Source organism: Streptomyces sp. NPDC046931, assembly GCF_040644655.1.
Taxonomy (GTDB): Bacteria; Actinomycetota; Actinomycetes; order Streptomycetales; family Streptomycetaceae; genus Streptomyces.
Genome location: NZ_JBEYWX010000018.1, coordinates 57,122 through 112,897, shown reverse-complemented (window position 1 = coordinate 112,897; position 55,776 = coordinate 57,122). Strand labels below are relative to the sequence as shown.

52 protein-coding genes and 2 pseudogenes (1 of these 54 running past the window's edge) are annotated in these 55,776 nt (G+C 70.6%); 23 read left to right on the top strand and 31 right to left on the bottom strand.

From position 1 onward, the window contains the following. Positions 1-97 precede the first annotated feature (97 nt). Positions 98-1,171: an acyl-CoA desaturase gene (locus ABZ876_RS27445; RefSeq protein ID WP_361786605.1), complete on the bottom strand. Its 1,074-nt coding sequence runs from the start codon at positions 1,169-1,171 to the stop codon at positions 98-100. 92 nt (positions 1,172-1,263) lie between these two features. Between ABZ876_RS27445 and ABZ876_RS27440 the strand changes: the two are divergent. Together ABZ876_RS27440 and ABZ876_RS27435 are read left to right on the top strand one after the other, a co-directional pair. Then, positions 1,264-1,773: pseudogene (locus ABZ876_RS27440) on the top strand (AAA family ATPase); the annotation flags it as partial. A gap of 179 nt (positions 1,774-1,952) precedes the next feature. Next, the gene (locus ABZ876_RS27435; RefSeq protein ID WP_361786603.1) at positions 1,953-2,720 is read left to right on the top strand and encodes a VWA-like domain-containing protein; all 768 of its coding nucleotides are present in this window, start codon (positions 1,953-1,955) and stop codon (positions 2,718-2,720) included. 366 nt (positions 2,721-3,086) lie between these two features. On the opposite strand, the gene ABZ876_RS27430 is transcribed toward ABZ876_RS27435, so the two are convergent. From ABZ876_RS27430 to ABZ876_RS27390, 9 genes are all read right to left on the bottom strand, one after another. After that, positions 3,087-4,226 carry an extracellular solute-binding protein gene (locus ABZ876_RS27430; RefSeq protein ID WP_361786600.1) on the bottom strand — a complete coding sequence of 380 codons (1,140 nt, stop codon included), beginning with the start codon at positions 4,224-4,226 and terminating at the stop codon, positions 3,087-3,089. Between the two features lie 128 nt (positions 4,227-4,354). Beyond that, positions 4,355-7,066, bottom strand: a complete 2,712-nt coding sequence (locus ABZ876_RS27425) for a SpoIIE family protein phosphatase (RefSeq protein ID WP_361786597.1) — start codon at positions 7,064-7,066, stop codon at positions 4,355-4,357. A 129-nt stretch (positions 7,067-7,195) separates the two neighbouring features. Beyond that, entirely contained in the window at positions 7,196-7,459 is a 264-nt protein-coding gene (locus ABZ876_RS27420) for a hypothetical protein (protein WP_361786594.1), read from the bottom strand. 148 nt (positions 7,460-7,607) lie between these two features. Further along, entirely contained in the window at positions 7,608-8,627 is a 1,020-nt protein-coding gene (locus tag ABZ876_RS27415; protein ID WP_361786591.1) for a 3-oxoacyl-[acyl-carrier-protein] synthase III C-terminal domain-containing protein, read from the bottom strand. Beyond that, entirely contained in the window at positions 8,624-9,277 is a 654-nt protein-coding gene (locus ABZ876_RS27410) for an SRPBCC family protein (RefSeq protein ID WP_361786588.1), read from the bottom strand. The genes ABZ876_RS27415 and ABZ876_RS27410 overlap by 4 nt, the downstream gene beginning before the upstream one ends. Beyond that, entirely contained in the window at positions 9,249-11,027 is a 1,779-nt protein-coding gene (locus ABZ876_RS27405) for a thiamine pyrophosphate-binding protein (RefSeq protein ID WP_361786585.1), read from the bottom strand. Before ABZ876_RS27405 ends, ABZ876_RS27410 begins: the two co-directional genes overlap by 29 nt. Continuing rightward, the gene (locus ABZ876_RS27400; RefSeq protein WP_361786711.1) at positions 11,024-12,019 is read right to left on the bottom strand and encodes a GlxA family transcriptional regulator; all 996 of its coding nucleotides are present in this window, start codon (positions 12,017-12,019) and stop codon (positions 11,024-11,026) included. The genes ABZ876_RS27405 and ABZ876_RS27400 overlap by 4 nt, the downstream gene beginning before the upstream one ends. A gap of 561 nt (positions 12,020-12,580) precedes the next feature. Continuing rightward, the gene (locus tag ABZ876_RS27395) at positions 12,581-13,402 is read right to left on the bottom strand and encodes a hypothetical protein (RefSeq protein WP_361786582.1); all 822 of its coding nucleotides are present in this window, start codon (positions 13,400-13,402) and stop codon (positions 12,581-12,583) included. A gap of 46 nt (positions 13,403-13,448) precedes the next feature. Then, positions 13,449-14,288, bottom strand: coding sequence for an alpha/beta hydrolase (locus ABZ876_RS27390; protein WP_361786579.1), 840 nt, complete (start codon positions 14,286-14,288; stop codon positions 13,449-13,451). Between the two features lie 358 nt (positions 14,289-14,646). On the opposite strand from ABZ876_RS27390, the gene ABZ876_RS27385 reads away from it, so the two are divergent. From ABZ876_RS27385 to ABZ876_RS27375, 3 genes are all read left to right on the top strand, one after another. Then, the gene (locus ABZ876_RS27385; protein ID WP_361786576.1) at positions 14,647-15,846 is read left to right on the top strand and encodes an acetyl-CoA C-acyltransferase; all 1,200 of its coding nucleotides are present in this window, start codon (positions 14,647-14,649) and stop codon (positions 15,844-15,846) included. Positions 15,847-15,925: 79 nt separating this feature from the next. Then, entirely contained in the window at positions 15,926-16,567 is a 642-nt protein-coding gene (locus ABZ876_RS27380) for an HAD family phosphatase (protein ID WP_361786573.1), read from the top strand. Between the two features lie 257 nt (positions 16,568-16,824). After that, entirely contained in the window at positions 16,825-17,517 is a 693-nt protein-coding gene (locus tag ABZ876_RS27375) for a TetR/AcrR family transcriptional regulator (RefSeq protein ID WP_361786570.1), read from the top strand. A gap of 175 nt (positions 17,518-17,692) precedes the next feature. On the opposite strand, the gene ABZ876_RS27370 is transcribed toward ABZ876_RS27375, so the two are convergent. Both ABZ876_RS27370 and ABZ876_RS27365 read right to left on the bottom strand, forming a co-directional pair. Further along, entirely contained in the window at positions 17,693-18,358 is a 666-nt protein-coding gene (locus tag ABZ876_RS27370; protein ID WP_361786567.1) for a TetR/AcrR family transcriptional regulator, read from the bottom strand. Next, complete coding sequence (locus tag ABZ876_RS27365; protein ID WP_361786564.1) at positions 18,355-19,650, bottom strand: helix-turn-helix domain-containing protein; 1,296 nt, start codon at positions 19,648-19,650, stop codon at positions 18,355-18,357. Before ABZ876_RS27365 ends, ABZ876_RS27370 begins: the two co-directional genes overlap by 4 nt. A gap of 188 nt (positions 19,651-19,838) precedes the next feature. On the opposite strand from ABZ876_RS27365, the gene ABZ876_RS27360 reads away from it, so the two are divergent. Genes ABZ876_RS27360 through ABZ876_RS27340 form a run of 5 tightly spaced genes read left to right on the top strand, consistent with a single transcriptional unit; the run spans position 19,839 to position 24,715 of the window. Then, positions 19,839-20,597 carry an ABC transporter ATP-binding protein gene (locus tag ABZ876_RS27360; RefSeq protein WP_361786561.1) on the top strand — a complete coding sequence of 253 codons (759 nt, stop codon included), beginning with the start codon at positions 19,839-19,841 and terminating at the stop codon, positions 20,595-20,597. Continuing rightward, on the top strand, positions 20,594-21,400 hold the full coding sequence (locus ABZ876_RS27355; protein WP_361786558.1) for an ABC transporter ATP-binding protein: 807 nt from the start codon (positions 20,594-20,596) through the stop codon (positions 21,398-21,400). Before ABZ876_RS27360 ends, ABZ876_RS27355 begins: the two co-directional genes overlap by 4 nt. 5 nt (positions 21,401-21,405) lie before the next feature. Then, positions 21,406-22,287: a branched-chain amino acid ABC transporter permease gene (locus ABZ876_RS27350; RefSeq protein WP_361786556.1), complete on the top strand. Its 882-nt coding sequence runs from the start codon at positions 21,406-21,408 to the stop codon at positions 22,285-22,287. Then, a complete protein-coding gene (locus tag ABZ876_RS27345; protein ID WP_361786553.1) occupies positions 22,284-23,432 on the top strand; it encodes a branched-chain amino acid ABC transporter permease in 1,149 nt (382 codons plus the stop codon). Before ABZ876_RS27350 ends, ABZ876_RS27345 begins: the two co-directional genes overlap by 4 nt. A gap of 5 nt (positions 23,433-23,437) precedes the next feature. Further along, positions 23,438-24,715: an ABC transporter substrate-binding protein gene (locus ABZ876_RS27340; RefSeq protein WP_361786550.1), complete on the top strand. Its 1,278-nt coding sequence runs from the start codon at positions 23,438-23,440 to the stop codon at positions 24,713-24,715. Positions 24,716-24,789: 74 nt separating this feature from the next. Here ABZ876_RS27340 and ABZ876_RS27335 read toward each other — a convergent pair whose 3' ends face one another. Both ABZ876_RS27335 and ABZ876_RS27330 read right to left on the bottom strand, forming a co-directional pair. Further along, positions 24,790-25,599: an SDR family oxidoreductase gene (locus tag ABZ876_RS27335; protein ID WP_361786547.1), complete on the bottom strand. Its 810-nt coding sequence runs from the start codon at positions 25,597-25,599 to the stop codon at positions 24,790-24,792. Then, positions 25,592-26,236 carry a carboxymuconolactone decarboxylase family protein gene (locus ABZ876_RS27330; RefSeq protein ID WP_361786544.1) on the bottom strand — a complete coding sequence of 215 codons (645 nt, stop codon included), beginning with the start codon at positions 26,234-26,236 and terminating at the stop codon, positions 25,592-25,594. The genes ABZ876_RS27335 and ABZ876_RS27330 overlap by 8 nt, the downstream gene beginning before the upstream one ends. 217 nt (positions 26,237-26,453) lie before the next feature. On the opposite strand from ABZ876_RS27330, the gene ABZ876_RS27325 reads away from it, so the two are divergent. Then, complete coding sequence (locus ABZ876_RS27325; RefSeq protein WP_361786541.1) at positions 26,454-27,626, top strand: helix-turn-helix domain-containing protein; 1,173 nt, start codon at positions 26,454-26,456, stop codon at positions 27,624-27,626. 85 nt (positions 27,627-27,711) lie between these two features. On the opposite strand, the gene ABZ876_RS27320 is transcribed toward ABZ876_RS27325, so the two are convergent. From ABZ876_RS27320 to ABZ876_RS27310, 3 genes are all read right to left on the bottom strand, one after another. Then, the gene (locus tag ABZ876_RS27320) at positions 27,712-29,328 is read right to left on the bottom strand and encodes a cation acetate symporter (protein ID WP_361786538.1); all 1,617 of its coding nucleotides are present in this window, start codon (positions 29,326-29,328) and stop codon (positions 27,712-27,714) included. Continuing rightward, positions 29,325-29,783, bottom strand: coding sequence for a DUF485 domain-containing protein (locus tag ABZ876_RS27315; RefSeq protein ID WP_361786535.1), 459 nt, complete (start codon positions 29,781-29,783; stop codon positions 29,325-29,327). The genes ABZ876_RS27320 and ABZ876_RS27315 overlap by 4 nt, the downstream gene beginning before the upstream one ends. A 167-nt stretch (positions 29,784-29,950) precedes the next feature. Further along, entirely contained in the window at positions 29,951-31,003 is a 1,053-nt protein-coding gene (locus ABZ876_RS27310) for an alcohol dehydrogenase catalytic domain-containing protein (protein WP_361786532.1), read from the bottom strand. A 90-nt stretch (positions 31,004-31,093) separates the two neighbouring features. On the opposite strand from ABZ876_RS27310, the gene ABZ876_RS27305 reads away from it, so the two are divergent. Further along, a complete protein-coding gene (locus tag ABZ876_RS27305) occupies positions 31,094-31,798 on the top strand; it encodes a helix-turn-helix domain-containing protein (RefSeq protein WP_361786529.1) in 705 nt (234 codons plus the stop codon). A 120-nt stretch (positions 31,799-31,918) separates the two neighbouring features. Then, complete coding sequence (locus ABZ876_RS27300; protein ID WP_361786526.1) at positions 31,919-32,926, top strand: NADP-dependent oxidoreductase; 1,008 nt, start codon at positions 31,919-31,921, stop codon at positions 32,924-32,926. A 513-nt stretch (positions 32,927-33,439) separates the two neighbouring features. Here ABZ876_RS27300 and ABZ876_RS27295 read toward each other — a convergent pair. Next, a complete protein-coding gene (locus ABZ876_RS27295; protein WP_361786523.1) occupies positions 33,440-33,805 on the bottom strand; it encodes a hypothetical protein in 366 nt (121 codons plus the stop codon). 1 nt (position 33,806) lies between these two features. Continuing rightward, positions 33,807-34,292 carry a TetR/AcrR family transcriptional regulator gene (locus tag ABZ876_RS27290; RefSeq protein WP_361786520.1) on the bottom strand — a complete coding sequence of 162 codons (486 nt, stop codon included), beginning with the start codon at positions 34,290-34,292 and terminating at the stop codon, positions 33,807-33,809. Between the two features lie 337 nt (positions 34,293-34,629). Here ABZ876_RS27290 and ABZ876_RS27285 point away from each other — a divergent pair, with 337 nt between their 5' ends. Continuing rightward, positions 34,630-36,267, top strand: a complete 1,638-nt coding sequence (locus tag ABZ876_RS27285; protein ID WP_361786518.1) for a sigma-70 family RNA polymerase sigma factor — start codon at positions 34,630-34,632, stop codon at positions 36,265-36,267. Between the two features lie 116 nt (positions 36,268-36,383). Here the strand turns inward: ABZ876_RS27285 and ABZ876_RS27280 are convergent, their stop codons facing one another. After that, complete coding sequence (locus ABZ876_RS27280; protein WP_361786515.1) at positions 36,384-37,175, bottom strand: SDR family NAD(P)-dependent oxidoreductase; 792 nt, start codon at positions 37,173-37,175, stop codon at positions 36,384-36,386. Between the two features lie 88 nt (positions 37,176-37,263). On the opposite strand from ABZ876_RS27280, the gene ABZ876_RS27275 reads away from it, so the two are divergent. Further along, on the top strand, positions 37,264-37,884 hold the full coding sequence (locus tag ABZ876_RS27275) for a TetR family transcriptional regulator (protein WP_361786513.1): 621 nt from the start codon (positions 37,264-37,266) through the stop codon (positions 37,882-37,884). Here ABZ876_RS27275 and ABZ876_RS27270 read toward each other — a convergent pair. Continuing rightward, the gene (locus tag ABZ876_RS27270) at positions 37,858-38,580 is read right to left on the bottom strand and encodes an FAD binding domain-containing protein (protein WP_361786510.1); all 723 of its coding nucleotides are present in this window, start codon (positions 38,578-38,580) and stop codon (positions 37,858-37,860) included. The two genes, ABZ876_RS27275 and ABZ876_RS27270, sit on opposite strands and share 27 nt — an antisense overlap. A gap of 171 nt (positions 38,581-38,751) precedes the next feature. Here ABZ876_RS27270 and ABZ876_RS27265 point away from each other — a divergent pair, with 171 nt between their 5' ends. Then, a complete protein-coding gene (locus ABZ876_RS27265; protein WP_361786507.1) occupies positions 38,752-40,500 on the top strand; it encodes a protein kinase in 1,749 nt (582 codons plus the stop codon). A 164-nt stretch (positions 40,501-40,664) separates the two neighbouring features. On the opposite strand, the gene ABZ876_RS27260 is transcribed toward ABZ876_RS27265, so the two are convergent. From ABZ876_RS27260 to ABZ876_RS27250, 3 genes are all read right to left on the bottom strand, one after another. Further along, positions 40,665-40,880, bottom strand: coding sequence for a DUF4177 domain-containing protein (locus ABZ876_RS27260; RefSeq protein WP_030063177.1), 216 nt, complete (start codon positions 40,878-40,880; stop codon positions 40,665-40,667). 123 nt (positions 40,881-41,003) lie between these two features. Further along, positions 41,004-41,246 carry a hypothetical protein gene (locus ABZ876_RS27255; RefSeq protein ID WP_361786503.1) on the bottom strand — a complete coding sequence of 81 codons (243 nt, stop codon included), beginning with the start codon at positions 41,244-41,246 and terminating at the stop codon, positions 41,004-41,006. A gap of 26 nt (positions 41,247-41,272) precedes the next feature. Beyond that, on the bottom strand, positions 41,273-41,716 hold the full coding sequence (locus ABZ876_RS27250) for a MarR family transcriptional regulator (protein ID WP_361786500.1): 444 nt from the start codon (positions 41,714-41,716) through the stop codon (positions 41,273-41,275). Positions 41,717-41,847: 131 nt separating this feature from the next. Here ABZ876_RS27250 and ABZ876_RS27245 point away from each other — a divergent pair, with 131 nt between their 5' ends. Together ABZ876_RS27245 and ABZ876_RS27240 are read left to right on the top strand one after the other, a co-directional pair. Then, positions 41,848-43,356 carry an MFS transporter gene (locus tag ABZ876_RS27245; RefSeq protein ID WP_361786497.1) on the top strand — a complete coding sequence of 503 codons (1,509 nt, stop codon included), beginning with the start codon at positions 41,848-41,850 and terminating at the stop codon, positions 43,354-43,356. 45 nt (positions 43,357-43,401) lie between these two features. Beyond that, a complete protein-coding gene (locus tag ABZ876_RS27240; protein WP_361786494.1) occupies positions 43,402-44,199 on the top strand; it encodes a maleylpyruvate isomerase family mycothiol-dependent enzyme in 798 nt (265 codons plus the stop codon). A 24-nt stretch (positions 44,200-44,223) separates the two neighbouring features. On the opposite strand, the gene ABZ876_RS27235 is transcribed toward ABZ876_RS27240, so the two are convergent. Then, positions 44,224-44,955 (bottom strand): DUF2993 domain-containing protein, encoded by a 732-nt coding sequence (locus tag ABZ876_RS27235; RefSeq protein ID WP_361786491.1) that lies wholly within the window; start codon positions 44,953-44,955, stop codon positions 44,224-44,226. Then, positions 44,952-45,575: a TetR family transcriptional regulator gene (locus ABZ876_RS27230; protein WP_361786488.1), complete on the bottom strand. Its 624-nt coding sequence runs from the start codon at positions 45,573-45,575 to the stop codon at positions 44,952-44,954. Before ABZ876_RS27230 ends, ABZ876_RS27235 begins: the two co-directional genes overlap by 4 nt. 100 nt (positions 45,576-45,675) lie before the next feature. Between ABZ876_RS27230 and ABZ876_RS27225 the strand changes: the two are divergent. Then, positions 45,676-47,847: pseudogene (locus tag ABZ876_RS27225) on the top strand (MMPL family transporter); the annotation flags it as partial. 57 nt (positions 47,848-47,904) lie between these two features. On the opposite strand, the gene ABZ876_RS27220 reads toward ABZ876_RS27225, so the two are convergent. The 4 genes from ABZ876_RS27220 to ABZ876_RS27205 all read right to left on the bottom strand — a co-directional run bounded on the left by ABZ876_RS27220 (position 47,905) and on the right by ABZ876_RS27205 (position 50,406). Continuing rightward, positions 47,905-48,318, bottom strand: coding sequence for a DUF6233 domain-containing protein (locus ABZ876_RS27220; protein WP_361786485.1), 414 nt, complete (start codon positions 48,316-48,318; stop codon positions 47,905-47,907). A gap of 39 nt (positions 48,319-48,357) precedes the next feature. Continuing rightward, positions 48,358-48,564 carry a hypothetical protein gene (locus tag ABZ876_RS27215; protein ID WP_361786482.1) on the bottom strand — a complete coding sequence of 69 codons (207 nt, stop codon included), beginning with the start codon at positions 48,562-48,564 and terminating at the stop codon, positions 48,358-48,360. Positions 48,565-48,744: 180 nt separating this feature from the next. Continuing rightward, positions 48,745-49,563, bottom strand: a complete 819-nt coding sequence (locus ABZ876_RS27210) for an SAM-dependent methyltransferase (RefSeq protein WP_361786479.1) — start codon at positions 49,561-49,563, stop codon at positions 48,745-48,747. 69 nt (positions 49,564-49,632) lie between these two features. After that, positions 49,633-50,406 carry a CAP domain-containing protein gene (locus ABZ876_RS27205; RefSeq protein WP_361786476.1) on the bottom strand — a complete coding sequence of 258 codons (774 nt, stop codon included), beginning with the start codon at positions 50,404-50,406 and terminating at the stop codon, positions 49,633-49,635. Between the two features lie 829 nt (positions 50,407-51,235). Here ABZ876_RS27205 and ABZ876_RS27200 point away from each other — a divergent pair. From ABZ876_RS27200 to ABZ876_RS27185, 4 genes are all read left to right on the top strand, one after another. Further along, positions 51,236-52,372, top strand: coding sequence for a molybdopterin-dependent oxidoreductase (locus ABZ876_RS27200; RefSeq protein WP_361786474.1), 1,137 nt, complete (start codon positions 51,236-51,238; stop codon positions 52,370-52,372). Continuing rightward, the gene (locus ABZ876_RS27195) at positions 52,369-52,779 is read left to right on the top strand and encodes a hypothetical protein (protein WP_361786472.1); all 411 of its coding nucleotides are present in this window, start codon (positions 52,369-52,371) and stop codon (positions 52,777-52,779) included. The genes ABZ876_RS27200 and ABZ876_RS27195 overlap by 4 nt, the downstream gene beginning before the upstream one ends. Before the next feature lie 95 nt (positions 52,780-52,874). Continuing rightward, positions 52,875-53,486 carry a hypothetical protein gene (locus tag ABZ876_RS27190; protein WP_361786469.1) on the top strand — a complete coding sequence of 204 codons (612 nt, stop codon included), beginning with the start codon at positions 52,875-52,877 and terminating at the stop codon, positions 53,484-53,486. Between the two features lie 53 nt (positions 53,487-53,539). Continuing rightward, a complete protein-coding gene (locus ABZ876_RS27185) occupies positions 53,540-54,592 on the top strand; it encodes an NAD-dependent epimerase/dehydratase family protein (protein WP_361786467.1) in 1,053 nt (350 codons plus the stop codon). An 85-nt stretch (positions 54,593-54,677) separates the two neighbouring features. Here the strand turns inward: ABZ876_RS27185 and ABZ876_RS27180 are convergent, their stop codons facing one another. After that, positions 54,678-55,776, bottom strand: the 3' portion of a protein-coding gene (locus ABZ876_RS27180) for a HAMP domain-containing sensor histidine kinase (protein ID WP_361786464.1). Its footprint extends 14 nt past the window's final position; only the last 1,099 of its 1,113 coding nucleotides appear in the window; the start codon falls outside the window, past its right edge; it ends in the stop codon at positions 54,678-54,680.

Here is a 55,776-nt window from a genome sequence, read left to right as displayed (position 1 = left end):
GTCCTACCGCCTCGGCGGCACTTCCGCCGCTCTGCGCTCGGGACTTGTCACCCGGTCCACCGATCTTCCGGCTGCCGACGTGCGTTCCTCCCGCTGTTCACGCTCCGCGCCGCTGCCTGATCGGCTCTCCCACGCGGTGCATGTGCGTCAGGGCCTCACGGTAGGACTGGATCAGTCCGGTCTCGTGATACGGCACCCCGATCTCGGCGCAGTACTGCCGCACGATCATCTGGGCCCGACGTAGATGGACCGTGGGCATGCTGGGGAACAGGTGGTGCTCGATCTGGTAGTTCAGCCCGCCCAGCAGCACGTCGGTGAACCAGCCGCCGCGCACGTTGCGCGATGTCAGGACCTGGCGTCGCAGGAAGTCGAGCTGCCGATCGCCGGTGATCGTCGGCATGCCCTTGTGGTTGGGAGCGAAGGTGCACCCCAGATAGACGCCGAACAGGCACTGGTTCACCGCGAGGAACGCCACCGCCTTGCCCGGTGAGAGCACCAGGAACAGGGCGGAGAGAAGAGCGGCGATGTGCAGCAGGAGCAGAGCGCCCTCCAGCAGCCGGTTCTTCATGGACGGTGAGCGCAGCGCCCGCACACTCGCGACGTGCAGGTTGAAGCCTTCCAGGGTCAGCAACGGGAAGAACAGCAGTGCCTGGTGACCACCGAGGAGGCGGGCAATACCCCGGCTGTCACGGGCTTGTTCGGTGGACCACACCAGTATGTCCGGGGCGACGTCCGGGTCGAGTTCCTCATGGTTGGGGTTGGCGTGGTGGCGGGTGTGCTTGTTCATCCACCAGCCGTAGCTCATGCCGATGCCGAGGTTGCCGAACAACCGTCCACCGATCTCGCTGTGCCGGCGCCGCCGGAAGACCTGCCGGTGGGCCAGGTCGTGCGCCACCAGGGCTATCTGTCCGAACACCACCGCCAGAAAGGCGGCGACCGCCAGTTGCCACCAGCTGTCGCCGAGAGCGAAGAAGGCTCCCCAGCCGGCAGCGAACGACCCGATCACGAGACCGAGCCGCACCGTGTAGTAGCCGGGGCGCCGCTTCAGCAGCCCGGCCTCGGCGATTCGCTGGGAAAGTCCGGCGAAGTCGCTGCCGGCACCGGGGCGCGACGTGCCCGGATCGACGGGGGAGTGGCGGGGTGCCACGGAGGTGGCGGGAGAAATCGTCATACCGAAATTCTGGGGACGGCTGTACTGCCCGAAGAAGCCCGTCAGCCCCCGTATACACACGGGGCCCGCCCCATCGACTGTCGGGGGTTATCCCGCCGGCCGTGCAGGCAGCGCTGCTGCGAGTGGTGCTCGAACGACGGGTCGGCAGCCTGGTACTGCCGGAGGCCGTACGTATCGTCGCCGCCGCCAACCCGCCTTCCAGCGCGACGGACGGCTGGCATCTCAGCCCGCCGCTCGCCAACCGGTTCGTGCACCTCGAATGGACCCACGACCCGCGGACGGTCGCCCGCGGCGTGGCCGGCACCTGGCCGGAGGTGGCCGTGCCCGCCGTCGATGCCGCCAAGGTGCCCGGTGCGGTCGCACGGGCCCGTGGCGCGATCTCCGGCTTCCTCACGGCCCGCCCCGGCCTGGTCCACCACATTCCCGGCGACGCCGAGAGCCGGGGCCGGTCCTGGCCGTCCCCCCGCACCTGGGAGATGGCACTCAAGCTGCTCGCCGCCGGGTACTCGGCCGGCGTCGGCCGTGAGGCGCTGGCCGCCGCGCTCACCGGCGCGGCCGGGGACGGCGCGGGCATCGAGCTGCTGTCCTCGGTGGCGCACCTGCTGCGCGACCACCACGGCCACGCAGACCGGCTCCCCGCCGCCGCCCAGCGCGACTCGCACCGCGTCAATGTCGCGCAGGACTGAGAGATCAACGACGACCTGCTCGCCGACGGCCTGCGCCTGCCCGACGGGCGCATGGAACCGAGCCTCTTCGGCATCCCCGAAGGCCAGTTTTCGAGGTGTACCTCGACCGGCTGCCGCCGCATGTGCGGGCGCCGGACTGCGGATCGGGCGCTCACGGCCGGCCCGCGCCCTGGGAACTCCCGGAGTCGGCCGGCCCCGCACGGCTCGGCGAGGTCGAGGCGCAGGCGCTGCGGCGGCAGACCGCCCAGGCTATGCGCGCCCATCAACGCGGCCGTGGCACCCTGCCCGCGGGCCGGCAGCGCTGGGCCGAGGAGATCCTGGAACCCACGGTGGACTGGCGGCGGGCGTTGTCCGGAGCGGTCCGGGAGGCCGCCGCATGGGCCGGCGGAGCCGTCGACTACACCTATCGCCGCCCCTCGCGCCGTACTCCGGCGCTGCACGGGGTCGTCCTGCCGAGCCTGCGCCGCCCGCTGCCGCGGGTGGCCGTCGTGATCGACACCTCCGGCTCGATGGGCGACGCCGAACTGGCCGCCGCCCTCGCGGAGGTGACGGGCGTACTGCGCGAGGTGGGTGTACGGGGTAATCGCGTGACCGTGCTCGCGTGCGACGCCGACGTGCAGGCCGTCTCCCGGGTGGCGACCGCCGAGCAGATCACCCTGGGCGGCGGTGGCGGCACGGACATGCGCGTCGGAATCGCGGCAGCGCTCGCGACGCGGGATCGCCCGAACATCGTCGTCGTCCTCACCGACGGACTCACCCCCTGGCCCGACGAGAACCCGCCCTGCCGCATCATCGCGGCTTTGAGCGGCTCCGCTGCACCACGGCCCCCGACCTGGGTGGAGACGGTGCGCATTCCCGGCTGACGCTCTGCCGGAGGACGTCAGTTCCCGATCCGCGTACGGACGCGCCGGGTGAGGTGAAGGCGTAGAGCCGGGGATACCGGGCAGCTTCGGGGTCGGCTCGGGTGCAGGGGCCGGCAGCACAATGTTCCGGGCGCCGCGGGCCAGGAGGTCTTCGATCAGGAGGATGAGCTTGTGCGGCCCGTGGGCTCCCTCGCCCGTCAGCAGGCGGGGTCGTCCTCCAGAGCCGGGCCCGGCTGACGCCGGCGCAGGCAGCTGACAGGTTGCGGTCCCGCTTCGACGGGTGAGGCGCGGGAATGGCGTTCGCCGGCCCGGGCGGGTCTCCCACCGGAAGGGCACCTCTCCGTCCGAGGAGGTGCGCTCACGGCCCTAGCCGGGGACGGCCTTCTCCCAGCCCTGGGCGACTGTCTTCTTCGCCTTCTCGAGTTGCGCGTCCGTCGGGAACTGCGGCGTTCCCTCAACCGTCGGCAGTCGTGCGGCCGCGGCCTTGTCGAGGGTGCCGTCCTGCTTCATGGCGTTCATGAGCACCGGGCGGGCGTAGCCGAGCAGCCGCAAGTTCTGGCCCTCCGGGCTGAAGAGGTACTCCTGCCACAGGCGGGCGGCCGCCGGGTGCGGGGCGTCTTTGTTGATCGCCAGCGCGTAGTACTGGGCGAAGCTGCCGTCGAAGGGGATCGCGACCTGCCAGTTCACGCCCTGGTCGCGGAGCTGGTCGGCGTAGTGGAGGTTGATGTAGTCCCAGTTGATGCTGATGGGGGTCCGGCCGTCCCGGACTGTCGCCAGGTTGGACTTGAGCGGGTTGAGGTTGCCGTTCTTGCCGAGCTTGGAGAAGAAGTCCAGACCGGGCTGGACGTCATCGAACGACCCGTTGTTCGCCAGCGCGGCGGCGTAGACGGCGGCGAAGGCGGTAGCCGAACGGGGCGGGTCGCCTTCCAGTGCGACCTTGCCCTTGTAAGCGGGTTTCAGCAGATCGGCGAAGGTCTCCGGACAGGGCTTGACCCGATTGGCGTCGCAGCCGATGGAGATGTAACCCCCGTAGTTGTTGTACCAGCGGGCCTTCGGATCCTTCTGACTGGCGGGGATCGAGTCGTAAGCGGCGACCTTGTACGGCGCGAGCAGATTCTGTGCCGCCGCGTTCCGCGCGAACGTATCGCCCACGTCGATCACGTCGGGGGCTGTCGGCCGGTTCCCGCTCTTCATCAGGGCGTCGATCTCGTCCTCGCTGTGGCCCAGCGGATCCTCGACCGTGACCTTGATCCCGTACTTCTTCTCGAAGCCGTCGATCAGGCCGCCGTAGTCGGCCCAGTCACGCGGCAGCGCGATCGCCCTGAGCGAGCCCTCCCGTTTCGCCGCGGCGGTCAGTGCGCCCATGCCGCCCACCTGCTCGGCGGAGGTGGCCAGCGACGGCTTCGTGAGGCCGGGGGGCGATCCGTCCTCACAGGCGCTCAGGCCCAGTGCCACGAGAGCGAAGCAGCCGAGGACGGCCGCTGCTCGGGCACGGGGTGTAGTCACGCCTGCTCCAGGAGTGAGGGGATGCGGTTGTCACCAAGGGATGTCGCTTGTTACAGGATGCGTCGGACCACCGGAGGAATGCGCGATAGCGCCGTGGACCGTAGCGGCAGGTGACACACACGCTCTGCTCAGAGTGCCGTGTCGTCCCATTGGCCGAGCAGGATCTCGCCGAGTTCTTCCGCCTCCGGCGTGCCGCTGTCGTGGAGGGACAGTTCGGCCCAGATGACCTTGCCGGTGGCCGTATAGCGAGTCCCCCAGCGTTCGGCGAACCGAGCGACCAGGAACAGCCCGCGGCCGCCTTCGTCGGTGTCTTGGGCCTGGCGCAGCCGTGGCGAGGTGCTGCTGCCGTCGGAGACCTCGAAGATCAGGGTCCCCGCGGCGGGGCCGCCGGTCGGCACCGTGCGGAGCAGTCGGACGGCGATGGGCTCGGTGCCGTGGCGGATGGCGTTGGTGATCAGCTCGCTGAGGATGAGTTCGGCGGTGAAGGCGACCTGCTCCAGGCCCCACTCCGTGAGCCGGCGGACGCAGGCGGTGCGCACCGGGGCCACCGCCGCCGGCTCACGGGACACGTCCCACTCGGCGACCTGCGCTGGTCCCAGCCGGCGCGTGCGGGCCACCAGCAGTGCGATGTCATCCCTGGGCCGGTCGGACAGCATGGCTGTCATCACCGCCGTACAGGTGGCCTCCGGCGTGCGATCGGGCCCTGTCAGAGCAGTGCGCAGGGCCGCCAGACCGGCGTCCAGGTCCCGGGTGCGGTCCTCGATCAGCCCGTCGGTGTAGAGCACCAGCCGGGAACCCTCGGGCACGGTGAGCTCAGCGGTCTCGACAGGCATGCCGTCGCCGAGCCCCAGTGGCGGGGAGACGGGCAGCCGAGGGAAGTCGACGGTCCCGTCGGGCCGCACCACCGCCGGTCCCGGATGGCCGGCAGTGGCAAGGGCCAGCCGCCCGGAGGCGGGGTCGTAAACGGCGTACTGGCAGGTCGCCCCGGTGATCGTCCCCTGCCCGTCCTCCGTGGTGGCCTCCTCGGCGTCGATCTGGGCCACCAGTTCGTCCAGCCGGCTCAGCAGCTCCTCCACGGGCATGTCCAGGCTGGCGAAGTTGTGCACGGCGGTACGCAACCGACCCATGGTCGCCGCGGCGTGCAGACCGTGGCCGACGACATCGCCCACGACCAGCGCCACCCGGGTGCCGGACAGCGGGATGACGTCGAACCAGTCCCCGCCCACCCCGGCCTGAGCGGGCAGGTAGCGGTAGGCCACGTCGAGGGCGGACTGTTCGGGCAGCCCGCGTGGCAGCAGGCTGTGCTGCAGGGTGACGGCCATGGTGTGTTCGCGGGTGTAGCGGCGGGCGTTGTCGATGCACAGCGCTGCCCGGGCGGCCAGCTCCTCGGCGAAGGACACGTCCTCGTCGTCGAACGACGGGGAGCCCTTCGCGCGCCAGAAGTCGACCACTCCCAGGACCACGCCGCGGGCTCGCAGGGGAACCACCAGCAGCGAGTGGATGCCGTGCTCGAGGACCCGCCGGGCACGTTCGGGATGCTGGGCCCGCCAGCCGTCGGAGGCGTTCAGGTCCCCGACCAGGACCGGTCGGCCGTCGGCCATCGCCATGGAGACGGGGTGGACCGGGATGAACCGGATCAGCTCGCCGACGGGGTGCAGGGGATCGTCCGGGTCCAGCCCGGCGACGGCACCGCGGCGCAACTCGGTGACCATGGCGGTCGCACCGGTGGACTCCTCGCCGTACAGGACGGAGTCCAGCAGTTCGACGGTGACGATGTCGGCGAACCGGGGCACCGCCACCTCGGCCAGTTCCTCGGCCGTGCGCTTCACATCCAGCGTGGTGCCGATCCGCAGTCCGGCGTCGTAGAGCAGCTTCAACCGTTCGCGCGCCACCTCCGCCCGGCCGGTCAGGGCCCGCAGCTCGGTGGTGTCCCGGAGCGTCACCACGCTGCCGCGGGGTCCATGAGGTGCGGTGAGCCGCTTGTTGACCGCGAGGAGCCGGTCGGCCGCCAGGTACACCTCGTCGGTGGCGGGGAGGTCGGAGGCGAGCAGCCCGGCGAGGTCCTCGTCCAGGCCCAGATCGGTGATGTGCCGCCGTTCCGCGTCCGTCGGCAGGTCCAGCAGCCGCCGTGCCTCGTCGTTGGCCAGCAACAGCCGGCCGTCACCGCCGACGATCAGCACTCCTTCCCGCACGGCGTGCAGGACCGCGTCGTGGTGCTCGTACATCCGGGTCATCTCGGCCGGCCCCAGGCCATGGGTCTGCCGCCGCAGCCGCCGGCTCGCCAGACCCGACCCGACGGCGGCGACGGCAAGGGCGGTGGCGGCGCCGCCGAAGAGGAACGGCAGCTGCCGGTTCACCCTGTGCTGCACCGTCTCGACCGTGACGGGCACGGAGACGATGGCGATGACCGAGCCGTCAGGGCCCCTGACGGGGACCGCCGAGATCACCGAGAGCCCCAGTGAGCCCTTGAACGTACTTGTGAACGGCTTGCCGCCCGCCGCCTTCGCGTAGGGCCCGATGACGTGTTTCCCGATCTGACGGGGGTCGCTGTGGGTGAGGGTGATCCCGTTCAGCTCGTACACGATGATGGCGTCGACGCCTGCGGCCTTCCGGGCCGCCTCGGCGTGCGGCTGGAGCACTGCGGTGGGGTTCGGGCTGTTCAGGGCCGCGACGATCCCCGGGGAGTTCGCGAACGTCTGCGCCGCGGTGAGCGTCCGCTGCCGGGCGTCCGTCAGGACGTCGCGTCGAGCCTGCACCACGAGCACCACCAGGGTGGCTGCGACGAGCAGCACCACGACCGCCAGCTGCAGAAGGAAGACCTGGCCGGCAAGGCTGTGCACGCTCAGCAGCGAACCCGACCGCCGCTGTTCTCCTCGCCGACGGGGCCGGCGGGGCCGATGCGGCATGGACGCATTGGAGATGTCGTCCCCGAATCGACCCGAAGCTCCGCGCATATTCCCTTTCTACGTTTATGGGCGGTCGATCGCGAAGCGCAGCGGCATGGAACCGAGCCGGTCCAGGTCGACGCCCGCCTCGATGGGCGGACCGGTTGGAGGCGGCGTCCGGCCGGGTGGCCGGCCGGACGCCCGGTTGCGGTAGGCGGCCCCGGAGCGGAAGCCGATCATCCGGCCGCAGGCGAGGTCAAGCGCCACGGCGTCGGCGAACCTCAGCACGCCGAAACCGGCCGGACGCCGACGCATCTGCCCGAGGGCGGGCAAGGCCGTCGCGCTCACCCGCCCAGCCGACTCGGCGTTCCCCGACCCGGGCGGCGGTGGGCCGGCCGAGCTCATCACCACCAAGCCGGCGAGCAGCGGTCCCCGGTCCGCGTACCCGACGGCAACCGTTCCGGGTGAGCCGGTGCAGTACGGGGATGTCCATGGCTCAGCCTCGTCCACCGTGCCAGCGGACGGCGACGGCACCGGCGAAGTCGCCCGCGTGTGCGAATCCTCCGAGTACCACCAGATTGCCGTCCTCGACCCGCCGGGAGCTGATCGCGCGGTCCAGGGTGATCGGGATCGCCGCGCCGAACAGGTTCCCGTACTCGTCGAAGGTGTTCAGGTGCCGTTCGGCCGGCAGTTGCAGCGCCTCTCGCCAGTTCCGCAGGAAGGTGCGGTTCGGCTGGTTGGTGATGAGGACGTCGATGCCGCTGGTCGCCACACCGAGCCGTCGGCACAGGTCCGTGACCACCTCCGGCACCAGGCGGTTGCCGCGTGCCAGGACTTTGGCGACGCTGGCGTCGGTGAACCCGATCCGTAACTGGGACTCTCCGGGTTCCCAGTACTTGCGGCCGTCGTCGACCGCCACGGTCATGTCCCCGGCGTACTCGCCGATGTGCCGGGTCTCGACGTCGAGGACCGGTGCGTCGGACGACTTCGTCACATACCCCACACCGCAGCCGTCGCCCGGGATCGCCGCCTGGGCGAGCCTGCGTACCTCGGACTGCGTGAAGCACTGGCCCGCGGCGCTTTGTGCATTGCAGATCAGGGCGGTCTTCGCGTCGGTGGTGGTGAGGATCTGCCGGGCCAGCTTCAGCATGTACACGAAGGAGGCGCAGCCCGCGTTGGCCACGTCGACGAGCCACTCCGGCTTCAGGCCCAGTCGGCGCGCCACCTCGGTGCCCGCGCCCACGAACGGCAGGTCCGGCAGCTGGCTGTGCACCAACAGCACGTCGACGTCTCGTATCGCGGCCCTGCCGTGCCGTTCGATCAGGGGTTGTACGGCACGCTCGACCATGTCTGCGTTGGTCTCGTCCGGGGCCACGTGGTGCCGGAACGGCGGGACCTTGAACATGGGATGGTTGCGGAGCTTGTCCTCGGCTCCGGGACAGTCGGTGTAGAACTCCGCGGGAACAGGCTCGCCGGGAAGGTAACTGGCGACGTCGGTGAGGCTGACCGTGGTCACCGCGCCACCGACCTCGCCGGAGCCACACTGACGGGCAGGCCGTTGCGGTGGCGGTACTCCAGGATGGCCTTGAGGTTGTTCATCTCCACCGTGTGCCCCGCGTAGAACAGGTCCCAGTAGTCGCCCACCCAGGGCCGGCCGGGGCGGGGGGCCTTGTCGGGGTGCGGGTTGGCGTCGTAGTACGGGTGCCGGCAGTTGGTCCAAGTGATCACCGATCCCGGCTTGTCGAGCACCAGGCGGGCCGGTACGACGCGCATGAGGTAGATCATCCACAGCTTCTCGCCCTGGTCCCAGGAGCAGTGATAGTCCACGGTCATGGCCTCGGGGTGGGCGGTCACCTTGCAGTAGATCCTGGTGTCCTCCTCGAGCCGGTCGTGGCCGACCCACAGCCCCGGTGTGCCGGTGAGTGCGAAGTCCCGCAGGCTGCAGGTCCACTCCTCCAGGTGGTGGCCCTGCCGGAGGTATTCGTAGGTCAGCTCGGGCGGGCAGTCGACGTACTCGTGGATGGTGCAGTACTGCCCGTAGACCTGATGATGGGGGTAGACGGCGTGAGTGAGCTCCATGCAGTGGGCGGTCAGCTCCTCCTTGCCGGGGTTCTCGATCCGCATCAGGCCGGGGATGTCAGCCAACGTGGACGGCTCCTCGCTCATCCGAATTCTCCTTGGTGTCGGGGCGTACAGCGCTGTCGGTGGTTGTGGTGAAGGACTGAAAGGGAAGGAACGGAGGAATCTCCCCCGGGTCGCAGTCCAGCGCGACGAACGCCGGGCCGCCGCTCGTGTTGCTGCGCAGCAGCGCCTGGCGCAACTGCGCCGCGTCGCCGGCTCCGGTGACGTCGAGGGACGGGAACGCGGCGGCCACTCCGGCGGCGAGGTCGGTCCGGCGGAACAGGTCGTCGCTGCGGATGCCGCCCTGGAGGAACTCCTCACGCAGTGCGCACATGGCGTGGGCGTTGTTGTTGAAGATGACGAAGGTCACGGGTGCGGCGTACTCGACGGCGGTGTGCACTTCCATCCCGTGCATGAAGAAGGACCCATCGCCGGCGAGGACGTAGGTGCGCCGTCCGGTGGCGAGTGCGGCGCCGATGCCGGCACCGAAGGTGTAGCCCATGCCGCCCATGCCGACCGCCACCACGAAGCGGCCGTGGCGCGGTGCCGGGAGGAGATGGACCGCGCTGGCACCTGCGTTGCCGGCGTCCACGAAGACGTGGGCGCACTGCGGAAGTGCCGCCTCCACCGCGGCGATCGCCTGGGCGTAGCCGATGGTTTTCCCGGGGGCCCGGGAAACCGGGCTCGGCACGGGCATGGGGAGGGGACCGGCGTGCGGGGGGCAGGCATGCGGGCGCGGCGGCAGCCGGCCGGTCACCGCGCGCAGCACCTCCCGCAGGTCCCCTCGCAGTGCGGTCCCCGGCACGAACGGCGGTTCGGGACCGAGGCACACGACCTCGGTGGCGGCCAGGGCACGCTCAAGGCCGCCGCGTGCCAGGAGCGGCAGCCGGGTGCCGACCAGCAGGCATACGTCGGCCCGCCGCAGACAGTCCTCGACGTTGGCATGGCCCATCACCCCGGCTACGCCGGCGAACCGGGGATCACGGTTGTCGAAGACGTCCTTGGCGTCGGGGGTGACCGCCACCCACGCCCCGAGATTCCGAGCCAGCTCGGCCAGTTCCGCTCGTGCGTCCCCGGCGGCGACGTCTTCTCCGGCGATGACGAGGACCCGGCCGGCCTTGCGGAGGGTGTCCGACACCGCGGCGAGGGCCGAGGTGTCGAGCGGTGCCGCAGATGCCCCCGATGCGGGCGTCGGCACGTCCGGTGCCGGCGCTCCGCCGCGGCCGGGCGACCAAATCCGCGCCTCCTGCACGTCCTTGGGCAGCAGCAGCACCGCCGGTCCCCGCGGATCCGTCTGTGCCGCCTCCACCGCCCGGGGCAGCAACTCGAGGAGCGAGTCCGCGTCCTCGACGCGGGCGCAGAACCGGGAGACCGGTGTGAAGACCTCCGCGGCGTCGAAGGAGCCTCCCTTGCCGCTGGAGTCCTGGAACGCCCCGTGGCCCGCCTGGCCGTTCGGCGGCTGGCCCACCAGGGCCAGCACGGGTACCCGGGAGGCATACGCCTCCGCCAGACCGGGCACCAGGTTCATCGCACCGCCGCCCGAGGTGGCGGCGACGACGCCGAGGCGCCCGGTGGTCCGGGCGTATCCGTCGGCCATCGTGACGGCGGAGAACTCGTGCTTGGCGACGACGCCGCGAATGGTGCCGTCGCGGTGCACGGCGTCGTACAGGTCCTCGATGTTCGCGCCGCCGACGCCGAACACATGGGTGACGCCGGCCCTGGCGAGTTCCCCGGCCAGGTAGTCGACCAGGCGTACCGTTCCTGCCTCGGGTGTGTCCGAGGTCGGGGGGATCATGCTGGGCTCCTGTCCGTCTCATGCCGCCGGTTGATGAGGCCGGATGGCGAAATGACCTGAAAGCGGTGCCGGTACTCCTTCGGGGTCAGTCCCAGGGTTCGTCCGAAGGAGCGGAAGAAGGTCTCTGTGGCCGCGAATCCGCAACGGCTCGCCACCTGACTGATCGTCAGGTCGGTGGTTTCCAGCAGTTCGCGTGCGCGGGCGATGCGTGTCCGCTCGACGTACTGGCCGGGCGTCGTGCCCACCTCGCGTCTGAAGACCCGGGCGAAGTTGCGCAGGCTCATGTTGGCCCGCCGGGCGAGCTCGGCGACGGGTAACGGGTTGTGCAGGTTGTCCAGAATCCATTCCTGTGCGGTCCGGATCGGCGGATGGTCGGCCAACTGGGCGTCAAGGACGGCGCTGAACTGGGACTGGCCTCCGTGCCGCTTCAGGAAAAGCACCAGGAACCGTGCCGTCTCCAGCGCGAGCGCCGCACCGTGGTCGGCCTCCACCAGGGCCAGCGCCATGTCGATCCCGGTCGACACGCCCGCCGAGGTCACGAAGGGGCCGTCCCAGACGAAGATCGGCTCGGCGTCCACCGTCACCCTCGGATAACGGCAGGCCATCGCCTCGCTGTACGCCCAGTGCGTGGTGGCGCGTCTGCCGTTCAGAAGTCCCGCCTCGGCCAGCAGAAAGGATCCGCCGCATACGGAGGCGACCCTTCGTGACCGGGCCGCTGCCTGGCCGATCCAGGAGACCAGCGCCCGGTCCCGAAGCGCGTCGCCGAGACTCCACCCGCCCGGCACGAGAAGCGTGTCGATGGCACCCTGCCCTGCATCCAGGGGTGAGGCTTCCACCGTCACCCCTGAACTCGTGCGCACCAGTGGTGCATCGGGGGAGACCAGGTCGATCCGGTAGGGGGCGCCCGACGGGGGAAGGAGCCGGTTGGCCGTATCGAACACTTCAATCGGTCCGGTGATGTCCAGGGCCATCGCGCCCGTGTACACCACCACAACAACACGTCGCTGTAACACGGTCACAGCCTGTATCGAGCATCACACTGGCTGCAATGACAGATTATTGACGTATCCGGCCAACAGGCAGTCGGCGAACAGGTGAGAGGGGTGCTGGCCAGCCCGTTTGTGCTGGGGAACGGACAGAGGTGGGTGAGGCAACTCACAGAGAGCCGAATGGTCTTCGTGCCGTAGGCAGTGCGATGCCAGAGGCGCACAGGCGTCGACACGGTGGCCGGATCCGGAGCGCTTCGACCCCGGGCGCTTCACAGTGCGCGCTCCGCGAATCGACCGCCCGGTTCGAACATCTGAGGCCGGTCCACACCCTGGTGTTCGACTCCAGCCCACGAAGGCGAAGTACGGCATCACCGGCCGCCCTGAGGCTCCACCTGCGCAAACTCGAAACCTTGACTGCCCCAAGCGCGCCATGCTGTGGCGGTTGCCCGAGGGGAGGAAACGTGGTTGCGCCTACGATTGCGTTGCGCAAGGCGATCCAAGAGTGGCCACCCCTTCTGCCCCGCAGGCGCCACTCAAGCACAAGGCGGTGGGGTAGGGGCCCGGTCAGCCGAGCTTGAGGAGGCCGGCTTCGACGACGGCGCGGCCGAAGGGGCCGGCGAGTTCGGCGAGACGCTCACAGCCGGCGTCACCCAGGGCGGCGTAGGCGGGAAGGGCCAGGCGATCGGTGCGGTCCTCGATGTGCCGGCGCAGGAGTACGCCCTCTGGGCCGAGGGAGTCGCCGTCGAGGAGACCTCGCCTGCGCAGGTGTTCCTCGGCCTCGGCCCACTCCTCCTCGGGCCATGCGCGGCTCGCCTTGAGGAAGTCGACCGGAACCTCACCGGTGGCGGCATGCAGAATCAGGGCCTCCAAGCCTCCGACGCCCTCGCTCAGCAGGCACGCGACATGTCCGTCTCCGCGGAACTCCCGGAGCAGCGTCTGGGCGTGCCAGAGTTGGAGTACCGGCTCCTTGGGCCAAGGCAGTGCCGCATGGGCGGCGAACAGCGGGCGGCCCTGCGCGTGGTCGCAGGCCGCCTCGGAGGCCCGGCGGGTCAGGGCCAGGACCTCGTCCAAGGAGGCCAGCTCGTGGATTCCCGCCCGCCGCAGGGCCTCGCCCACAGCGGCGTACCGCGCGTCCAGCACCTGCTGCGGCGTCGCGGTGTCCCAGGCCCCGTCGACCGCCTGCCGTACGACAGCGGGGTTGAAGTTGTAGAAGGTCGAGATGACCAGCTCGGCGGATGCTCGGCCAAAGGCGGCGCTCCGGGAGGCGAAGTACCCGGCGCGCCGGCTCAGTCCGAGGTCTGCGTACCGTCGCCTTCCCTCCGGGACGAAGTAGATCATGGCGTGTACGGGCTCCAGGCGGCGCCAGGCCGCGCGTGCTGTCTTCACGGGATCACCTCTTCGAGGAGTCGACGAACGGGGTGTTCGCTGTGGCTCAGTACTCGCCGTGCGCCGGCAGATGGTCGAGCAGCAGACGGTTCAGCGTCTCGGGCGCCTCCTCGGGAACCCAGTGGCTGACGCCCTGGAGGGTCTCGAACCGGTACGGCCCGCTGACCCACCGTCCGGTCTCCTGTGCGGCCGTCGGGCCGAACGCGCTGTCCTGTGTGCTCCAGACGTACAGCGTGGGCACATCGATGACGCCGATCGCACCGTCGGGGCGGCCGGCCCGGTACCAGTTCAGCGCCGCGGTGAGAGCGCCCGGCTGGGACATGTGCCCCACGTAGGCCTCGGCACTGTCCTGCGGGACCTTTCCGGCGTAGAGGGCGCGAAGCCCTTGGGCGTCGTGCGCGAGCATGCGCTCTTCGGTCGTGGGTGTCTCGCGCCAGTCGATCATGTAGCGCGAGCGTTCGCGCTGATCGTGGTCGGAGCGCAGCGTGGTGGCCAGAGCGCCGGGGTGTGGGGTCGAGACGACCGTCAGGGTGCGCACGCGTGCGGGGTGCGCGTCAGCGGTCCACCAGGCCACCGCGCCTCCCCAGTCATGGCCGACCAGGTCGAACGCCGACCAGCCCAGTTCCTCGGTGATCGCGACCACGTCGTCGACCAGAAGGCTGATGCGATAGTCCTCGGGCCGCCGGGGGCGGGCCCCGGGGGAGTACCCACGCTGGTCGGGTGCCACCACCCGGTAGCCGTGTGCGGCCAAAGCCGCGATCTGCCGTTGCCACACCAGCCCCGTCTGCGGGAAGCCGTGCAGCAGCAGCACCGGGCGGCCCTCGAGCGGACCCGCGGCGGTCGCATCGAATACGCCCGTACGAGTGGAGATGCTCAGCTCGGCCACGATCCACCTCTCCGTACCGACTGGTCGGTACCCTCCCGGTAAGGGGGTGGACTGTCAAGGCCGGGCATGCGGTCCTCGCCGCAATCCGGCCGCCGGACCCCCGGGCGCCCCGAGCACCCCTCGGGCCGGTTGAACTTGACGTCAAGTTCAACTATAACCGAGCTCGGAGGATCCGGAGGCCGGCTCCTGTCACCCCATGACTCGGTCATCGGTCAACGGAGGCGGCGGTCGATGAACACGCACGGCGCCGCAGTCGGCGTTCGGTCCCGCTCACCGGCATCGGGCCCGGCTCACGGGGCTCGGAGGCCCGGCCCGGAAGCTCCCGGACGTACCGGACAACAGGAAGCAGTGTGGCGCCATGAGGGAAGCAGTCATCGTTTCGACGGCACGGACACCCATCGGAAAGGCATACCGCGGCGCGTTCAACGACACCCAGGCGCAGGAGCTGGCCGCCCATGCCCTTGGGTACGTGGTGCGGCGCGCGGGCCTGGAGGGAGGCGAGGTCGAGGACGTCATCTTCGGCTGCGCCGTGCAGCAGGGGTCCTCCGGTTTCAACGTCGCGCGCCAGGCCGCTCTCCGTGCCGGACTTCCGGACGCTGTGTCGGGGATGACGATCGACCGCCAGTGCTCGTCGGGCCTGATGGCCATTGCGACGGCCGCCAAGCAGATCGTCGCGGACGGTATGCAGATCGCCGTCGGCGGCGGTGTCGAGTCGATTTCCCTGGTGCAGAACGACCACATGAACACCCATCGCGCGGCGGATCCCTGGCTGGTCGAGCACAAGCCGGCCATCTACATGCCGATGCTGCAGACGGCGGAGGTCGTCGCCGAACGCTACGGCGTGAGCCGGGAACGTCAGGACGAGTTCGCCCTGCTGTCACAGCGGCGCACCGCGGCGGCGCAGGAGGCCGGCCGGTTCGACCAGGAGATCGTGGCGCTCGGCAGCGTCAAGAAGGTGCTCGACAAGCAGTCGGGGGAAGTGCGGGACGAGGAGGTCACGCTGACCCGGGACGAGGGCAACCGTGCGTCGACGACGCTCGAAGGCCTGGCCGGGCTGACGCCGGTGCTGCCCGACGGTCAGGTGAGCGCGCATTCCAGCGTGACGGCGGGCAACTCCTCACAGTTGTCGGACGGGGCTTCGGCGTCGGTGCTGATGGAATCGAAGGAGGCCGAGCGCCGCGGGCTGGAACCGCTGGGCGTCTACCGGGGTATGACCGTTGCCGGTTGCGGACCGGACGAGATGGGCATCGGCCCGGTGTTCGCCATTCCGAAACTGCTGAAGCAGCACAACCTCACCGTCGACGACATCGGCCTGTGGGAACTCAACGAGGCGTTCGCTTCCCAGGCGCTGTACTGCCGCGACGAACTGCACATCGACCCGGAGCGGTTCAACGTCAACGGCGGTGCGATCTCGGTCGGCCATCCGTACGGAATGACCGGTGCCCGCCTGGTGGGGCATGCCCTCATCGAGGGCAAGCGCCGTGGTGTCCGGTATGTGGTGATCTCGATGTGTGTCGGCGGCGGAATGGGTGCAGCCGGACTGTTCGAGGTCGCCTGAGATGCGCATCCCTGCTGAAGAAAACCGGCTGCCGCCGCATGGGACGGCGATCCGCCGACCGCGAGAGAGGGGCGTGGACATGGCGTCGAACGTGGTGGAGAAGACCCGGACTGCGGTCCTGGTGGACTTCGGCGGCGTCATCACCTCCAGCGTGTTGCGGGCTTTCACGGACTTCGGCGCCTCACTCGGTGGCGATCCGCGTCTGCCGCTCGACCTCCTCGGCCGGGACCAGCCATCACGCACCCTGCTGGCCGACCATGAGTGCGGCCGTATCGACGCCGAAGCCTTCGAGCGAGGATTCGCCGAACGGCTCCGCGTCCACGGTGTCGACGTACCGGCCGAGGGGCTCACGGCCCGGATGCAAGCGGGGATATCGATCGACCAGTACATGATCACACTGCTCGGCGATCTTCGAGCCGCCGGATGTCCCGTCGCGCTGGTGTCGAATTCCTTCGGGAACGGAACCTACGACGGCGTCGACCTCGCCGCTCTCGCCGATGTGGTCGTCATCTCCGGCGAGGTCGGGATCCGCAAGCCTTCCCGACGGATTTACGCGATCGCATGTGAACGCCTCGGTGTCGACCCCGAGGAGGCGGTCATGATCGACGATCTGCAGCAGAACCTCGACGGAGCGGCGCGGATCGGAATCGGGGGCGTGCTGCACACGAATGCCGCCGACACCCGCCGCCAGCTCGCCGAGCGCTTCGGGATCACCGCCTGACGGGTCGACGCCGCTACGTCCACGACGTCCGAGGACTTGATGTCGGGGCCGGGCCGAGCCGACGATCGGCGAGGGCGAGACCCGCACCCTCACCTGCTCACACTCTCGGAAGGCCCTGCCCGCGACACCGCGCTCGGCGACGTTTCCGCCCGCGCTCCCGACCCTCGCCAAACCAGGACGTCGACCGTCGCCGCCTGTGTGCCCCACGCGCCTTGCAGGGTGTGGTCATGGCGTCGGATTCAAGTACAGTTCCGGGGATGGACACCACCGCGCCCGAGGAGACCGACAGCGAGAAGGCACCGCCCGTGGCGCCCCTCTCGCACCTTCGCGAGCCGCCGACGACGCAGCGCGGAGCGAGGACACGGGCCGCTTTGGTGAAGGCCGCGCGGAAGGTGTTCGAGCGGGACGGCTACCTCGACACCCGCCTGACCGACATCACCACGGAGGCCCGATGCGCGGCGGGATCCTTCTACACCTACTTCGCCAACAAGGAAGAGGTGCTTGCCGCCGTCCTCCTGGAGGCACAGGAGGACATGTTGCACCCCGGCATGGGCCGGGTGCAGGGTGCCGTTGATCCCTATGCGGTACTCGAGGCGAGCAATCGCGCGTATCTCCAGGCGTACAAACGGAACGCGAAGCTGATGGCGCTGCTCGAGCAGGTCGCACAGGTGGAACCGGAGTTCCGTGAGTTCCGGAGCCGGCGCGCGGACGCGTTCGTCCGCCGCAATGCCCGCGGCATCGCCGACCTGCAGGCGCGGGGTGTGGCAGACCGTGAGGTCGATCCGCTGATGGCCTCCCGCGCGCTGTCGGGCATGGTCAGCGTCATGGCCTACAACGCCTTCGTGCTCCGTGAAGGGCAAGAGGAAGGCGCGCCGGTGGACTTCGAGGGGCTCGTGTCCACGGTCACCCGGCTCTGGGCGAACGCCCTGCGCTTCCCCGGTCACCGCTGATCTGCCGGGCTCGTGGCACCGGTACGGCCGGGTACCTCTTCTCTTCTCCTGTCAGAAGTCCTTGACGATCGATTCGCTGCGCCGCTCGTATCCCTGGGGCGAGCGGCCTTGTCCGTGTGGGCGTCCCGAGCGTGAGGCGCCCAGCCCGGAAGGCCAAAGGCATACGCCCGGCCTTTCAGCCGGGCGGTGCCGAAAGATGGATCAGGATGCCGCACACCTCGTCGACGATCTCCCGGGCCTCCGTCCCGTCCCCGCAGTCGCCCAGCTCTCGCGCCGCCCCGCCGATGACGGTGGTCAACACGCTCACCCGGACCCGGCCGGCGCGTCGACGCTCGTCCACCTTCAGGAGCCGGGCGTTGCGCCGTACCCACGCGCGGTCCCACTGGCGGCGCAGCGCGTCGAAGCCCGCCGGGCCGTCGTCCTCCGCGAGGAGCCTGGCGAGCCGCCGGTTGTCCCAGGCGCCCTCCAGGTACGCCCTGGCTCCCGCCACGAAGAGGGCGATGGGGTCGTCCACGCCACGGCTGCGCTCGGCGTTCAGCGTGGTCGCGGTCCGGTGCTCCTGCTCCTCCCGGAACTCCTCCCACAGGGCGAGGTAAAGACCTCGCTTTCCGCCGTAGTGCTGGAAGAGGGTGCCTGCCGGGATGCCGGAGCGCGCCGCGATCTCGGTGAGGCCGGCGTCGGTGTAACCGCGCTCGGTGAACACCTCCAGCGCGGTGTCCAGCAGCGCGCGCCGTCCCGTTCCGTCCTGCCCGGCGTGCGTCTCCGGCAGGCCCGCGTCTCCGTACCCGCCCGGCAGTTGACGTGCCGCCTCGGTCCCGGCGGACTCCACGATGCCGCTCACTGGCGATCTTCACCTTCCCCGGCCCCGTCGCGGATGGCGAGGGCGACCAGCAGTTCCAGGAGGTCGGCGATCCGGCGCGGATTGCGGCCGGTGCGTTCCTCGATCCGGCGCAACCGGTAGTGCGCCGTGTTGTGATGCACCCGCAGTCGGTCGGCGGCCAGCCGCAGATTGAGGTCCGCCTCCGCGAAGGCCCGGACGGTGGCGGCCAGCGTGTCGCCGCGTCTGCGGTCCTCCTCCAGCAGCACCCGCACGCGGGGATCGACCAGCTGGCGGGCGAGGTCGTCGGCGCGCAGCGCCAGGTAGTCGAAGGGGGAGAGCCGCGGCAGCGCCGCCACCCCGCCCCCGCCCGGCACCAGGTCGAGGGCGGCCCGCGCCTCCGTATAGGCGCGCGGCAGTTCGGACGCGCCCTGTGCGACCGTGCTGATCCCCATGGAGAGCATGGTTCCCTCCCGCGCCAGCCGCCGCTGCACGGCCTCGAAGTGGGTGCATATGTCCTCTGCGTTCATGCCGGCCCGGACCACCGGCACGGCCACCACCTCGCCATGGCGCACCACGACCAGGGTTCTGCCGGCCCAGGGCCCGGCGACGCTGATCGACGCGCTGGTGGCGTACCCGTGCTCGGCCGAGGTGAGGTCCCCGGTGCGCGTGTCGCCGACGCACACCGCCACGACCGCCATCATCGCAGAGCGCGGTCCGATGCCGTACGCCTGCGCCGCTGCGGACAGCGGACCGCGCGTCGGTGCCACGCCGGCCAGGAGCTGGTCCAGGAGATCCCGTCGCTCCCGGTCCGCGTCCGCCACCACGTGCTGCTGGTACTCGATGTAGGCCTGTGCGGCGTGGGTGCTGGCGTAGTCGACGTACCGCATCAGGGGCGTGACGAGGGACAGCGCGGCCTGCTGGGCCTCGGCGGACGTTCCCGCGCAGTCGAGCAGCGCGTCCCACAGCACCTGCCGGCCGACCCGGAAGGCACTGATCCAGTCCTCCAGGGCGAACCCCGCGCGTGCTCGGCGCATGGCTGCCGCGCGGCTGAAGACCAGGTCTTCGGCAGCCATGTCGCGGTCGCCGGCCAGCGCCGCCAGCTGCATCCGGTAGTGCTCGAGCACCTGCTCCCGTACCTCGTCGAAGAACCGCTCGTCCTGCAGCGCGTACGACGGGATCTCCGCGCGCATCACCTCGACGGCGGTCTCCGCCACCTCCTCGACCCGGTCGTGGACGGCATGCAGGATCCGCCACCGCTGGCGGCGGAGAGGTTCGGAGAGCTGGGGAGCGCCCAAGGCGGGACCGCGAGGCATGGCGCCGATCGTCGCCGCCCGCCTCGTGCTCCGTCAACAGGCTCGGCGTGAGACATCTCCCCGCACCTGTGCGCGGCGCACAGTTCGGCGACCGAGAAGTTGGGTGCTCACACCCAATGTGCGCCTGGAACGCCCCCACCTACTGTGACGCTCGCCCACCCCCCAGCACCTCGGAAGGGGCGTCACTCATGCTCGCGGTCGACGGTATCACCGTGCGCTTCGGCGGGATCACGGCACTGGACGGTGTCGCGTTCACCGTTGAGCCGGACACCGCCGTGGGGCTCATCGGTCCGAACGGAGCCGGTAAGACCACCTTGTTCAACTGCCTCACCAGGCGCTGCACCCCCGATGCGGGAACGGTGCAGTTCGAGGGTGAGGACCTGCTCGCCCTTCCGCCGCATGCCGTGGCCGGGCGCGGCATCGCCCGCACCTTCCAGAACCTCGGCCTGTTCCCGCGGCTCACGGTCCGGGAGAACGTCATGGTCGGCGCCCACAGCCGGGGGCGCACCGGACACCTCGCCGCGGCGCTCCGGCTGCCCCGCGTCCGGCGGGAGGAGAGGGAACTACGTGACCAGGCGGACGACCTGCTACGGCGGCTCGACCTGGCGGACGTCGCCGACCACCCCGCCTCCGGCCTGCCGTTCGGCACGCTCAAACGGGTCGAACTCGCCCGGGCGCTCGCGGTACGGCCCCGACTGCTGCTGCTCGACGAACCCGTCAACGGGCTCAGCCACGGCGAGGTCGACCAATTCGCGGATCTGGTCCGGTCGGTGCGCCAGGACTTCGACCTCACCCTCGTGGTCGTCGAACACCACATGGGATTCGTGATGGGCCTGTGCGACAAGGTGGTCTGCCTCGACTTCGGCCGCAAGATCGCCGACGGCTCACCGGAGGACATCCAGCGCGACCCCGCGGTCATCGAGGCGTACCTGGGGGTGGCCGCATGAGCGAGCCCACCACCGACCGCACCGAGGCCGAGGCGAGTGCGGAGCCGGACTTCCTGAAGGTCTCCGGCCTGCACGCCGGATACGGCCAGGCCCGTGTGCTCCAGGGCCTCGACCTCTCCGTCGCCCGCGGTGAGGTGTGCGCGATCCTCGGACCCAACGGCGCGGGCAAGACCACGACGCTGCGGGCGCTGTGCGGCATGGTCCGCGGCCGCGGCTCGGTCACCCTGAGCGGTGCTGAGCTGCTGGGCCGCTCGCCCGAGCAGGCAGCCCGGCTCGGCGTGGCGCACGTGCCCGAGGGCCGGGGCACCTTCAACGACCTGACCGTCGAGGAGAACCTGCGCATCGGCGCCCACCTGCGCACCGGTCGCCTGCAGCGGGGCCGTGCCGACCGCGCGGCGGTGGCGGCCGACCTGGAGCGGATCTACGGCTACTTCCCCAAGCTGCGCCAGCGGTCGGGTCAGGCCGCAGGCAGCCTCAGCGGCGGGGAGCAGCAGATGGTCGCCATCGGCAGGGCGCTGATGCTGAGGCCCTCGCTGCTGCTCCTGGACGAGCCGTCCCTCGGGCTCGCGCCGCTGGTCACCCGTGAGCTGTTCGAAATCGTCCGTGCCGTCAACGAGGAGGAAGGCACCACCGTGGTCGTCGTCGAGCAGAACGCCCAGCTCGCGCTGGACATCGCGCACCGGGCGCACGTATTGGAGGCCGGCCGCCTGGTGCTGTCCGGACCGGCCGCACAGATCCGCGAGGACGGGCAGGTCGCCGAGGTGTACCTCGGTGTCTCCGTCCACTCCCGCAAGGCCGGGTGAGCGCCATGACCGATCTTCTCCAGCAAGTGGTGGAAGGACTGGGCTCCGGCGCGGTGTACGCCAGCCTGGCGCTGGCCCTGGTGCTGATCCACCGGTTCACGGGGATCGTCAACTTCGCGCAGGGTGAGCTGGCCATGCTGTCGACATACGTCGCCTGGCAGCTGGTGTCGTCCGGGATGCCGTTCTGGCTGGCGCTGCCGGTCACCCTCGCGGTGTCCTTCGCCGGCGGCATGCTGGTCGAGCGGATCGTCATCCGTCCCGTGCAGGGCGCGCCCGAGCTGACGGTGGTCATCGTCACGGTCGGCCTGTTCATCTTCGTCAACGCGTTGGCGGGCCTGATCTGGTCGTTCACCGTGAAGGACTTCCCGCAGCCGTTCCCCGACGGCGGGATCGACCTGTCGGGGGTGCGTGTGGACTGGTCGACGCTCGGCATCATCGGCGTGGTGGCCGTCGTGATGGGGCTGCTGTACCTGCTGTTCCAGCACACCTCTGCCGGCCTGGTGATGCGGGCGGTCGCCTGCAACCCGGCCTCCGCCCGGCTGTCGGGCATCCGGGTGGGCCGGGTTCTGATGCTCGGCTGGGGGCTGGCCGCGACGGTGGGCGCGGTGTCGGGCGTGCTCGTCGCCCCGGTGCTGTTCCTGGAGCCCAACATGATGGGCGGAGTGCTGATCTACGCGTTCGCCGCGGCCACCCTCGGGGGCTTCGACAGCCCGGTCGGTGCGGTCGTCGGCGGCCTGTTCGTCGGCGTCGCCGAGACGCTGACCGGGGCGTACGTGGACGTCATCGGTGAGGACCTGAAGGTGGGCGTACCGCTGGTGATCATCCTGGCCGTGCTGCTGGTGCGGCCCCAGGGCCTCTTCGGACGGGCGGCGGTGGAGCGCGCATGAGCACGATCACAACGGCACTCGGCACCGACCGGGCCCGGCGGCTGCGGGCCGCGCTCACCCTGCTGCTCGCGGCGCTGGCCGCCGCCGGCGCACCGTTCTACTTCGCCCCCTTCCAGGTCTTCCAGCTGACCATGGTGCTCCTGTACGCCGTCGCGCTGTCCGGCCTGAACCTGCTGGTCGGCTACGGCGGGCAGATCTCGCTCGGGCACGGCGCGTTCTTCGCGGCCGGGGCCTACACGGCGGCGGTCATGCTCGACCGGTACGACACCGGCCACCTGGCCACGCTGCCGGTCGCGGCCGCCGGATGCTTCCTGCTGGGCCTCGGGTTCGGAGTACCCGCGCTGCGGCTGAGCGGGCTGTACCTGGCGCTGGTCACCCTCTCGTTCGCGGTGTTCCTGCCGCCGTTGCTCAAGCGGCTCGAACCGGTGACGGGCGGCTCCATGGGCCTGACCGTGGACAAGCTGCAGCCGCCGGCGTGGAGCGGGCTGGCCCAGGACCAGTGGCTGTACTTCGTCGTCCTCGCCGTCACCGCGGTGGTCCTCCTGCTCGCCCGCAACCTGCTGCGGTCCCGGGCCGGCCGGGCACTGCTCGCCGTGCGGGACAACGAGAGCGCCGCCGAGGTCATGGGCGTGCGGCTGTCGCTGCACAAGACCCTCGCCTTCGCGTGGAGCGCGATGTTCGCTGGTGTTGCCGGGTGTCTGTACACCTGGGTGATCGGCTTCGTCTCACCCGACTCCTTCAGCTTCGTTCTGTCCATCACCCTGCTGGCCGGCCTGGTGGTCGGGGGGCTCGCCTCGCTGTACGGACCCCTGCTGGGCGGGGCGTTCGTGATGTACGTGCCGAGCGTGTCCCAGGACCTCAGCGACGCGGCACCGGGAGTGGTGTTCGGCCTGCTGATCATCGTGGTGATGTTCGTGGCCCCGACAGGACTGGCCGGTCTGCCCGGCCGTATCCGGAGCGCTGTCGCCCGTCGCCCGATCCGTACCACCGCTGCCGTCGACCGGACGCCCAAGGCCGGGCCCGCACCCGATGAGGTGCCGGAGCCCCAGGCCGAATCCATACCCCCGGCGACCCTCACTTCTGCGGACCCCGCAGCTGCCGACGCCGAACCCGTGGGCGCCTCGCCCCGCACGGAAAAGGAATGAATCACATGCGCAAGACCACCGCTTTGCGGGCGGCCGCGGTCGCGGCCGCCGCCCTGCTCACCGCGACCGCCTGTAGCAGCCAGCGAGGGCAGGACGCCCAGGACACCGCCGCCGGTGGCGCGTGCAAGGGCCAGCAGACCACCGGCATCACCGACAAGACCATCAAGCTGGGCGGTATCTACCCGCTGTCGGGACCGGCCTCCGCGTACGGCACGATCAGCAGGGGCGTGGCCGCCTACTTCAAGTACGTCAACGCACAGGGCGGCATAGACGGCCGCAAGGTCGAGTTCGTGGTCCGCGACGACGGCTACCAGCCGCCCAAGGCGGTCGAAGAGGCCCGCAGACTGGTCGAGCAGGAGAAGGTCTTCGCCGTCTTCCAGACCCTGGGCACCCCGTCCACGGCAGCCGTGTGGGACTACCTCAACAAGCAGAAGGTGCCGCAGCCCTTCGTCGCCACGGGTGCCTCCCTCTGGGGCACGGACGACAAGCATCCCTGGACCACCGGCTGGCAGCCCAACTACGTGGCCGAGGCCCGGGTGTACGCCAAGTACCTCAAGGACGAGCGGCGCAAGGCCAAGGTCGCGGTGCTCTACCAGAACGACGACTTCGGCAAGGACCTGCTCGGCGGGTTCAAGAAGGCCGTCGCCGGCAGTGGCATCAAGGTGGTGGCCCAGGAGAGCTACGAGGTCACCGACCCGTCCGTGTCGGCACAGATGGCGAGCCTCTCCCGCTCCAAGGCCGACGTGCTGCTGGACGTCACCACCCCCAAGTTCGGCAGCCAGGCCCTCGCCGCCGACGCCAGGAACACCAAGTGGAACCCGCTGCACATCGTGAACAACGTGGCCTCGTCCGCGGCCGTGCTCCAGCCCGTCGGGTTCAAGAACGTGCAGGGCGTGGTCTCGGCGACCTACTTCAAGGACCCCGCCGACCCGCAGTGGGCGAACGATCCCGAGGTGAAGACCTACACCAAGGCCATGCACAAGTACGCCCCCGACGCCGACCCGGCCAACCAGTTCAACGCGTACGGCTGGGCCGTCGCCTCCAGCCTGCACAAGGCCCTGGACACGATGAAGTGCCCGACCAGGGAAGGACTGCGGGACGCGGTGCACAACCTGAAGAACGTGAAGGTCGGTCTGCTGCTGCCGGGGGTCACCATGTCCACGGGCCACGGCGACGCCTTCCCGCTCGAGACGATGCAGCTGATGCGGTTCAAGGGCGAGCGGTGGCAGCTGTTCGGCAAGCCGGTGGACACCCGCGAGGAGTTCGGTCCACTGGCGAAGTGAGCAGGCGGGGGCGGTCCGGTCGATGCCCTGACCGCGGGGGACCGCCCCTGCCCCGTCACCGGAGACCGGTGTGCTCACACGGCGTTCAGCCCTCCGTCCACCACCAGGCTCTGCCCGGTGATGTAGGAGGCGCGCTGGGAGAGCAGGAAGGTGACGGCCTCGGCCACCTCCCAGGCGGTGCCCTCGCGTCCGAGCGGTATGCGGCTCAACGAGGTGGAACGCGACGTCCGCCGGGCCGAGGCCTCGCGGCCCATCGGGGTGTCGATCAGGCCCGGGACGACCAGGTTGGCGCGGATCCCGCGAGGCCCGCCCTCCTTGGCGACATGGCGGGTGAGACCGAACAGGCCGGCCTTCGAACTGTCGTAGGCGGGCGAGTCGGTGGCCGCGCGCAGCCCGGCCACGGAACCGACGAAGACGATCGAACCCCCGTCGGCGATCGCGGGCAGTCCGTACTTGGCGGCGAGGAAGGGGGCGCTCAGGTTGAGCGAGAGCACGCGCTCCCACTGCTGCGGTGAGGTGTCCGCCAGGCCTGCGCCGAGGCCGATGCCGACGTTGACCACGATCGCGTCGAGCGCGCCGAGTTCGCGAAGGGCCTCGGAGACCATGGCCGAGGACTGGCCGGGATCCGTGGCGTCACCGACCACGGGGAAGCCGCGGGCGCCCTCCTCACCGACCAGGGCGGCGGTGGTCGCCGCGGCGGAGGGGGAGACGTCGGCGCAGGCCACGGACGCTCCCGCGCGGGCGGCGAGCACGGCCACCGCCCGCCCGTTGCCCACCGGGGCCGTCGGATCGTCGCTGGGGCGGGTGCCCGCGCCGATGACCAGGACGTTCCGGCCGGCCAGAAGGCCGACCGGGTGGGTCGCGTTGTGCCGGGGCTCAGGCATCGCCGTGTGCCCCTTCCGCCGCGTGTGCGCCGGTCCCGGGAGGCGCGGGCGGAGTCTCCGCTTCGTAGGCGGGCTCGAGCCGCGTACCGGCGGAGTTCAGGAAGAACGCGACCATGTGGTACTGACCGACGAGCATGGTGATTTCGATCAGCTGTGCCTCGTCGTGGCCGGCGGCCAGTGCGGACCAGGTGGCCGTGGACAGACGTGCGTCCCGGTGCAGTTCGTCGGCCGCACGCAGCAGATGGGCGTCGGCCGGCGGCCATCCCTGGGCTTCCGGGCCCGCGCAGATCCGCCGGATCTCCTCGTCGGTGACCCCGGCGGCCCTGGCCAGTGGCACGTGTCGCCCCCATTCGTAACCGGCCCGGGTGTTGCACGCGGTGCGCAGAATCAGCAGTTCCCGGGTCCGGTCCGGAAGACGGCCCTCGCGCAGCAGATGGCTGCCGAACGGCAGGAAGTGCCGGAAGAGGTCCGGGTGCCGCACCAACGTGGTGAAGACGTTGGCGAGGCGGCCGTCGGCGTCCCGGGGAAGCGGGGCGAGCAGTTCCCGGGTGGCCGGGTCCCAGCCGTCCTCGGGCAGGGGCGCGAGGCGTGGGCCGGTGTCGGCGCGGTGTTGTCGCTGATGGCGCTCGTCGGTCATGGCGGTCTCCGCACTGTCAGGGTGGGTCGGTACCACGGGGCGGGTCTGAGCGGGGTCGGTCGGCGCGGCGCTGCGTGCGCGCCGATCCACTTCTTCTGCCGCCGTGCCACTGTGCTGTCGCGGGCGGGGGGTTGTCGACGGCTCCCCGGCCAAGGCCGGAGGCCGGCATATTGTTCGGTTGCACAACGGCCGGTACCGGAGGGCGGAGGTGAGGTCCATGCCCGGGCAGCCGAGCGCGGGGGCGCCGCTCGAACGGGTCATCGCCGCGATGGCCGCGCAACAGTGGCACGTGGGCGGGCGGTTGCACGCGGATCTGACGGACCACATCCCGTCCTACCGCGCGGTCCCCCGGGAACTCCTTGACCAGATCTGGCATCGGCACTTCCAGCGGGCCCTCGCGGTGGTGCGAGAGGGCACGGTGCCCGCGCCGGAGGACTTCGACGAAGCCGACGTGGCCCGGGACCGGGTCGAGCGGGGCGTGCCGCTCGGCGACGGGCTCCGCGCCTTCCGCCGGGCGCTGAGCGCGATACGGGATCTGTTCCTCGCCGAGGCCACCGAACGTGGACTGGATCCCGGCCTCATCGTCGACCGCACCACGTGCCTGTGGGAACTTGCGGACGCCGCGAGTCTGCAGATCGCCGCCGTCCACCGGCAGGCGGAGGTCGCCTCCGCCCTCGCCGACGCCCGCCGCCGCGCCGACTTCCTGCGTGGACTGCTCTACGGGACGCTGAGCGCGGCGGAGATCCACAGCGGTGCGGCGATCTACGGACTGGACCCGGGGCGGCCCTACCGGGCCATCAGAGCCGTGCCGAACGGCAACGCCGGCCCGGACGCGCTGGAACGCTCCCTGGAGTCCCACAACCGCAGGAAGGGCCGAGGCGCGCTGCTCACCGTGCTGGACGAGGCTGTCGTCGGAGTCGTCGAGGACAAGCCGGAGGTCGGTGACCTGGAGGTCACGGCGGGGCTCGGCCCGCCGACGGACCTGGCCGCGGCGCACCGCTCCTTCCGTGCCGCCGGCAGGATGCTGGAAGCCGCCCGTGCGTATGCTCTGCGCGGCGTGTACGACCTGAGCGACCTGTCCTGGCGGGTGGCCGTCGTCGCCGAACCGGAACTCGCCGAGATGCTGCTCGACCGCTATCTGCGCCCCTTGGAGGCGGAGGGGGAGTTCGGTGCGCTCATCGAGGAGTCGGTGCGGGGATATCTGGAGACGGGACGGCACATCCGCGAAGTCGCCCGCGGAGCACACGTCCATGTCAACACGGTCCGCTACCGGCTGCGTCGTTTCGAGGAGCTGACCGGCACCAGCCTGGACGCTCCCGACACCGCGGTGGAGCTCAGCTGGGCCCTGGCGGCGCGCGAGCTGGGGACATCCCCACGAGGCCCGGCATGAGCGGGCCGCCGCGGTGCCGTAATCGCCGTGGGCGGACTGGGCTGCGGCACCGAGGCCGCTTGCCCAGCCCGCCCCCGCCGCGCGGTCACTCGGCCGCGGCGAGCAGCCGTGCCTCGCTCTCCTCGTACAGGCGCCGGCTCTCGCGGCTGTCGGCGGCGCGCCGCCGGTGGTCCAGACGGCTGCCCAGCCAGCCCGCCAGATAGCCGAACGGGACGGAGACCAGACCGGTGGACTGCATGGGGAACAGGTCGAAGTCGGCGTTCGGGAAGACGGCGGACGGCGTGCCCGAAACGGCCTTGGAGAAGACCATGAGCAGTAGCGCGCAGGCCGCTCCGCCGTAGAGGGTGGCGAGCAGGCCGGTGCGGGTGAATCCGCGCCAGAACAGGGAGTAGGTGAGCGCGGGTGCCACCGCCGACGCCCCTATGCAGATGGCCAGCGTGGTCAGCACGCCGACGTCCCAGTTCTGGACCAGCACGGAGAGGCCGATGGCAATGGTTCCCACGGCCGCGCTCGTCCACACCGCCACGGTCATCTCCGTACGGGGCTCCGCGTGCCCCCGCCGCGCCGCTTGGGCGAACAGGTCGTGGGCGAGCGACGAGGCCGCGGCCAGCGTCATGCCTGCGACCGACGACAGCAGGGTGATGAACACCATGCCCGCCACGGCCGAATAGAGCATCGTCATGCCCGCGGAGCCGGGTGCCCCGCCGAGCACCTGCGACAGCATGAGTACGGACGTCCTTCCCTGTGGGTCGGCCGCGGTGATGTACCGCGATCCCACCAGCGCCGCCGCGCCCGTACCCATGATGATCACGAACAGGCAGAACGTGGTGACCGTGCCCACCGCCCAGGACATGGAGCGACGTACGGCGGGCACGTCCTGCGCGGAGTACAGGCGCATCGTGATGTGGGGCAGACAGGCCACGCCGAGGACCACGGTGATCTGGAGACCGATGAAGTCCAGCCGGTCGCCGGCCGAGGTGCCCAGCTGAAGGCCCTGCTGGAGGAAGGAGGGGCCCGCGCCGCTGCCCTGCTGGGCGGCCCTGACCAGGTCACCCAGGCTCCAGTCGAAGCGGTTCAGGACCAGGGCGGCGACGACGGCGCTGGTGCCGAGCAGGATCACGATCTTGATCATCTGAATGAGCGCGGTGCCTCTCATACCGCCGAGCGCCGCGTAAATGATCATCAGACTGCCGACGATGACGATGCACACCGTCCTGGCGCCCGCCACGTGCGGGAGCTTCAGGATGAAGGTGAGCAGTGACCCGGCCCCGGAGAGCTGGACGACGAGGAAGGGCAGGGTCGCCGCAAGCGTCACCACGCAGCTGGCGATACGCACCGCCCGCCCGGGCATGTTGCGGGCCAGGACGTCGCCCATGGTGAACCTGCCGGCGTTGCGCAGGGGTTCGGCCAGCAGGAACATCAGCAGCACCATGGACAAGGCCGTGCTGACCGCAAGGACATAGCCGTCGTATCCGGCGAGCGCGACGATGCCGGTGGTGCTCAGCACCGTGGCCGCGGAGATGTAGTCACCCGCGATGGCAAGGCCGTTCTTGAGGGGGGTGAGCGAGCGGTAACCAGTGTAGAAGTTCGTCAGGTCGTCGCGGTCCGGTCCCGCCATCACGCACATCAGCAGCGTGAGGGTGACCAGGGTGGTGAACAGAACGAGGACGATGGCCTGCGTCCCGGAACCGAAGTCGTTCATCTCGCCACTCCCGCGTTCCGGCCGGTGGGGACCGCCCGCTCCCTGACGGCGCGGGCCAGCGGATCCACCGAGCGTTGTGCGCTGCGTCCGTACCAGAAGACCGCCCCGAAGGTGACGACGAGTTGGAGGATTCCCAGGGCCATTCCCAGGCTCAGCTCCCCGGCGATCTTGGACCCCATCAGGCCCGGCGCCCAGCAGGACAGTACGACGTACACCACGAAGGAGCCGAGCGCGGTCAGCGTGGAGATCCGGCGGAGCAGGCGGTAGGCCGACCGCAGCGCGGTGAGGTCGGCATGGCGCGGATGATCCTGGTGCGCACGCGGCTCGTTCCAGGTGGCTTGCCCGTACCAGTCGTATACGGGGGCGCCGTGGCCGTACGACCGGGGCTCGGTGCGGGGCCGCGGCCACCCCGTCGGCCCCGATGGCGGGTATTGGTTCTCGTCGGCGTATGTCATCGCCTGGCCTTCCAACTACGGCTCGGATCCGTGCAGGTGAGCGGGGGAGGAGGTGCTTCAGGTCGCGCACCATACCGACTGGTAGGAATGCCTGTCAGCCTGCTGGGGGTCACGTTTCAGGGACGATGCGGTTCCGTGGGGCGGAGATCGGCCGACGGGGGGGCGGATCAACGGGCGGGGTCGAGAAGTACCTTGCGGACACCGGCGGCGCGGCTGTTGAACAGGTCGTACGCCGCGGGGCCTTCGGAGAGGGCGAAGTGGTGGGAGACCACGACCTCGGGCGAGATCCGGCCGGCCTCGGTGAGGCGCATCAGGGCAGGGAGTTCGTAATGGATGGAGCACAGCCCGATGGCGAACTCCAGCTCCTTGATCTGGGCCAGTCCCATGTGGAAGGGGAAGGCCTTGCTCTGGCTCACGCCGATGACGCTGACCCGTCCTGCCTGCCGGACGGCCTTGAGGGCCAGCTCGATGGTGGCGTCCGAGCCCACCGCCTCCACCACGGCGTCCGGTCCGCGCCCTGCGGTCATCTCCCGTACGGCCGTTCGAGCGTCCTCGCCCTCGACCGGCTCGACGCCCAGGGTTTCGGCGAAGGCGCGGCGCTCCGCGACCAGATCCGCGCCCAGCACACGGGCGGCACCCATCGTGAAGGCGGATTGCGCGGCCATGAGACCGACCGGGCCCAGGCCGATGACCAGAACCGTCTCGCCTGGCTGGATGCGCGCCCGGCGGCAGCCGTACCAGGCCGTGGGGGCGTTGTCCGTCAGGACGATGGCGGCCTCGTCGGAGACGCCTTCGGGCAGGCGCACCAGGTTGACATCGGCATGGGGGACGGCCAGGGCCTGGGCCTGACTGCCCGGAAGATGCGGGCTCACTCCGTAGCAGAGGTCCGTCGGGGCGTGGGCTCGCTCGCACCTGGCGGTGAGTCCCTTCGCGCAGGTTTCGCACAGGGTGCAGCCGACCGAGGCGGGTACCAGGACGCGGTCGCCGGGCTTGAAGCGGGTGACCCGGTCGCCGGTGTCGACGACCAGGCCGACGCACTCGTGTCCCGGGGTGTAACCGGTCTCCGACGTGAACCCGTTGCCGCCGTAGATGTGCAGGTCGCTACCGCAGATACCGGCCGTCGTGACCTGGACGACCGCGTCGGTGGGGCTGGTGACGGCCGGGTCGGGGACATCTTCGAAGCGGATGTCGTGGGGGCCGTGGTAGGTCAGTGCCTTCATTCGATTGACTCCCGCAGCGCGCCAAGGCGCCTTTATCAGCTGTTAATGCAGGCGTATTACTTCGGCGGGGCGACGCTAGCATGGGCATCCGTGACAGCACATGAGACGCAGGCCTCGTCGCCTGGGAGCCGGAAGGCGGGTGACACGCGCGCCACGCTCATCCGGGCCGCCGAGCGGTTGTTCGCGGCGAAGGGCGTCGACGGTGCGTCGCTAAACGAGATCAAGCGGGCCGCCGGCCAGCGCAACGCCATGGCCCTGCAGTACCACTTCGGCGACCGGGCGGGTCTGCTGCGGGCCGTACTCGACAAGCACCTTCCCGCGGTGGACGCCCGGCGGGAGGTACTGCTGCAGCAGTACGAGGACGGTGGCGCCGCAGATCTCCGTTCCCTCGCCGCCGCACTGGTGCTGCCGGCCGCCACGAAACTCGCCGACCCCGACGGCGGCCGCGAGTTCCTGCAGATCGTGGCCGAACTGCTCAACCGCCCCGAGCCCTTGGTCGAGGTCGTCGTCACGGAAGGGTCGAGCATCTATCCCTGGCGGCGCCTGGTGGAACCGCTGCTGGTTCCCGAGTCGACCACGGTGTTCCATACCCGCTTCACCGCCATGCGCTTCTGTCATGCCGAACTCGCTGCCCGGGCCGCCGGCCGCCCTCGCAGGGACGACCGGCTGTTCACCAGCCGACTGGTCGACCTGGTCACCGCGCTGCTGGCCGCGCCGGTGTCCGAACAGACCGGGCGGCTGCTGCACGAGCGAAACAGCAAGGGCCGGTTCGGGCAGCAGGTCTCGACTCGCTGACCGGCTCGACCCTGCGGTCGATCTCTGCATGACGGGGTACGGCGTGTGGTGAACATCACACACCTCGACATACCTACTGGTCGGTACCCTTCGGCGAAGCCCTGAACGACAGGAGGCGCGATGTCCGTGACCAACCGACAGATCCGTCTGGCAGCCCGTCCCGTGGGCGAAGTGAAACCCGAGGACTGGGAGCACTGTTCCGGGCCCGCCGACGAGCCTGGCCCCGGCCTTTTCGCGGGCCGCACGCGCGTCATCTCCCTGGACCCCGCCATGCGGGGCTGGCTGGACGACCGTCCCTCCTATCTGCCGCCGGTGGGCATCGGTGAGGTGATGCGCGCCGGATCGGTCATCGAGGTCACGGCATCCCGGCACCCGGACTTCCAGCCGGGTGATCACGTGGTCGGCATGTTCGGCGTCCAGGAGCACGTGGTCTCCGACGGCAAGGGCGCCATGAAGGTCGACACCTCCCTCGCCCCGCCCTCGACATATCTGGGCGCGCTGGGCATGCCCGGCATGACCGCCTACTTCGGCCTGCTGGATGTCGGGGCCCTGAAGGACGGCGAGACCGTCGTGGTGTCAGGAGCGGCCGGCGCGGTCGGCACCATCGCGGGTCAGATCGCGAAGGCCAAGGGCTGCCGGGTCGTGGGCATCGCCGGAGGGCCGGAGAAGTGCGCGCTGCTCACCGACGAACTGGGATTCGACGCGGCGATCGACTACCGCGCCGAAGACGTCAGGAAAGCCCTGCGCCACCAGGCCCCCGACGGCATCGACGTCTACTTCGACAACGTGGGAGGAGACATCCTCGACGCCGCCCTTACCCGGCTGGCGATGCATGCGCGCGTCGTGGTCTGCGGTGCCATCAGCCAGTACAACAACGCCACGCCGGTCAAGGGCCCCTCCAACTACCTTTCGCTGCTGGTGCGCCGCGCTCGCATGGAGGGCTTCGTCGTCTTCGACTATGCCAAGCGCTACGCGCAGGCAGCGCAGGACATCTCCGCCTGGATCGGCGCCGGCCGCATCAAGGTCAAGGAGCATGTGGTGCGGGGGAGCGTGGACGACTTCCCCGAGACGTTGCAGATGCTCTTCCAGGGGCAGAACGTCGGCAAGCTCGTTCTGGAGCTGGCATGACCGCCGTGGCGCGTGGGGCCGCACCAGGTGAGCTCCGAGCCGGTCGGTGATGAAGCCTTCGCACTCCCGCCCGGCGAAACCCTTGTCCGCCAGGATCACCTGCCCGGCCCGAATCAGGTGATGATCGCGTTCCGGTAACGCGGTCATCACCTCCCGCTCGCCGAGCCCGGGGCCGGCCGGGCACCGGGAGACCGGCATGCCTTCGGCCGTGCTCGGCAGGTACGGCCGGAGGCCCCGGAAGAAGCGTGAGTTGCTGCGGAGGTATCCGTAAAGCGGCGTGTCCGGCCGGCTCGGAACGTTTGACCGTCTCGAGGGAGGCCGGGCACGACAGCGGGGTGGAGTCGATCAGCCGCAGGTCGTCGTGCCGGGTGGGTACCTGCCTGGCCAGGGTCTCGATCACGCTGGAGATCAGTGGCCCGGCCGCGTGCAGGCGCTTGGTGTGGCCCGACTGCTGCGGCAGGTAGGGGAACAGGTGCCGAAAGTCGGGCGGGTGTCCAAGCCGGAAGTCACGCTTCAGCCGTGGGCGATGGACTGCTCGATGCGGGCCACGGTGGCGCGGGGATCGTCGACCTCGATGACGAGCCGGTCGTAGCTTTCGGCGTCGGCGAGTTCGATGACGACCGCCTTGTCCGGGTTCTTCACGTCCCAGAAGAGGCGTTCGCCCTCGCGGCGAAAGCGGCCGGCGGTAATCACACCGGGGAAGTGGGTGCCGCCGACGCGGATGCCCTTCGGTTCGCGGGCGATGCCGGGGTCGTGGGTGGCGCCACGCACGTGGGTGAGGGGGATTTCCAGGCGGCTCTTGAGAGTCCAGAGCTTGTCGAGGCCCTGGAATTCGACGGTCAGTAGGCCGGCTTCACGGTCGATGGAGATCAGGGCCATGTCAGTGCTCCTTGGGGGCGGCCCGCTGGGCGCGCAGGCGCAGGCGGGTACCGAGGACGGTGGAAGCGAGTTGAGGGGCGGCGTCACCGTGGGAGGGGCGCAGGGCGTCCTCCAGCGCGGCGATGCCCTCCGCGACCAGCGCGGCAACCTCCGGGTCGTGGGGGGCGCGTTCGGTGGCGGCGAGGAGGAGGAATCCGGCGGCCGGGCCGTTGTCGTACGACGCGATGGCCGCTGTCAGTGCCTGCGCCGGGTCGGTGAGGGTGGCGATGGCGGCGGTGGTCGGGTGGATCTCGTGGTCGAGGTGGTTGCGGAGAGCGGTCAGATGCAGGCTCCGCTTGGAGCCGAAGACCTTGTAGAGACTGCCTCGGTGGATGCCGGTGGCTGTGACCAGGTCGTCCACCGAGGTGCCCTCGTAGCCGTGTGTGGCGAAGAGAGTGGCCGCAGTGGTGACGGCTTGATCGGTGTCGAAGGCGCGCGGTCGTCCCATGGCCGGGACCCTATGAGATTAAAGAACGATGAGTCAAGAACGAGTGTTCTTTTACTGGACGCACAGGGAAGTCGACGCTTCTCCGGGGGCGCCCTGGCGATGAGTGCAGTGCTGTTCCTGGTCGCGGCGGGCGCGAACGTCTCCGCGCAGGGGCCTGTTCCCGTGGCGGTCGGTCCGTGCCGGCGTCCCCTGATGTGACGTCCCCCATTGCGTCGCCGGAGCGGTGCGGTGAACCTCTCGTGGAACGAGTGTCCGCAGAACTGTTATCCGAGGCTCATCGAGCGATCTCCCAGGTACCGGACAGCATCGTTCGGCGTCGAGGACAGGGAAGCTTTTGATGAGCACACAGCACACGGCGGAGTCGGTGGCACTGGTGACCGCTGCGCGAGCGGGCGACCCGGGAGCTCAGGACGCCCTGGTCAGCGCCTACCTCCCGCTGGTCTACAACATCGTGGGGCGGGCGTTGAACGGCTCGGCCGATGTCGACGACGTCGTGCAGGACACCATGCTCCGTGCCCTCGACGCGCTGGACGGTCTGCGTACGCCCGAGAGCTTCCGGTCCTGGCTCGTGGCGATCGCGATGAACCAGGTCCGCAAGCACTGGCAGGACCGGCAGTTCGCCCCGGTCGCAGTGGAGGAGGCCGAGGACCTCGCGGATCCGGGCGCCGACTTCGTGGACCTGACCATGGTGCAGCTACAGCTGTCCGGTCAGCGCCAGGAGACCGCGCGCGCGACGCGCTGGCTGGAGTCGGACGATCGAGGGCTGCTGTCGCTGTGGTGGCTGGAGTGCGCCGGCGAGCTGACCCGTGCGGAGGTCGCCGCCGCGCTGGAGCTGTCGCCTCAGCACACGGCGGTCCGGGTGCAACGGATGAAGGCGCAGCTGGAGGCGGCCCGCGTGGTCGTACGGGCGCTCGACGCGCAGCCGCCGTGCGAGGAACTGCGTGGCGTGCTGGCCTCTTGGGACGGCCGGCCCTCGGCGCTGTGGCGCAAGCGAATAGCCCGGCACGCCCGCGGCTGCGCGCGCTGCTCCGGCCTGTGGAGCGGGTTGATGCCCGTGGAGGGGCTGCTCGTCGGCCTTGCGCTGATTGCGCCGACGTCCGCGCTGCTTGCGAGCGTGCGCTCCGCCTCCGACGGGATGGCCCCGGCAGGCTCTGCGTCCCGGCTCGACGCGTCCGAGGGCAATGCCGGATCGGCCCCGGGGGCCGGACACCGTGCCGGACGGGTCCGGGCGACCTCCCGTGGCGAGGCCCGTCGGCGCCGGCGGATTCAGCGCCGGGCCGTCGGCGGTGCCGTCGTGGCGGCCTGTGTGGCGGGTGGTGGCCTCTGGTACTTCGGCACGGACTCCGGGACCGGGTCCGAGGGCGCGACCGCCGCGCGCACCGCAGCCGCACCGGCAGTGGACCTCTCGGAATCGAGTGCCGTCGAGACCTCGCCGTCGGCTTCCCCGTCTCCGTCTCCGTCCGCGTCGCCATCGAAGAAGGCGAGCGCTTCCAAGAGCCCGCGCCCCACCCGGAAGAGCGTGCCGGCTTCCCGGCGACCCGCTCGGCCCACGCAGAGTTCGGCCGGTGCTCCGCAGCCGCAGGCGGCCGCGTCGGGCACCGTTGCGCAGGTGGTCGCCCTGGTGAACAAGGAGCGGGCGGCCGCCGGTTGTGGTCCGCTGACGGAGGACCCGCAACTGGAGAAGGCCGCGCAGGGTCACTCCGACGACATGGCCGCCCGCAACTTCTTCGAACACACCAACCCGGACGGTGCCGACCCCGGGCAGCGCATCACCGCCGCCGGCTACCGCTGGTCCACGTACGGGGAGAACATCGCCCAGGGCCAGCAGACCCCGGAGGCGGTGATGGACTCCTGGATGCACAGCCCGGGCCACCGCGCCAACATCCTCAACTGCTCGTTCAGGAACATCGGGGTGGGCGTGCACAAGGGTTCGGGCGGTCCCTGGTGGACGCAGGACTTCGGCGCCAAGCTTTGACGCCGGGAAGCAACCGACGTCCGTTCAGGGCCCGTTGATCCCCGGGATGCGGCAGATGGCGGAGGAGACCACCGCCATCACCGCCGGCCCGGCACACCAAGGCCACGGTCGCCTGCTCACCGGCTCGACCGTTGTGCCGCCACGATCGTGCCGAGAGTCTGCTCCGCCCCCGCCAGCCGTTGCACCCGCTCGGAGAATCCCGGGAACTGCGACGCGATCTTGGTGAGGAACCTCAGCTCCAGCGGGGCCACATTGACCTCGGCGACATCGCGCTCGATCGCTCGCGTCACGCCCTTGACGACCCGCTCAGGCGCAATGGTGCGTACGCCGCCGGGCGTCGGCGATCCGGTGTTCGCGAACATGCCCAGGTCCCGTACGAAGCCCGGCTGGACGATCGAGACACCGACGCCCGTGCCGTGCAGATCCTGGCGGAAGGCCAGCGAGAAACCGCGCAACCCGAACTTCGTCGCGGTGTACAGGGACGACGACTTGGTGGCCGCCATCCCCGACAGCGAACCGACGAAACAGATGTGCCCGCGCCCGGCAGCCACCATGGCGGGAGCGAGCAGCCGCGCGAGCATCGCGGGCGCGCGCAGGTTCACCGCCAGCGCCCGGTCGATCTGCTCCGGCGTGTAGTCGAGCACGTCACCGCTGGACGGCAGCGCGGCGTTGGCGATGAGTATGTCCGTACCGGCGGCTTCCCGTGCGAGGCGCAGCACATCGTCGGCGTCCCCCAGATCGGCCAGGATCGTCCGCGCGCCGTAGCGATCGGCGAGGGGTTCCAGCGCTTCGCGCCGTCGGCCCGTGAGAAGGAGGTGCGCACCGCGAGCGGACAACTCGGCGGCGAGCGCGCCACCGATACCGCCGGTGACTCCGGTGAGCAGAACAGTTGCTCCGGCAATGTGCACGACTATCCTCCCGATCTGTTCGTTCGAACGAACGATAGAGAGGGGCACGGGGACTGTCCACCGGAACGCGGATGGAACAATGAGCGGCATGCCGAACGCCGCCCCCTCCGCCACGACGCGCCAGCGCATCATCACCGCCGTCCTCCGGATCATCGGCGAGGGCGGCGTCGTCGCGGTCACCAACAGGCGGATCGCCAGGGAAGCCGGAGTGTCACTCGGCTCGGTCACGTACCACTTCGAGACCCAGCACGACCTGCTCCGGGAGAGTCTGCTGCACTTCGTACGCGAAGAGGCCCGGTACTTCACCGAGCTGGCCGACCAGTGCCAGACCGAGGCCATCGACGTCGAAGACGCGGCGTCGCTGGCCGGCCAGGTCGCGTGCGGCACAGCGCTCGACAGCGCCCATCTCGCACCCTTCGAGCTGTATATCCACGCCGGGCGCGACGAGCGACTGCGGGATGCCGCGGCGGAGGCGTTCAGAGCCTACGACCGGCTGGCCACCCGGATCCTCACCGCTCTGGGCGTACCGGACGCGGAACGTCTGGCGGCCACCACGGTCGCCCTGGTGATGGGTCTGCAACTCCGGCGCCTGGCCACGGGAAGCCCTGCGGAAGACCTGGTCGACGCCCTCCTGCTGCTCGCTCGCGGGACTGCCGGCCGACCTGTCGAGCAGACGGCGCCGTCACTGAACGCCGAAGGGACGCACTAGCTCTGTGGCCTGCCGGCTGACGATCTCCCATGCGCCGACGGGGAGATCGCCCAGCCCCGTGCTCCGTAGAGCGTGCAGCGCCTCTTCGCCGCCGGTGTCACACCGGGCGCTCTCGCTGATCACGTCGTATCCGTCGCGTACGGCGACACGGAGGCGGAGCCGGCCGGCGTCTTCGGCGTGCAGAGCCGTGGCGACGACGAGCGGCGGAGGTCCGCCCGGTCGGGCGGGCAGCTTGCGGTAGGCGCTGGCGACGGGCTCACACCAGTGGATGTTCAGCAGGAGCGGCCGTTTCGCGACCACTTCGGCCGGGTCGGTCTCATGAACGCCCTCCGGCCCCAGTACCGACGCACGCGCATCCAGCACGAGAGCCGCCGGCAGCAGACAGCGCAGCGCGCTGCCCACGAGGTTGCCGCCGACCGTTGCCGTACGACGTACGGCGCCGGTCCCCACCGCGGTGGCGGCCAGGCGTATGACATCCGGTACCCGCTCGTCGATCCGGTTCAGCACGACGGCGGCGCCCAGCGTCCCGCCCCCGATGACATTGGCCTCCGGCAGACTGCGCAACGACATGGCCAGCTCGGGGAACCCGTCCCGCTGCCAGTCGGCCCACACCAAGGTCGCACCGCCGATCGGCACGGCTCCCTCGACCAGGCACTCCTGCGCCTCGGACACGGACACGGGAAGTCGCAACAGCATGCCAGCCGACCTGCCTTCCTGGGGTGTTGACCGACGGGAGGCGCGAACCGGCCACCCGTCCATGGGCATGGCGCATTGTTGTCGTACGGACAGGGGCGCATACAGGGCTCACACGAGCATGCCCACAAGCCGGTGCGACTCGCAGGGGCGGGGGCCGCCCCACCTCACCCCGTGGCGGCAACTAAGCTCCCGCGCACGAGTGGAGCTGGGAGCGACAACAGCGGTAGACGCGTTGTCGACTGGCGGTTCGAGCTGGAGGCACGGCTCGGCGGCGGCGGAATGGGCATGGTCTGGCGCGCCAGGGATCTGGTGCTGCATCGGAGTGTGGCCGTCAGGGAGGTACGGCCGCCCGATCCCGATCTCGCCGAGTACGATCCCGAGGCCGCCGGTCTGCCGCGGGAGCGGGTCCTGCGGGAAGCCCGTGCGCTGGCCGGTTTCGATCACCCCAATGTGGTGACCATCCATCATGTGGTCGACGGCGGCCCGGGAAGCTGCCCGTGGATCGTCATGGAACTCGTCACCGGCGGCTCCCTGGCCGACCGCCTCGCGCGTGAGCCGATGAACCCGGGCGAAGCGGCGCGCATCGGGCGGGAGGTACTGGTCGCGCTGCGCGCCGCACACGAGGCGGGAATCCAGCACCGCGACGTCAAACCCGCCAACGTTCCGCTGCGTCCCGACGGCCGTCCGGTGCTCACCGACTTCGGTATCGCCGCGAGCCGCGAGTCGACCGCCCTCACGGCCACCGGGTCGGTCATCGGCACACCCGACCACATGGCGCCGGAACGTGTCTCCGGCAAGGACGGTGGTCCCGCATCGGACCTGTGGTCGCCGGCGATGATGCTCTACACGGTCGTCGAGGGCCACCACCCGCTGCGCCGGGGCACCACACTGACGACGCTCGCCGCCGTCCTCAGCGATGACATCCCGCCGCCGGTCAAGGCGGGTCCGCTGCGGGACGTCCTGACACGGGTCCTCGTCCGGGACCCTGCGACAAGGCCCGAGGCCCGGGAACTGGACCGGATGCTGGACGGCGCCGCCCGCGAGACGGAGGCGCCCACCGCCTACCAGCCGCACCCCCCGCCCGCGACGCAGCCTCCCCACCTGGTATCCGCACCGACGGGCTTCGGGCCCGCACCTGCGATGCCCCCAGGACGGTACGCCGCACCCACCGGGCCGACGACGTTCCCGGGCCCGCAGGGCGCGGGTCCCGCGTCGCTCACCGCGCCCGTGCGGCCGGACCGTGGGCGGCGCCGGGCGCTGGTGGCCCTGCCCGTAGCCGGAGTGGCGCTCACCGGAGTCCTCGTCTGGACGCTGCTGCCGGACGGAGGCTCACACACGTCCGGGTCCTCCCGGTCCTCCGCGTCCGGCCGTCCTGCCGCCAAGGCGCCGTCGCGTGTGGGCTCGCCCTCCACGGACGTCACGCCCTCGGCGAGCACGGCGCTGCTCCACTACCACTTCGACACGCGCGAGAAGCTGTTCACCGAGGCGATGACCCACTCCTTCGCCAACACCGCCGTCGACGTGGAACGCGACGCGGGGTCGGCGCCGGCGGCAGTCATCCTGGCCCGCATCGTACGCAACCTGCTGCCGACCGATCCCGTACTGCACCAGGACTGGCGGCTCTGGCAGGAACTGTGGGTCCGGGCGCTGCGCGACGAGGCCACCCGGGCCTATGCCGTGGACCTGTACGCGCAGCTGCACTCCTGGGTGGCCGACGCGGTACGGCGCGGCATCGCGTCCGGCGAGTTCACGCCGGCCGACGTGGACGGCCTCTGCACGCTCGTGCTGTCCCTGAGCGACGGCTACGGCATCCGGCTGATGCTGCGCGATCCCACCGTCACCCTGGACACTGCACTCGCCTCCATCTGGCGGCACATAGCCGCCGCGCTGGGCCTGCCTGACACCGTGCCGACGGAGTGAGTTCCCCGGTGCGTGGCCCGTGCCGACACCGCACCGGGCACTGCGACGCCAAAGGCGGGCACCGTCGCGGTCGCCGCGCCGTGGGTACCGGCCGCGCTCCCGCCGTGGAACGAGCGTCGGACATCGGGCCTGTGGGCCCGCGCCGACGCCCGGATCGGCGAGGGTCACCCGCGTGGGCGCTCGAACGTCAGCAGCAGACCCTCCACGGCTCCGGGACCTATGCGGCCCTTGACGTCCGCCGAGGTGATGGCCTTGAGGCCCCACCCGTCCTCGGCATGCTTGTTCAGGACCTTCTCCAGCTTGTCGCTGTCCAGCGCGTCGCCGATCAGCGACTCCCGGAAGGTGACGACCTTGTACTCGTACGCGTAGGGGCTGCTCATGGGTGCGGACTCCTCCTGCCGGCCGGGTCATGTGTGATGGCCGGGGCAAGCCAATCATCTTCCCGGTGGCGCTGGCCACGGGGGTTCGCCGGACCGCAGCCCGGTCGACGAAGGGGTCGACGCTCACCGCGACGGCTCGTGACCGTGAAGGTGCAGGTGGCCGAGGCCGTCCAGGCCGGGTGTCTGCCGCGTGGCGCGCAGCCGCAGGCGGGGGGTGGTTCGCACGACCGCCCGAAGCCACGCTCCGACGACCGCGGGATCCCGTACGTCACCGATGCGCCGCAGCGCGGTCAGCGCGGTCAGCGCGGTCAACGGGGCATCCCGTACCGCGCCTTCGGCGTCGGGTCTGTCGGGGCCGTTGCGCATGCCGCTCGGGCCGCCCGCAGGCGACCTCAGGGTCGGGGGGCAGTGGGGTGTGCGGTGAAGGCGCGCTCCAGCAGGGCGTACAGGGTGTCCCGCTCCTGCTGGTCGAGTCGGCTCAGGCCCTCGAGTGTGTGGTGCATCTTTCCGCGGATCACGTCGATGACCCGCTCGCCCTCCGCGGTGAGGACGACGTTCTTGACGCGCCGATCGGAGGGACTGGGCTCGCGGCGCACCAGGCCGCGCTTCTCCAGCCGGTCGATGATCCCGGTCATGTTGGAGGCGTCACAGGTCAGCGTGGTGGCCAGGACGCTCATGGAGGCGGGCCCCCGGCGCAGCACGTTGAGGGTCTTGCCCTGGCTGGCCGTGAGGTTCTCGCTCGCGGCGGCGACCGTGAAGTCGCCGTAGTAGGCAGCCAGCGACACCGAGAGCAGCTCCATGAGCTGGGCGGGGCCGACGCGGGCGGGTGCTGTCATGCGCGTCACCTTACGCCCGGAAACTTGACGATCTCAAATATCGCTCGCTACGGTCTCGCTTATTACTTGAAGATCTCAAGCTTCGACGTTCTTAAGTATTCGTCGAGGTCTCACTTAGGGAAGAGATTTCCGTGTCTCATGTGCAGCCTGTGGCGGCCCGACGGCGCCCGGCCGACACCGCGGTCGTCCTGGTGCTCGGCCTTGCCGCGATGGTCGTCTCGATGATGCAGACCCTGGTCGTCCCGATCCTGGGGATCATCCAGAGCGACTTGCACGCCACCACGGCGAACGTCAGCTGGGTGACCACCGCCACGCTTCTGTCGGCCGCCGTCTTCACCCCGCTGCTCGGCCGCTTCGGCGACCAGCACGGCAAGAAGCCCACCCTTGTCGGCGTTCTGCTGGTGATGATCGCCGGCTCGGTGCTCGCCGCCACCACCACCTCGCTGACATGGCTGATCGTCGGCCGGGTGATGCAGGGCGCGGCGACCGCGATCTTCCCGCTCGCCCTCTCCGTCCTGCGCGAAGAGATCAGGCCGGAGAAGCTGCATGGTGCGATGGCCCTGGTCAGTGGCACGCTCGCGTTCGGCAGCGGGCTCGCGCTGGTCGGCGCGGGGCTCCTGACCCGCGGATCGGACCCCGACTACCACCGGGTCTTCTGGCTCGCGGTGGTGCTGGCGGTGGTGGCGCTGGCAGGTGTGTTGTTCACGGTGCCCGCTTCCCGGACGACGACGGGAGGGCGGACGGACTGGCTGGGAGCGGTCACCCTGGCGGCGCTGCTGGTGCTGCTGCTTCTGCCGGTCTCGCAGGGACATGAGTGGGGATGGACGTCCGGCCGTACGCTCGGCTGCTTCGTCGGGGCGGTCGTCATGGCGGCGGTGTGGGTCGTCGTCGAGAGCCGGGTCAAGGAACCGATGGTGGACATGAGGATGTTCGCCCATCGGCCCGTTCTCTTCACCAACCTGGCCGGGCTGTTGCTGGGCTTCGCGATGTTCGCGCAGTTCATCGGCGTCTCGTATCTCGTCCAGATACCCGAAGACGTCGCGGGCTACGGCTTCGGCGCTTCCGTGCTCGGAGCGTCCGTCGTGTATCTGCTTCCCACCACGCTCGTCTCGCTCGTGGGCGCCCAGTTCGGCGGCGCACTGGTGCGTCGGCTCGGCGCGCGCGTGACCCTGGCCGTGGGGGCCTGCTTCGGCGTGGTCGGTTTCACCTGGCTGAGCGTCGCGCACGATGCGACGGCCTCCGTGATCGGCGCGGGCATGGTCATCGGGCTGGCGATCAGCTTCGGTTACGCCGCCATGCCCGCGCTCATCGTCGCCAGTGTCCCCGCCCACCAGTCCGGCATCGCCAACGGCATCAACTCCATCTCCCGCTCGGTCGGAAGCGCCGTGGCAAGCGCGGTGATCACCTCGCTGCTGGCGTCGAAGACCATCCCGCTCCCGGACGGGATGCCCGCACTGCCCCAGGAGAGCCAGTTCACGATGAGCTTCGCGATCGCCGGAGCGGCGTTCCTCCTGGTCGTCGCCGTCGCCCTCGTCGGAATCAATTCGGCGTACGCGCCTCGTACGCCCGTGCTCAGCAAAGTCACCGAGTCCGGAACGGCGGCGCTCGCAGAGGCGGAATCAGATGCCGAGCTCGTATGACCCGCCGGCCAGGCGCACCCACGGTTTCTCCGAAAGGATGTCAGGATGAAGACCTCTGACCACACCGATCACGCATCCGTGTCCACCCCGGTCGATCACCGCTCGGCGGTCGCGGCGGAGACCGCCCGGTTCGTCGCGGCGGTCAAGGGTGCCGACCCGGCTACGGCGGTGCCCAGCTGCCCTGGCTGGACGCTGGCCGACCTGATCAGGCACACAGGCAGTGTCCAGCGCTGGTTCTCGGTCCTGCTGCGGGCGCGCATCCAGGAGCCTCCGCGCACACGTGAAGTGGATCTGCGGCTCCCGGAGCGGGAGGACGGATACCCCGACTGGCTGGCCGAGAGCGCCTCCGTGGCCGCGGACGCCTTCGCTGCCACCGACCCGGACCTGCCGATGTGGGCGTGGGGCGCCGATCAGTACGCCCGTTTCTGGGCGCGCCGGATGCTCTTCGAGACCCTGCTGCACCGGGTCGACGCCGAGCTGGCACTCGGCCTCCGGCCCGCGATCGACCGTCCGGCAGCGGTCGACGGGATCGATGAGTTCCTCGTCAATCTGCCCTTCGCCACCTTCTTCGCCCCCAAGGTGGCCAACCTGCGCGGCCCCGACAAGACCATCCGCTTCCGCACCACCGACGGGGACGACACCTGGCTCGTCCGCCTGCGGCCCGACGGTTTCGGGCTCGACACGGCCCACCCGACCGCGGACACCGCTGACGCGACCGTCCAGGGAACCGCGGCCGACCTGCTGCTGCTCGTCTACGGCCGTCTGCCCTACGGGGCAAAGGCCCTTGCGCATGAGGGAGACGAGCAGCTGCTGGCCCACTGGTTCGCCAACTCGGCTTTCTGAGAAGGCGGTTCGGGGGGTCCGGTGTCACACCTCCGGGCAGCCGCTCGTGGCCTTGGCATGGGTGCGGGTGACGCCGGGGGTCAGGTCGAGCCGGAGGGTGAGGCCGTCTTCCCCGGCTTGCGCGCTGGTGGCCCGTACGCCGGAGGGGAAGTCGGGGAGAGGGATGGTGCGCGGCTTCAGGCGCTGGGCCAGTGCGGTGCCGTCGGCGGCGCCGGGCAGGGCGTCGAGGGGGAGAGTGCGGCCGAGTGCGGTGAGCTCGGTGGGCGTGACGAGGAGTCGGCCCGCCTTCAGGGTGATGTCGGTGTGGACGGTGACCGGCACACCCAGGCTTCCGGCGGTGCCCGTGAGGGTCAGTCCTCTGCCGTCGGTGCCGGGTGTCCACGAGGTGTCGCCGGTGCCGTTGCCGGGCAGGCGCCTGGCGAGTTCGGTGTAGGGGATGGTCAGGGTGGCGTCACCGCCATGGGTGGCGCCGCTCGTGGTGACCTGACGCAGGTGGGCATCGAGGGCCATGGACATGCCGTGGCGCTCGAGGCCGTTGGCGTGGATGTCGACGTCGCCGACGCTTCCACGGAGCAGATTCACAGACGCCAGCGGACTGTCTAGGGCGGCGCTGACGTGGCCGACGGGAGCGAGGCGGCATGCGGCGGCGCGGCTGATGCGCTGCTTGGCGCGGTCTGTGACCACGACGCTGCCGGTCAGCGGCGCTATGACCACGACGGCCGCTGTGGCGGCGAGCAGGAGGCGTCGGCGGCTCATGGAGCGGTGTGTCCGATCTGTCGCAGGATCTCGAAAGCCTGGGGAAGCAGGACGGCCGGCCGGTGGGTGCCGGCGGCGCGGCGGCTGCGCTGGGTGCGGAGGATGGCGCGGACGGTTCCCAGTGCGGCGCCGGCGACCACGGAGGCGTGCAGGTCGGCGTCCGGTGTCTCGGGGGGAAGCCGGTCGAGGACCAGTCGGGTCAGGCGCTCCTCGAATTCGGCGAAGACCTGGATCATGCGCGCCGCGATCAGCTGTTCCGTCCCGTCCAGGGGGTGGGTGAGGGCGGTGAGGCTGGTGCTCTGGAAGAGCGCGGCTGCCGCCAGCAGGGCGTTGTAGACGGCGTCGAGGGGCGGTTCGTCCGACGGGCGTTGCGCCAGGGCCTGTTCGACGGCTGTGAAGAGTTCGATCCCGTCGGGGAGGAGCAGGTCTTCCTTGCTGTCGAAGTAGCGGAAGAACGTGCGGGTGGACACGTTCGCGCAGGCGGCGATCTCGGCGACGGTGGTGTCGGCGAAGCCCCGGTCGGCGAAGAGCTGGGCGGCGCAGGCGCGCAACTGCTGTCGGGTCCGGTCCTTCTTGCGTTCCCGCAGTCCCGGGGTGGGCGCGGGCTCATCGATGGGCATGACCTCAGCATAACTTGTCACTCATGACAAATGACAGTCGTGACACTTTTGGTCTACCGTCGCCTCCAGCAACCCCTCCCACCGGACGCTGGAGCCTCCCGTGCGCGCGCAACCTGAGATCGAGACACCGACGTCGACCGCCCCCGAGGAACGCGCCGGCACGCTCACCCGGCTCGGCGGGTGGTGTGCCCGCCACCCCGTCGCGGTGATCGCCTGCTGGCTGCTGGCGCTGGCGGCAGCGTTGGCCGGCCGGCATGTCGCGGCACCCGTCTTCAGCGACCAGGTGACGTTGCAGGGCACGCAGTCCAGCACCGGCGCCGACCTCCTCGCCGCCCACTCGCCCGGCGCCGGCAGCTCCAGCGGCCGCGTCGTCTTCCACAGCGACACCGAAGCCGTGGTGCCCGGCCCGTCGGTGAGCCGTTCGGTGACCGCTCTCACGAAGCTGCCCCACGTGACGTCCGCCTCCCCTCCGGTGGTCAGCGCGGACGGGCACACCGCCTACACCACCGTGCGGTTCGATGTGCAGGCCAAGACCCTTGGCCACGACTACACCGGGCAACTGGACCGGGCGACCGAGCCGGCCCGTGACGCGCACCTTCAGGTGTCCTACGGCGGCGACCTCGACCAGGTCACCCGGGAGCCCGCCAACGACAGACTCAGCGAACTGGTCGGCATAGCAGCCGCCCTGCTGGTGCTGCTGCTCGCCTTCGGCAGCGTCCTCGCCGCACTGCTGCCCCTGATGAGCGCCCTGATCGCGGTGGGCACCGGCATCGGAGTCGTCGGCATCGTCGCCGGCAGCGTGTCCTTCGCCACCGCGGCCCCGACCCTGGCCACCATGATCGGTCTCGGCGTCGGTATCGACTACGCCCTCTTTCTGACCACTCGGTTCCGGCAGGACTTGATCGACGGTCACGGCCCGGTCACCGCCGCCGCCCGCACCACCGCCGGCAGCGGGCGCGCCGTCCTGGTCGCCGGCATCACCGTCGTCGTGGCCATGCTCGGCCTCTATGCCTGCGGCCTGTCCTTCATCGGCAAGCTCGGCCTTGCCGCCTCCGTCGCCGTCATGATCACCGCGACCGCCGCGGTCACCCTCGTTCCCGCAGCCCTCAGCCTGACCGGCCGCCACATCGACCGTTTCACCCTGCGCCGGCCGGTCGCCGAAACCTCCGGTGACCGAGACGGATGGCACCGCTACGCGGCCCGCGTCGCCCGGCACCCCTGGCAGTACCTCGCCGCCGGCACTGCGGTCCTGGCTCTTCTCGCCATACCCGCCCTGTCCATGCGCCTGGGCCACGTCGACGCAAGCGCCGACCCCTCCGGCACCACCAGCCGCACCGCCTACGATCTCGTCGCCGACGCGACCGGGCCCGGCTTCGGTCCCGGCGCCAACGCGCCGCTGGCCCTCGTCGTCGATCTCGGCGCCGACCGGACCCGCGCCTCGAGCCTGGCCTCGACCGTGCAGCGCGCCCTGCACAACACGCCGGACGTCGCCGAGGTGACCAGCCTGCGCCCCAGCCCGGACGGAAAGCTCCTGACAGCCACCGTCACCCCTGCCCACGGCCCTCAGGACGAGACCACCAGCACCCTGGTGACCACCCTGGTCGACCACACCCTCCCGGACGCCCTCCACGGCACGACCGCCCACGGCTACGTCACCGGTACCACCGCCGCCCAGGTCGACTTCCGAGACACCGTCCAGCAGCGCCTGCCCGTCATCATCGCCACCGTCCTCGCCGCGACCTTCCTGCTGCTGATGACCGTGTTCCGCAGCCTGGTCATCCCGCTCAAGGCGGTCCTGCTCAACCTGGCCACCACCGCCGCCTCCTACGGCGTTCTGACCGCCGTCTTCCAGTGGGGCTGGGGGAGCGCCCTGCTCGGCCTGCACGAACCGGTGCCCATCGAGTCCTACGTCCCGATGATGATGTTCGCCATCGTCTTCGGGCTCTCCATGGACTACGAGATCTTCCTGCTCTCCCGTATCGCCGACGTCTGGCACAGCACCGCCGACAACACACGCTCCGTCGGCACCGGTCTGGCGGCCACCGGTCGTGTCATCTCCAGTGCCGCGCTCATCATGACCGCCGTCTTCCTCTCCTTCACCGCCTCGCCCACCGTCGTGGTGAAGATGCTCGCTCTCGGCCTCGCCGTCAGTGTCGTCCTCGACGCCACCCTGGTCCGCCTCGTCCTCGTCCCCTCCAGCATGTTCCTCCTCGGCCGTGCCAACTGGTGGCTCCCCGGGTGGCTCGACCGGCGCCTGCCCCAGCTGCACGCCTGACCCACACGGAGAAGCCCGCCATGAGCACACTCCGCCGCATCGCGGGCCGCACGCTCACGCCAGGTCGATGCCCAACTCGTTGTCCGGGCGGCAGAACTGGCACGCCGTGACGTTCGGGTCGGTGAGCGCGGCCCGCGCCTCGTCGGCTCTCACCGGGTGAACCGTGCCCTCGGTCATCGTGCAGTCGGTCAGGTGAATCAAGGCGGGCTCGGGCCCGTTCGGTGTGCGTTTCTGCTGTACGACGTATCCCGCCCTCGCCGGTGGAAGGACGGAGCCGGGCAGCGTTGTCGCGTCCTTCACACGCGGCCTGCGTTGCCGAGGCCCGCGTTCGGTGCGGGCGAGGGCCTCTCGTACGGCGTCGCGTTGGAGCCGCAGATAGATGCCGACGGTCTCGTTCTCGGCGATCTGTCGATCGAGGTGGCCAAGGATCGCCCGGAGCCGGGACGGGTCAGGCGGCAGCAAGGGCATGGCGCGCACCATCCCTCCAGGGGATGAGCCCGCTCATCGTCAGCTCTTTCCTCCCCGCCCGGCTGCATACAGGACCGACCGGGCCGCCGCTTCCCGGCCGCTTCCCCAGTGCGGGTGGAACAACACGTCTGTCGACAGCCGGAGGAGGCGCCGCCGCAGGGCGGTGCCCGGACGCGCGGCGAGCCGGCGGTAGGTGGCTTGCCACTCCTCAAGTGCCTGGGCGAGGTCGTCGGGAATCGGTCGCATGACCAAATTCAATCATGTGTTCGATTTTCTGGGCCAGTGGCGCCGTGGGACAGCACATTCGGATCCGGCGCCGCGGAGGGCACCGGGACAGCGGCCGGCGACGCACGGCTGCCGCGCCGGGCGGCAGGGAGAACAGGCGGCGGTCTCGATCAGACGCTGCGGCGTGGACGGCTGACGGCTTCAGCCTGTCTGGCAGGGCCGGTTCGCCCTCTTGCGCGCCACGCCCCCGTAGAAGCCGATCTCCTCGGAGCCCGCCGGCGGAGGGGTGTCCGGGCGCCAGAACGGGACCTGGACCAAGCCGGGTTCGTCCGGTTCGAAGCCGGTGAAGAACCGCTCGACCTCGGCGCGCGACCGCAGGTTCAGGGTGGCGGTGGCCCTGTTGTAGACGGCCTTGGCGTCGCTGCGGTCGGCGAAGTCGCCCGTGGCGTGCGAAAGCACCAGGAAGCTGCCGGCCGGAAGCGCGTCGCGCAGGGTGGCGACGATCTGCTCGGGCCGCTCCGCATCGGTGAGGAAGTGGAGGATGGCGACCAGGAGCAGGGCGACCGGCTCGTCGAAGTCGATGACTTCACGGACGTCGGGATGGTCCAGGATGGCCCGCGGGTCGCGCAGGTCGGCGAGGACGACGCTGGTCGTGCCGGAGCGGCCGAGCAGCGCGTCCGCATGTGCCTTGACGATCGGATCGTTGTCGACGTACGCGACCCGCACGTCCGGCGCCACCTCGTGGGCGATCTCGTGCACGTTCGGTGAGGTGGGCAGCCCGGTGCCGATGTCGAGGATCTGGCGGACCCCGCCGCCGACGACATGACGGACGGCGCGGCGGAGGAAGGCACGGTTGGCCCTCAGGCCCATCCGCACCTCGGGAGCGGCGGCGGCGAGTTCGTCGCCGGCCTGTTGGTCCACCGCGTAGTTGTCCTTGCCGCCGAGCAGGTAGTCGTAGATGCGCGCGGGATGCGGCCTGCTGGTGTCGATGTCCTCGGCACGGAAGCCGTCCTGCCGCACGCTGAACTCCCCTCGAGGCCGCCACTGCCGCCTTGCCGGCCCACGGCCGAGGACAGCTTGCCACATCGGCTACCGGGCAGTTGCGAAGTCCTGGGTCCAGTAGCTGTTGGGCTGTGCGAGTCCGACGCCGATCTGCTTGAACGCACAGTCCAGGATGTTGGCCTTGTGCCCGGGGCTGGACATCCAGCCCGCCATGACCTGCTCGGGAGTGGAGTAGCCGTAGGCGACGTTCTCGCCGTAGGTGCTCCAGCTGTAGCCGGCACGCGTGATTCGGTCGCCCGGCGAGGAGCCGTCGGACCCGGTGTGCGACATGTTCCGGTGGGAGGCCATGTCCTCGCTGTGCGCCTGGGCGACCTTGGTCAGGGTCGCGTTGAGGGTCACGGGGGAGCAACCGGCTCTGCTGCGCTCCGCGTTGACGAGTTGCACGATGCGGGCGACGGTGCCGGACGCCGTGGCGGTGACTTTCGGGGTGCTCGGAGAGGATGGCGCCGCGGAGGCGGTGGCCCTGACGGGGCTGGGAGCGGTGGCCTTGGGCTTGGGCGCGGTCGTTTTCCTCGGAGCGGCCGTCTTCTTCGGCGTGGGCTTCGCGGGAGTGCTCGAAGGGGCGGCCGGAGTCTTCGAGGTCCACCACGGGGTGGCCTCCTCGCGATTCCCGGAGCCGTCATGGCCGGCGTTGTTCCACGCGGCATCGGCCGCATGCCGCTCGGCACCGGACCGGTGTTCTCCGCTGTCGTCCCGCCAGTGGGCACATGCCATGGCCACGGGGGGCACGCCCACGGCGCCCACAGCGACGGCGGCGATGACTATTCGCCGGTAACGCTTCTGCTTGCGATGCTCGCCCATGCGTGACCTCACCCGGTAGTCGCGGACGCCCCTTGTGCGGCTGGCGGTCGTCATTCTTGGGAACAGCTGTACGCAGGTGCAAAGGGACTTACTACTACCTCACCTCGTAGACCCGGTCGGCCCTTGCCATGGGCGCGGGAACGTGCTGGCCCGGCCTCTGTGGCCGGTGCAAACAACCTGCCGCTCCGTCAGGAACTTCCGGAATCCGCAAAGGAGGCGAAAGTGTCGGCGAGGGGGCGACCGCAGCGCGAGGCGCGATATGGGCCAAGGTCAATGCGGACAAGTCCTATATGTCGCCGGGGCGGTATCTACTAAGCCCGACGCATAGTTGCCAGGGTTGTTGTGGCGCATTTCACAATGCTGGGGCCGGCGTGCGTTCACTTGCCCCTCATTGCGGCACTTGTCCGGCGTTGCCGAGCACACGATGGCGGACCGTCTGGTGACTTCATGTCACGACTCGAACGCTCTGTGCGCCGTTCCGGGAACAGGCGAAGGAGACGGTGATGAGTGGTCCCCCGTCCCGACGGCGGCCGGATCGTCACCTTCTGCGGCTACAAGGGCGGCACCGGCCGCACCATGCCCTGGCCGACACCGCCTGGATCATTCCTCGGTGCCCGGGGGCAGGGTGCTCGGGCCGTCGTTGTGGCCGGCAGACGCCTCGGCCCGGGGGGCGCCGTCTGTGGTGGGGCTGCCGCCCGGTGCCAGGGCGGCATCCACTCCTGCGACCCTCGAAGCAGGGCCGTAGGACGCCTTCCTGCTCGTAGATGTCCGGCTTCCGTAAGGGGTTCGGGCGTTCCGCGGCGGCCTTGCGGCGACTGTGATGGGAGGCATGAGATCGCGCTTCTTCCCACCGGTGTTCAAGGGCGGGCTGCACGACGCCCGCACGGCGACCTCGATCGGGCGGCTGCTCGGGGTCGCCTTCGCGGTGTGCTTCGTCACCGGTCTGATCAGTCATGTGATGCAGCACCCGCCGGCATGGGCGGCCGACGACCTGCCGAGCCGCCCGGTGTGGGGATACCGGCTGACGCAGGGGCTGCACGTCGCCTCGGGCATCGCGGCGATTCCGCTGCTGCTGGCCAAGTTGTGGACGGTGTACCCACGGTTGTTCGCCTGGCCGCCGATGCGGTCGGTCAGGCACGCCCTGGAGCGGCTCTCGGTGGCCGTGCTGGTGGCGGCGGCCGTCTTCGAAGTGTTCACGGGTCTGCTGAACACCACGCAGTGGTATCCGTGGCCGTTCTCCTTCGTGCCGGTGCACTACGCCGTGGCCTGGCTGGTGGCCGGATCGCTCGTGCTGCACATCGCGGTCAAGGCCCCGGGGATCGGGGCCCATTGGAGCCGGCGGTCGCCGGGCACCCTGGTCCTGCCGGCGGAGGACGGGCCTGACCGCCGCTCGCTGCTGGCCGCGGTGGTGGCCGCGGCCGGCGCGGTCACGGTGACGACGGTGGGCCAGTCCCTCACCCCCGTGAAGGACCTCACCCTGCTCGCACCCCGCCACCCGGACCACGGCTCGCAGGGCCTGCCGGTCAACCGCACCGCCGCCGCCGCGGGAGTCGGACGGATTTCCGCCGAGCGCTACCGCCTGACGGTCGCCGGGCCCCGGCCCTTCACGCTGACGCTGGACGAACTGCGTGGTCTGCCGCAGCACGAGGCGGAGTTGCCGATCGCCTGCGTGGAGGGGTGGAGCAAGTCGGCACACTGGACGGGCGTGCGGGTCATGGATCTCCTGGCGCTCGCGGGGGCCCCGCCGCACGCCCGCGTCCGAGTGGTGTCCCTGGAGACGCGGGGCGGATACCGGGTCTCCGAGATGGGGCACGAGCACGCCCGCGACCCGCTGACCCTGCTCGCCCTGCGCCTGAACGGCCGGGAACTGGCCCCCGACCACGGCTATCCGGCACGCCTGATCACCCCGAACCGCCCCGGCGTGCTCCAGACCAAGTGGGTGGGACGGCTGGAGGTGCTGTCATGAAGGTGAACGTGATGCGCGTGCTGACGGGCGCGGCCGGCCTGGCGCTCATGGGGGTGGGCGCGTCCCTGCTGCTGGACGTGGCAGACCTGACGGGCGTGCTGGTCTGGCTGGGCGGTGCCCTGGTGCTGCACGACGCCCTGATCGCACCCCTGGTACTGCTCATCGGGTGGGTGCTGGTCCGCGGCGGCCTGCGTGGGCCGGTCCGCGGGGCACTGCTGGTGGCGGGCGCCCTGACGGCGGTCGCCCTGCCAGTGCTGCTGCGTCCGGGAAAACCGGCCAACTCCTCGGTTCTGCCGCTGGACTACTCGCGCAACTGGCTGCTCACGCTGGTGGCGGTGGCGGTGGTCACGGCCCTCCTGCCGGCAGCGCGGGGAATTCGCCGCAGCCGTCGGCGACCACCTTCCTAGGTCCGTCCGTACTCCGGCCCCGGGCCGTCTTACGGGTGTCTTACACAGCTGACGGAGGGGCGGTGGCGGGCTTGGCGGGCTCGTACGGTGGCGCGATGCGAACCCTTCGGACGACGGTACTGGTGACCGCGCCGCCGCTGCTGCTGGCCGTGGCGGGTCTGATGCATCCGCGTCATCTGACGGCGGCGACGGCCAGTCACTGGGCCGGTCTGCACATCGTCCTGCTGCCCGCCTTCCCCCTCCTGACACTCGGTCTGCTGGTGCCGCTGTGGGGCAGGCCGGGCCGCGACGTCGACGGTGCCCTGACCGTACTCGCCTGGGTCGGTTGCTTCTGCTACGCCGCCTATTACACAGGGCTGGACGCGGTGGCCGGCGTCTCCGCCGGGACGGTGGCGGGCGGCGATACGCACAGTGCGGTGGGGCGGCTGTTCGCGACCGGCGACGAGCTGGGCCGGGCAGGGGTGTACGCCTTGACGGTCGCCGCCGTCGCCTCCTGTGCCGTACTTGTGCGGTGGCACGGTGTGCGGGTGCTGCCCGGTGCCGCGGTGGTGCTGACGGCGTGCCGGTCGTTCGTCGACAGCCACATCTTCTGGCCGCGGGGCGTGTTCACCATGCTCGGCTTCGCCGTGGGCTTCGGCCTACTGACGGTGGCGGCCTCCAGGCCCGACAACGCTCGGCCTGCGGCGGGAAGGCTTACGAACCCCTGACATCCCGGCGTCGAATGGTCGCCAGGCGGATCTGGGGCCGTACGGTCGGTGGCATGTTGATCCTGGTCACCGGAGGTGCGGGCTTCATCGGCTCGCATGTCGTCACCGCCCTCACCGACGCGGGGCACGAGGTGCGCGTGCTCGACGCGCTGTTGCCCGCCGCGCACCGTACGTCTCCGCCGGTCCCCGACGGGGTGGACTTCAGGCATGCGGACGTCCGCGACACGGCGGCCGTGGCCGAGGCCCTTCGGGGAGTGGACGCCGTCTGCCATCAGGCGGCGATGGTCGGGCTCGGCAAGGACTTCGCCGACGCCCCCGCCTACGTGGGCTGCAACGATCTGGGCACCGCGGTGCTGCTGGCCGGGATGGCCGAGGCCGGGGTGCGGCGTCTGGTGCTGGCGAGTTCGATGGTGGTCTACGGAGAGGGGCGCTACGAGTGCCCGTCGCACGGTGTCGTACGGCCGGGGCCGCGCACCGTGGCCGGTCTGGAGGCAGGATGCTTCGAACCGCCCTGCCCGAAGTGCGGTGAGCCGCTCGCCCCCGGACTGGTGGCCGAGGACGCCCCGCTTGATCCGCGCAACGTCTACGCCGCCACCAAGCTCGCGCAGGAGAACCTCGCCGCCGCGTGGGCGCGCGCGGCGGGCGGGCGGGTGGCCGCGTTGCGCTACCACAACGTGTACGGGCCCGGGATGCCGCGTGACACCCCTTACGCGGGCGTCGCCTCGCTGTTCCGGTCCGCGCTGGAGCGCGGTGAGGCGCCGCGCGTCTTCGAGGACGGGGGCCAGCGGCGGGACTTCGTCCATGTACGCGACGTCACCGGTGCCAATCTCGCCGCTCTGGAGGGGCTGCTCGATCTGCCGGAGGGAACCGCGAGGGCGTACAACGTCGGCAGCGGCGAACCGCACACGGTGGGGGAGATGGCCGCCGCCCTGGCCGAGGCGCACGGCGGACGGGCCCCGGCCGTCACCGGGGAGTACCGGCTCGGCGACGTCCGCCACATCACCGCTTCCTCGGGCAGGCTCCGCGACGACCTGGGCTGGAAGCCGCAAGTCGCCTTCACGGAGGGAATGGCCGAGTTCGCGACGGCCCCGCTGCGGGAGGGCTGAGCATCCCCGCGGCCGGATACCGGCCCCGCCGAGGACGAAGGACCGGGTCCTGCCGGGCAGGACCCGGTCCTTTGCTGCGGTGTCCTCAGACGGCCGCGGGCAGGCGGACCTCGAAACGGCAGCCGCCGGACACATTCGACACCGCCGCGCGCCCCTTGTGTGCCTCCACGATCCCACGCACGATCGCCAGCCCCAGACCCGCTCCGGCCGGCGGGGTCCGTGCATCGGTGCCACGCCAGCCCGTGTCGAAGACACGGGGCAGGTCCTCCGGCGGAATGCCGCCGCAGCCGTCGGTCACCGACACGACGACGCTGTCCACCTCACGGCGGGCGGCGACCGCGACCGTGCCGTCGGTGGGCGTCCGGCGGATCGCGTTGACGAGCAGGTTGGCAAGGACGCGCGACATTTCGCGGCCGTCGACCTCGACCGGGACGGGCTCGACTCCGTCGCCGACAAGCCGTACGCCGTGCTCCCTGGCCAGGGCGTCGGCGCCCGCGAGCGCGTCGCCGACGAGGTCGTAGACCGACATCCGGGTGATGTTCAGGGCCAGTACGCCGGCCTGTATGCGGGAGAGTTCGAACAGGTCGCCCACCATGCCGCTCATGCGCTCGACCTCCGCGCGGATGCGGGCGTGGTAGACGCCCGGGTCGTCGACCATGCCGTCCTCCAGGGCCTCGGCCATGGCCTGGAGCCCGGCGAGCGGGGTGCGCAGGTCGTGGGAGATCCAGGCGACCAGTTCGCGGCGGGAGTCCTCCAGGGCCCTCTCCCGCTCCCGGGAGGCGGCGAGCTTGGCGCTGGTGGCGGCGAGTTCGCCGCTGAGCTCGGCGAGTTCGGCGGTGAGTGCGGCGGCGGGCGGTGTGAAGTGACCGTCGTCGCCGAGGGCGCGGGTCGCCTCGGCCAGGGCTCTGCTGCCGCGGACGACGTTGCGGCCGAGCGCCAGTGCCACCCCGAGCGAGACGACCGCCGCGATGGAGCAGACCATCGTCACGACCCACAGGTCGTGGTCGGACAGGAGCATGGCCCAGGACACCAGCATGGTTCCGGCGAGCATCGCCGCCACCGTCACGGCGGCGACCACGGCCAGGGACAGCGCGAGCGAGCGGTTGCGCAGCAGTCGCAGGGCGCCCGTGCCCAGCAGCCCGGCGCCGGCCGCGCCCATGGCCGCGTACAGCGCGATGAGAAGG

What these genes read in the sequence shown, in the direction of transcription:
- ABZ876_RS27185 (WP_361786467.1), top strand. Translation starts at nt 53,540, where the DNA reads ATGTTGATCCTGGTCACCGGAGGTGCGGGCTTCATCGGCTCGCATGTC.
- ABZ876_RS27240 (WP_361786494.1), top strand. Translation starts at nt 43,402, where the DNA reads ATGAAGACCTCTGACCACACCGATCACGCATCCGTGTCCACCCCGGTC.
- ABZ876_RS27360 (WP_361786561.1), top strand. Translation starts at nt 19,839, where the DNA reads ATGCTCGCGGTCGACGGTATCACCGTGCGCTTCGGCGGGATCACGGCA.
- ABZ876_RS27235 (WP_361786491.1), bottom strand. Translation starts at nt 44,955, where the DNA reads ATGAGCCGCCGACGCCTCCTGCTCGCCGCCACAGCGGCCGTCGTGGTC.
- ABZ876_RS27260 (WP_030063177.1), bottom strand. Translation starts at nt 40,880, where the DNA reads ATGAGCAGCCCCTACGCGTACGAGTACAAGGTCGTCACCTTCCGGGAG.
- ABZ876_RS27375 (WP_361786570.1), top strand. Translation starts at nt 16,825, where the DNA reads ATGGACACCACCGCGCCCGAGGAGACCGACAGCGAGAAGGCACCGCCC.
- ABZ876_RS27345 (WP_361786553.1), top strand. Translation starts at nt 22,284, where the DNA reads ATGAGCACGATCACAACGGCACTCGGCACCGACCGGGCCCGGCGGCTG.
- ABZ876_RS27275 (WP_361786513.1), top strand. Translation starts at nt 37,264, where the DNA reads ATGCCGAACGCCGCCCCCTCCGCCACGACGCGCCAGCGCATCATCACC.
- ABZ876_RS27295 (WP_361786523.1), bottom strand. Translation starts at nt 33,805, where the DNA reads ATGGCCCTGATCTCCATCGACCGTGAAGCCGGCCTACTGACCGTCGAA.
- ABZ876_RS27290 (WP_361786520.1), bottom strand. Translation starts at nt 34,292, where the DNA reads ATGGGACGACCGCGCGCCTTCGACACCGATCAAGCCGTCACCACTGCG.
- ABZ876_RS27350 (WP_361786556.1), top strand. Translation starts at nt 21,406, where the DNA reads ATGACCGATCTTCTCCAGCAAGTGGTGGAAGGACTGGGCTCCGGCGCG.
- ABZ876_RS27410 (WP_361786588.1), bottom strand. Translation starts at nt 9,277, where the DNA reads ATGAGCGAGGAGCCGTCCACGTTGGCTGACATCCCCGGCCTGATGCGG.
- ABZ876_RS27385 (WP_361786576.1), top strand. Translation starts at nt 14,647, where the DNA reads ATGAGGGAAGCAGTCATCGTTTCGACGGCACGGACACCCATCGGAAAG.
- ABZ876_RS27405 (WP_361786585.1), bottom strand. Translation starts at nt 11,027, where the DNA reads ATGATCCCCCCGACCTCGGACACACCCGAGGCAGGAACGGTACGCCTG.
- ABZ876_RS27250 (WP_361786500.1), bottom strand. Translation starts at nt 41,716, where the DNA reads ATGACAGCACCCGCCCGCGTCGGCCCCGCCCAGCTCATGGAGCTGCTC.
- ABZ876_RS27310 (WP_361786532.1), bottom strand. Translation starts at nt 31,003, where the DNA reads ATGAAGGCACTGACCTACCACGGCCCCCACGACATCCGCTTCGAAGAT.
- ABZ876_RS27445 (WP_361786605.1), bottom strand. Translation starts at nt 1,171, where the DNA reads ATGACGATTTCTCCCGCCACCTCCGTGGCACCCCGCCACTCCCCCGTC.
- ABZ876_RS27335 (WP_361786547.1), bottom strand. Translation starts at nt 25,599, where the DNA reads ATGCCTGAGCCCCGGCACAACGCGACCCACCCGGTCGGCCTTCTGGCC.
- ABZ876_RS27215 (WP_361786482.1), bottom strand. Translation starts at nt 48,564, where the DNA reads ATGCGACCGATTCCCGACGACCTCGCCCAGGCACTTGAGGAGTGGCAA.
- ABZ876_RS27325 (WP_361786541.1), top strand. Translation starts at nt 26,454, where the DNA reads ATGCCCGGGCAGCCGAGCGCGGGGGCGCCGCTCGAACGGGTCATCGCC.
- ABZ876_RS27380 (WP_361786573.1), top strand. Translation starts at nt 15,926, where the DNA reads ATGGCGTCGAACGTGGTGGAGAAGACCCGGACTGCGGTCCTGGTGGAC.
- ABZ876_RS27340 (WP_361786550.1), top strand. Translation starts at nt 23,438, where the DNA reads ATGCGCAAGACCACCGCTTTGCGGGCGGCCGCGGTCGCGGCCGCCGCC.
- ABZ876_RS27190 (WP_361786469.1), top strand. Translation starts at nt 52,875, where the DNA reads ATGCGAACCCTTCGGACGACGGTACTGGTGACCGCGCCGCCGCTGCTG.
- ABZ876_RS27200 (WP_361786474.1), top strand. Translation starts at nt 51,236, where the DNA reads ATGAGATCGCGCTTCTTCCCACCGGTGTTCAAGGGCGGGCTGCACGAC.
- ABZ876_RS27320 (WP_361786538.1), bottom strand. Translation starts at nt 29,328, where the DNA reads ATGAACGACTTCGGTTCCGGGACGCAGGCCATCGTCCTCGTTCTGTTC.
- ABZ876_RS27255 (WP_361786503.1), bottom strand. Translation starts at nt 41,246, where the DNA reads ATGCGCAACGGCCCCGACAGACCCGACGCCGAAGGCGCGGTACGGGAT.
- ABZ876_RS27365 (WP_361786564.1), bottom strand. Translation starts at nt 19,650, where the DNA reads ATGCCTCGCGGTCCCGCCTTGGGCGCTCCCCAGCTCTCCGAACCTCTC.
- ABZ876_RS27300 (WP_361786526.1), top strand. Translation starts at nt 31,919, where the DNA reads ATGTCCGTGACCAACCGACAGATCCGTCTGGCAGCCCGTCCCGTGGGC.
- ABZ876_RS27230 (WP_361786488.1), bottom strand. Translation starts at nt 45,575, where the DNA reads ATGCCCATCGATGAGCCCGCGCCCACCCCGGGACTGCGGGAACGCAAG.
- ABZ876_RS27355 (WP_361786558.1), top strand. Translation starts at nt 20,594, where the DNA reads ATGAGCGAGCCCACCACCGACCGCACCGAGGCCGAGGCGAGTGCGGAG.
- ABZ876_RS27195 (WP_361786472.1), top strand. Translation starts at nt 52,369, where the DNA reads ATGAAGGTGAACGTGATGCGCGTGCTGACGGGCGCGGCCGGCCTGGCG.
- ABZ876_RS27205 (WP_361786476.1), bottom strand. Translation starts at nt 50,406, where the DNA reads ATGGGCGAGCATCGCAAGCAGAAGCGTTACCGGCGAATAGTCATCGCC.
- ABZ876_RS27270 (WP_361786510.1), bottom strand. Translation starts at nt 38,580, where the DNA reads ATGCTGTTGCGACTTCCCGTGTCCGTGTCCGAGGCGCAGGAGTGCCTG.
- ABZ876_RS27330 (WP_361786544.1), bottom strand. Translation starts at nt 26,236, where the DNA reads ATGACCGACGAGCGCCATCAGCGACAACACCGCGCCGACACCGGCCCA.
- ABZ876_RS27315 (WP_361786535.1), bottom strand. Translation starts at nt 29,783, where the DNA reads ATGACATACGCCGACGAGAACCAATACCCGCCATCGGGGCCGACGGGG.
- ABZ876_RS27220 (WP_361786485.1), bottom strand. Translation starts at nt 48,318, where the DNA reads ATGCCCTTGCTGCCGCCTGACCCGTCCCGGCTCCGGGCGATCCTTGGC.
- ABZ876_RS27285 (WP_361786518.1), top strand. Translation starts at nt 34,630, where the DNA reads ATGAGCACACAGCACACGGCGGAGTCGGTGGCACTGGTGACCGCTGCG.